General features: G+C 43.7%; 34 protein-coding genes (1 of these 34 running past the window's edge). 16 read left to right on the top strand and 18 right to left on the bottom strand.

What is annotated here, in order from left to right:
* Positions 1-197: 197 nt before the first annotated feature.
* From yciH to AACR11_RS04695, 4 genes are all read right to left on the bottom strand, one after another.
* A complete protein-coding gene (yciH, locus tag AACR11_RS04710; RefSeq protein WP_009696673.1) occupies positions 198-509 on the bottom strand; it encodes a stress response translation initiation inhibitor YciH in 312 nt (103 codons plus the stop codon).
* A gap of 4 nt (positions 510-513) precedes the next feature.
* A complete protein-coding gene (locus AACR11_RS04705; protein ID WP_005451794.1) occupies positions 514-897 on the bottom strand; it encodes a DUF3319 domain-containing protein in 384 nt (127 codons plus the stop codon).
* Between the two features lie 128 nt (positions 898-1,025).
* Positions 1,026-2,015, bottom strand: coding sequence for a D-alanine--D-alanine ligase (locus tag AACR11_RS04700; RefSeq protein ID WP_009696674.1), 990 nt, complete (start codon positions 2,013-2,015; stop codon positions 1,026-1,028).
* 149 nt (positions 2,016-2,164) lie between these two features.
* The gene (locus AACR11_RS04695) at positions 2,165-2,734 is read right to left on the bottom strand and encodes an SPOR domain-containing protein (RefSeq protein WP_005451792.1); all 570 of its coding nucleotides are present in this window, start codon (positions 2,732-2,734) and stop codon (positions 2,165-2,167) included.
* A 236-nt stretch (positions 2,735-2,970) separates the two neighbouring features.
* Here AACR11_RS04695 and AACR11_RS04690 point away from each other — a divergent pair, with 236 nt between their 5' ends.
* Entirely contained in the window at positions 2,971-5,610 is a 2,640-nt protein-coding gene (locus AACR11_RS04690) for a bifunctional acetate--CoA ligase family protein/GNAT family N-acetyltransferase (protein ID WP_029789340.1), read from the top strand.
* A 437-nt stretch (positions 5,611-6,047) separates the two neighbouring features.
* Positions 6,048-8,129, top strand: a complete 2,082-nt coding sequence (locus AACR11_RS04685) for a TonB-dependent hemoglobin/transferrin/lactoferrin family receptor (RefSeq protein WP_029789341.1) — start codon at positions 6,048-6,050, stop codon at positions 8,127-8,129.
* Positions 8,130-8,181: 52 nt separating this feature from the next.
* Here AACR11_RS04685 and AACR11_RS04680 read toward each other — a convergent pair whose 3' ends face one another.
* The gene (locus AACR11_RS04680; protein WP_029789342.1) at positions 8,182-9,069 is read right to left on the bottom strand and encodes a LysR family transcriptional regulator; all 888 of its coding nucleotides are present in this window, start codon (positions 9,067-9,069) and stop codon (positions 8,182-8,184) included.
* 236 nt (positions 9,070-9,305) lie between these two features.
* Here AACR11_RS04680 and AACR11_RS04675 point away from each other — a divergent pair, with 236 nt between their 5' ends.
* Complete coding sequence (locus tag AACR11_RS04675) at positions 9,306-11,477, top strand: TonB-dependent hemoglobin/transferrin/lactoferrin family receptor (protein ID WP_009696678.1); 2,172 nt, start codon at positions 9,306-9,308, stop codon at positions 11,475-11,477.
* A gap of 478 nt (positions 11,478-11,955) precedes the next feature.
* Here the strand turns inward: AACR11_RS04675 and galE are convergent, their stop codons facing one another.
* Complete coding sequence (gene galE / locus AACR11_RS04670; protein ID WP_029789345.1) at positions 11,956-12,972, bottom strand: UDP-glucose 4-epimerase GalE; 1,017 nt, start codon at positions 12,970-12,972, stop codon at positions 11,956-11,958.
* A 54-nt stretch (positions 12,973-13,026) separates the two neighbouring features.
* Entirely contained in the window at positions 13,027-14,985 is a 1,959-nt protein-coding gene (locus AACR11_RS04665) for a diguanylate cyclase domain-containing protein (protein ID WP_017819611.1), read from the bottom strand.
* A 290-nt stretch (positions 14,986-15,275) separates the two neighbouring features.
* Between AACR11_RS04665 and AACR11_RS04660 the strand changes: the two genes are divergently transcribed.
* The 3 genes from AACR11_RS04660 to AACR11_RS04650 are packed head-to-tail and all read left to right on the top strand — an operon-like array spanning position 15,276 to position 17,646.
* Complete coding sequence (locus AACR11_RS04660) at positions 15,276-16,031, top strand: 5-oxoprolinase subunit PxpA (RefSeq protein ID WP_029789346.1); 756 nt, start codon at positions 15,276-15,278, stop codon at positions 16,029-16,031.
* Complete coding sequence (locus tag AACR11_RS04655) at positions 16,031-16,714, top strand: 5-oxoprolinase subunit B family protein (RefSeq protein ID WP_017819609.1); 684 nt, start codon at positions 16,031-16,033, stop codon at positions 16,712-16,714. The genes AACR11_RS04660 and AACR11_RS04655 overlap by 1 nt, the downstream gene beginning before the upstream one ends.
* Positions 16,711-17,646, top strand: a complete 936-nt coding sequence (locus AACR11_RS04650; RefSeq protein WP_029789347.1) for a 5-oxoprolinase subunit C family protein — start codon at positions 16,711-16,713, stop codon at positions 17,644-17,646. The genes AACR11_RS04655 and AACR11_RS04650 overlap by 4 nt, the downstream gene beginning before the upstream one ends.
* Positions 17,647-17,679: 33 nt before the next feature.
* Here the strand turns inward: AACR11_RS04650 and AACR11_RS04645 are convergent, their stop codons facing one another.
* From AACR11_RS04645 to AACR11_RS04635, 3 genes are all read right to left on the bottom strand, one after another.
* The gene (locus AACR11_RS04645; protein ID WP_029789348.1) at positions 17,680-19,113 is read right to left on the bottom strand and encodes an FAD-dependent oxidoreductase; all 1,434 of its coding nucleotides are present in this window, start codon (positions 19,111-19,113) and stop codon (positions 17,680-17,682) included.
* Positions 19,114-19,467: 354 nt separating this feature from the next.
* Entirely contained in the window at positions 19,468-21,924 is a 2,457-nt protein-coding gene (locus tag AACR11_RS04640; RefSeq protein ID WP_029789349.1) for an ABC transporter permease, read from the bottom strand.
* Positions 21,915-22,616 (bottom strand): ABC transporter ATP-binding protein, encoded by a 702-nt coding sequence (locus AACR11_RS04635; protein WP_029789350.1) that lies wholly within the window; start codon positions 22,614-22,616, stop codon positions 21,915-21,917. The genes AACR11_RS04640 and AACR11_RS04635 overlap by 10 nt, the downstream gene beginning before the upstream one ends.
* Here AACR11_RS04635 and tesA point away from each other — a divergent pair.
* From tesA to AACR11_RS04615, 4 genes are all read left to right on the top strand, one after another.
* Positions 22,615-23,217 carry a multifunctional acyl-CoA thioesterase I/protease I/lysophospholipase L1 gene (tesA, locus tag AACR11_RS04630; RefSeq protein ID WP_029789351.1) on the top strand — a complete coding sequence of 201 codons (603 nt, stop codon included), beginning with the start codon at positions 22,615-22,617 and terminating at the stop codon, positions 23,215-23,217. The genes AACR11_RS04635 and tesA overlap by 2 nt on opposite strands.
* A gap of 83 nt (positions 23,218-23,300) precedes the next feature.
* Positions 23,301-24,500 (top strand): enoyl-ACP reductase FabV, encoded by a 1,200-nt coding sequence (gene fabV / locus AACR11_RS04625; protein ID WP_029789352.1) that lies wholly within the window; start codon positions 23,301-23,303, stop codon positions 24,498-24,500.
* Between the two features lie 218 nt (positions 24,501-24,718).
* The gene (locus tag AACR11_RS04620) at positions 24,719-26,629 is read left to right on the top strand and encodes a bifunctional diguanylate cyclase/phosphodiesterase (RefSeq protein ID WP_017189042.1); all 1,911 of its coding nucleotides are present in this window, start codon (positions 24,719-24,721) and stop codon (positions 26,627-26,629) included.
* A 72-nt stretch (positions 26,630-26,701) separates the two neighbouring features.
* Positions 26,702-28,357, top strand: a complete 1,656-nt coding sequence (locus tag AACR11_RS04615) for an ABC-ATPase domain-containing protein (protein ID WP_029789353.1) — start codon at positions 26,702-26,704, stop codon at positions 28,355-28,357.
* Positions 28,358-28,460: 103 nt separating this feature from the next.
* On the opposite strand, the gene AACR11_RS04610 is transcribed toward AACR11_RS04615, so the two are convergent.
* Positions 28,461-29,081 (bottom strand): DNA-J related domain-containing protein, encoded by a 621-nt coding sequence (locus AACR11_RS04610; RefSeq protein ID WP_029789354.1) that lies wholly within the window; start codon positions 29,079-29,081, stop codon positions 28,461-28,463.
* A gap of 113 nt (positions 29,082-29,194) precedes the next feature.
* Positions 29,195-30,034 (bottom strand): isopenicillin N synthase family dioxygenase, encoded by an 840-nt coding sequence (locus tag AACR11_RS04605; protein ID WP_005451765.1) that lies wholly within the window; start codon positions 30,032-30,034, stop codon positions 29,195-29,197.
* 222 nt (positions 30,035-30,256) lie between these two features.
* Between AACR11_RS04605 and AACR11_RS04600 the strand changes: the two genes are divergently transcribed.
* The gene (locus tag AACR11_RS04600; RefSeq protein WP_005451764.1) at positions 30,257-30,853 is read left to right on the top strand and encodes a DUF2238 domain-containing protein; all 597 of its coding nucleotides are present in this window, start codon (positions 30,257-30,259) and stop codon (positions 30,851-30,853) included.
* Here the strand turns inward: AACR11_RS04600 and cutA are convergent.
* The 5 genes from cutA to AACR11_RS04575 form a co-directional block, all read right to left on the bottom strand.
* Positions 30,815-31,147: a divalent-cation tolerance protein CutA gene (gene cutA / locus AACR11_RS04595; protein ID WP_017189039.1), complete on the bottom strand. Its 333-nt coding sequence runs from the start codon at positions 31,145-31,147 to the stop codon at positions 30,815-30,817. The genes AACR11_RS04600 and cutA overlap by 39 nt on opposite strands.
* A gap of 9 nt (positions 31,148-31,156) precedes the next feature.
* A complete protein-coding gene (locus AACR11_RS04590) occupies positions 31,157-31,408 on the bottom strand; it encodes a hypothetical protein (protein ID WP_005451762.1) in 252 nt (83 codons plus the stop codon).
* Positions 31,392-33,098: an SgrR family transcriptional regulator gene (locus AACR11_RS04585; RefSeq protein ID WP_079325569.1), complete on the bottom strand. Its 1,707-nt coding sequence runs from the start codon at positions 33,096-33,098 to the stop codon at positions 31,392-31,394. The genes AACR11_RS04590 and AACR11_RS04585 overlap by 17 nt, the downstream gene beginning before the upstream one ends.
* A gap of 79 nt (positions 33,099-33,177) precedes the next feature.
* Positions 33,178-33,411, bottom strand: a complete 234-nt coding sequence (locus tag AACR11_RS04580; RefSeq protein WP_005451760.1) for a DUF3389 domain-containing protein — start codon at positions 33,409-33,411, stop codon at positions 33,178-33,180.
* Between the two features lie 16 nt (positions 33,412-33,427).
* Positions 33,428-33,862, bottom strand: a complete 435-nt coding sequence (locus tag AACR11_RS04575; protein WP_009701824.1) for a hotdog fold thioesterase — start codon at positions 33,860-33,862, stop codon at positions 33,428-33,430.
* Positions 33,863-34,089: 227 nt separating this feature from the next.
* Here AACR11_RS04575 and AACR11_RS04570 point away from each other — a divergent pair, with 227 nt between their 5' ends.
* Positions 34,090-34,875, top strand: a complete 786-nt coding sequence (locus AACR11_RS04570; RefSeq protein WP_029789356.1) for a M48 family metallopeptidase — start codon at positions 34,090-34,092, stop codon at positions 34,873-34,875.
* A gap of 134 nt (positions 34,876-35,009) precedes the next feature.
* On the opposite strand, the gene AACR11_RS04565 is transcribed toward AACR11_RS04570, so the two are convergent.
* Complete coding sequence (locus tag AACR11_RS04565) at positions 35,010-36,038, bottom strand: site-2 protease family protein (RefSeq protein WP_050582042.1); 1,029 nt, start codon at positions 36,036-36,038, stop codon at positions 35,010-35,012.
* 412 nt (positions 36,039-36,450) lie between these two features.
* Between AACR11_RS04565 and AACR11_RS04560 the strand changes: the two genes are divergently transcribed.
* The 4 genes from AACR11_RS04560 to AACR11_RS04545 all read left to right on the top strand — a co-directional run.
* A complete protein-coding gene (locus AACR11_RS04560; RefSeq protein ID WP_005451753.1) occupies positions 36,451-37,701 on the top strand; it encodes an outer membrane protein transport protein in 1,251 nt (416 codons plus the stop codon).
* Positions 37,702-37,723: 22 nt separating this feature from the next.
* Positions 37,724-40,168: a VolA/Pla-1 family phospholipase gene (locus AACR11_RS04555; RefSeq protein ID WP_029789358.1), complete on the top strand. Its 2,445-nt coding sequence runs from the start codon at positions 37,724-37,726 to the stop codon at positions 40,166-40,168.
* A gap of 135 nt (positions 40,169-40,303) precedes the next feature.
* Complete coding sequence (locus AACR11_RS04550) at positions 40,304-40,513, top strand: YgdI/YgdR family lipoprotein (RefSeq protein ID WP_005451749.1); 210 nt, start codon at positions 40,304-40,306, stop codon at positions 40,511-40,513.
* A 268-nt stretch (positions 40,514-40,781) separates the two neighbouring features.
* Positions 40,782-41,264: the 5' portion of a PhnA domain-containing protein gene (locus tag AACR11_RS04545; RefSeq protein ID WP_005451748.1), read on the top strand. 75 nt of this gene lie beyond the right edge of the window; only the first 483 of its 558 coding nucleotides appear in the window; its start codon is at positions 40,782-40,784; its stop codon lies off the right edge, out of view.

Genomic DNA, 41,264 nt, shown 5'->3' with positions numbered 1-41,264 from the left:
ATTTCTAATGGGGAGAAAAGAGGACATTTCTATCGGGGATTGACATATCAATCTGCGATTGCTTGCTCTGCTATTAGCACACTCTTTGATTTTTAGAAAAGTATGAGTTCTAGTCAGTATTCAATATTGATTATCTACTGAGATTGCATCCCTGGATATTAAAAAAAAGAAGCCCTCAAAGGGCTTCTTTTTTACTATTAACCGCCGGCTAACTTGACTGTCATGCCTTTCTTTTCAAGGTGCGCTTTAATCTTATCACGCGCATCTCCTTGAATTTCAATGCTTCCATCTTTCACTGAGCCACCACAGCCGCAAACTTTTTTCAGTTCAGCTGCCAGTAGCTTTAATGGTGCGTCATCCAAATCTAAACCAGTAACGATACAAACGCCTTTGCCTTTACGACCTTTAGTTTGGCGTTGAATGCGAACAATACCATCACCTTTAGGACGTTCGATCTTCTCTTCTTCAGGTTTGATTCGACCAGTTTCTGTTGAATATACGAGTGTCATATTCTTATTTCTTTTGTTGTTGAGCTTGTAGCGCTTTCTGTTTTGCAACTAAATACGCTTCGATATGGCGCTGAATCGCAGCTTTGCCGCCTTTGATTAGTTTGCCATTGAACATACAATACCAAGCGTTTGGCTCGCCAGTGTCGTTCTTTATCGTGTAGCCGTTAAATATTTCAGTTTGTGGACTGTTAGTGCTTTGTGCGCGTTGACCTAAAGTTGCAAACTCTTTTGGATCAATAATAGACGCGGTGTCGCACCACCAATCTATGCTCTTTTTTACCGCCGTCAAACTGCCTTGTAAAACGTGGTTTTTGATTTTTACCTTCCAAACGCTACCATCAGGTCCGCCTGATTGCAGGTTAAAACCTCTATAATTTGAAATTGCCATACCACTGAGCCATCTATTTAGTGCTTTTTTACAATCATAATTACAACTGAGCAATAATCAAACATTAATGTTGTTATATCGCTCAGTTATGCCTATTTCTACCACAAAACAAACGACGGTAACGTTATTTAGATTGCAGTATTAATACAATCTGCTAAAAACTCGTGGAACTTGTGACCGTTGTTCTGCAGCATTTTAGGGAACATAGAGATTGGAGTCATACCTGGGAAGGTGTTGACTTCATTCAGATAAATCTCATCATCTTCTGTTAAGAAGAAGTCAATGCGAGATAAGTGACGCAGATTCATCTGTTTAAAGACGGTTTCAGAAGCAATTTGAATCGCTTCAACTTGTTCTGCTGTTAAGTTCTTTGCTTCAACCTCTGTCAAAGAGTGGCTTGAGCTGCTGTACTTCTCATCATAAGAATAAAACGCGCCATCTGGAGCAATGACCTCTCCGGGCTTAGTAATGAACAGTTGACCATTCATTTCGTACGCTGCGACTTCTAGCTCACGCGGCTTCACAGACTTTTCAACTAAAACTTGCTCAGAGTAGCCAAATGCATCGTTAACGGCTTGAATTACACCATCCTTTTCAGTGACGCTGTAACAGCCAACAGATGAACCTTGTCGTGCAGCTTTGACAAAAACTTTACCCCATTTATCAAACGCTTGTAATGCTTGCGCATGAGCTTGCTCGTCGTTACGAGTCAAGAATAAGTAAGGTGTATTTGGGATGCCAATCGCGTCGTACCATAGTTTCGAAGTAATTTTGTTGAAGCTGTTACTGCTTGCTTCTGGTCCACAACCTAAATATGGAATGCCTGCGATTTCGAACATAGACTGGATATCACCGGTTTCACCAGGAAAACCATGGATACAAGGGACAATGAAATCGACTTCTAAGCTTAAGTTGTCAGAACACAATTTTTTGGTGTTGAGATCTAAGTAAACCAACTCACCTTGGTTAGTCACCCAACCTTCATTTTTAATTTCTACACGCGTAACGTTCACGTTTTCGATGAGGTTTAGCTGTTGCTCAACAAAATTAGCAGATAACAGTGAAATTTCGTGCTCAGAAGAGCCGCCACCGCATAGTAAAAGGATATTTTTAATCATGAATCAATCTTTCCGTGATCTCCAAAAGATACTATTCAGTATGATAAACCTTTGAGTAGTAACGTACAGTTATTTTACTGTGAGGAATGCTGTCCGAATAGGATTTGACCAAAAAAGAAGGGAGCATTTCGCTCCCTTCTCTTCGTAAATTAATTTAGCTTATTAAGCGTAGGATATGCCGAGTTCTTAATGGCATCGATACTCTTCACAAATGGCTTAAGCTGTTGAAAATGACCAGGCAGAGAAGAAATTGCCTGCTTTGCTTCTGCACTTGTTGCGTAGTCACCGTAAAGTACCGAGAACCACTTAGTACCGTTCACTACTTTGTAGTTTTCCCAAATTGGCTGACCATTTTGAGGAAGCTGGCGAGCGAACTGATCCACTTTAGCTTGGCTTCCAACCGCGACAACTTGAATGGTATAACCAAAACGCTGGATACCCGCTTGTTTCTTGCTTGGCGGTACGATCTTAACTGGTTTTACCTGCTCTTTCGGTGTCAGCTTAACTACCTTTTTCTCTTCAGGCTTCGCAGTCATTTTAACAACTGTTGGTTCTACGTCTTTCTCTACTACAGCGCTTTCAGACGACATAATAGGTTTTGAAACTGAAGGAGTTTGGTAGTCCTCACGGTAGCTTTCTGAGGTTACATCTGTAATGTAAGTTTCCGAAGCACAAGCAGAAAGCAGTACTGATAAGCCGATGATTGCGATTTTTTTCATGGAGTAACAAACGCTCTAAATAAATATTACGATAAATCATGCCGATAGCAGGTCATTTTATCAAGCACCAAACACAATAAACTGTGATTTTCATGTGATGAGTGACACAAACTCTGTACGCTTGGCTCACTTTTGAGCCAATGTCTGCTTTGTCCATATTTAAAGAGATGCTTATTCGTTTATGATTGTATGAGGAGTGACCAACCGTTCTAGGCGTAAGAGGCCAAGGAGAAAGAATGAATAAATTACAAAAACTCTTCAAACCTAATTCTGTTGCGGTAATCGGCGCCTCTCAAAAAGAGTTACGCGCAGGGCAAATAGTAATGCGGAATCTTCTTCAGAGCGGGTTCGGTGGTGCAATCATGCCCGTGACACCGAAATATAAGTCGGTATCTGGTGTTATCGCATACCCTAACGTCGCCTCCCTGCCCTATACCCCAGATATTGCCATTCTTTGTACGAATGTGTCACGTAATAAACAACTGCTTGTTGAATTGGATCAGCGCGGCACGGAGTTTGCCATCGTCATTTCAGATGACGTTGAAAGTATCGATTTCTCTGATCTAAACATAAGAGTCTTAGGACCAAATAGCCTCGGGATAATTCTTCCTTGGCATAACTTCAACTGCTCCTTTTCTCCCGTGGCAGCGCAACCGGGTAAAATTGCGTTCATCTCTCAATCCGCTGCAGTGTGTACCACGGTTCTTGATTGGGCAAACGACAAGAATATTGGTTTTTCTTCTTTTATCTCAATCGGTCAAGGGCAAGACATCGACTTTGCAGAACTGCTTGATTATTTAAGCATGGATGCAAAGACCGAAGCCATTCTTCTTTATGTTGATTCAATTAAAGATGCTCGACGCTTTATGTCAGCAGCACGTGCAGCGTCACGAAACCGTCGTATCTTGGTTCTCAAAGCTGGTAGGTCATCACAAGCTCGCCCATTTAGCGATGGCAACACTGACTCATTGGATGTTATCTACGATTCTGCGATAAGAAGAACGGGTATGCTGCGTGTGGGTAATACGCACGAGTTATTTGCGGCAGTAGAAACGTTGACACATTCGGTTCCGCTTCGAGGCGAACGCCTGGCTATCGTAACCAATGGCGGCGGTCCTGCAATCATGGCAGTCGATACTCTATTTAAAAGAGGCGGCAAGCTCGCAACGTTAAATGAAGAGTCTGTCGAACAACTAAAGTCCGCATTGCCTGTTAGTTGGCGTGGTGTTAACCCTATTGATCTTGCAGGAGATGCAACAAAGAAACGTTATGTCGATACCATAAACGCGTTGATGAACGGAGACTGCGCTGATGCCATCTTAATAATGCATAGCCCTTCAGCGGTGTCGGATTCATTAGAAACCGCGAACGCTGTGATTGAAGCAATTCAAGCTCATCCCCGACATAAGCATTTCAATATATTAACCAATTGGTCTGGTGAGCAGACATCGAGAGAGGCTCGGCTAGCCTTTACACGTGCGGGCATTCCAACTTATAGAACACCTGAAAGTGCTGTCGTTGCTTACATGCATTTGGTCGAATACCGACGAAATCAAAAACAATTGATGGAAACTCCAACAACCGCTGAACCTTTACACTCCGGTAGCGTGAGTTCAGCTCGTGAATGGGTAAACGAACAATTACTGGACAAACAAACAGTAATGCTGGATACGCATCAAACCAGCCCTTTGTTTGAACAGTTTGGCTTTAATATTCTTCCGACTTGGATCGCTTCTGAAGTTACTGAAGCGGTCCATATGGCGGAAAATATTGGCTACCCGGTCGCGGTAAAGCTTCGCTCTCCCGATATTCCTCATAAGTCTGATGTACATGGTGTTGCACTCAATTTGCGTAATAGCCAAGAGGTATCTAGCGCCGCGCAAGCCATTCTCGACACCGCAAAGTTGAGCTATCCAGCGGCGAACCTACAAGGGTTGTTGGTCCAAGGAATGGCGAAACTAGGTAGTGCTGAGGAGCTCAGAATTAGTATCGCGGTTGATAAAGTATTCGGTCCAGTGATTTTGCTCGGACAAGGAGGCTCAGATTGGAACATCACTCAAGATGCGGTTGCGGCATTGCCACCACTGAATATGAACCTAGCTCGTTATTTAGTGGTAATTGCGTTGAAATCAGGGAAAGTTCGCTTGCAAAAGCATAAAGACGCGATTGATGTGAACGAACTGTCAAAGTTTCTGGTTCGCATATCTCAAATGGCGGTTGAACTACCAGAAATAGAAAGCCTGGATATACATCCAGTGTTGGTGTCAGGTAGTGAATTAACCATAATCGACGCAGACGTGACACTCAAAAAGTACCATGGAGATGCGCAGGAACGCTTAGCTATTCGTCCTTTCCCCGCAGAGTTTGTTGAGACAGTGACATTACGTGACGGGCAACCTATTCTGTTGCGCCCAATTCTTCCTGAGGATGAGCCAATTCACGCTCAATTTATAAATAGCGTATCTAAAGAAGATCTCTACAATCGGTTTTTCTCCGATGTTGGGGAGTTCAATCATGAGGCACTCGCAAATTTAACCCAAATTGATTACGACCGTGAAATGGCATTTGTTGCTGTTGCCTTTGATGATAATGGACCTTCGATTATTGGTGTATCTCGTGCTCTGATAACACCGGATAATAGTGATGCTGAGTTTGCGATTTTGGTCCGATCAGATTTAAAGGGTAAAGGTCTGGGCAAAGTACTGATGCAAAAAATCATTAGTTACTGCCAAGCAAAAGGCACCAAGCAGATTTCCGGAATGACAATGCCAACCAATCGAGGCATGCTGTCACTCGCACATAGTTTAGGATTTGAGTTGGACGTACAATTTGCAGATGGCACTGCAGATATGGTGTTACCACTCAAACGAAAATGATACCTGATAAAGCAAAGATTTGGGCTGTAAGTTTTCAGCCCTACCTACTCTCCTAACTTCAGACTTTGTTGGATAACCTGAGTAAACATTTCATAAAATAATAAACCAATCGCAAATCATGCATAACTACTGCCATAACCCATACACCACAACAATACGTAAACACCAATAAATCACACTAGTGCATGCCTACTTTTTCATCAAACTGCAATTTACGTGACCAACATCTCATTTGCTAATTTTATAGAACTTATCGTCGAGCTTATGTCATAAAAAGCTATCTTGTTGAATTTTATGTACTAAATACAAAAAGGTCATTTCTCTTACATACCTAACCACCAATTTAGTGATAACAATAATGATAGTAATTATCATTTGCGTGAAATAATATATCGCCCGTTGTTATTGCCTATCATGGATATAAGGTGTTAGAACCAATGTATAAAAAATCAATTCTGTCAGCATCAATTTTATTAGCTCTAGCTCACGGTGCACAAGCAGAAGAACACTCAACTTTTAACGAAGTCGTTGTTACTGCGACACGTACAAATAGCCAACTCGAGGATACTGCAGCGTCAGTTGCAGTCGTCACAGACCAAGACATCGAAGATGGCATGATTACCGGTCTTGATGATCTATTTAAATACACGCCAGGAGTTACCGTCGAGACGAATGCTCGACAAGGTGTTCAAAGTATCAACATTCGTGGTATCGAAGGCAACCGAATTAAAGTTCTAGTTGATGGTGTTGCTCAAGGTAACCAGTTCGATTCAGGCAATAACTTTATTAACTCTTCTCGTGTTGAAGTTGACACCGATCTTGTTAAAGCAGTAGAAATCGTAAAAGGTGCAGCATCATCTTTGCATGGTTCTGACGCAATTGGTGGCATTGTAGCTTTCGAAACGAAAGACCCTTCGGACTTCTTAAAGGGTCGTGATTTTGGTGGTCATGCGAAATTTAACTACTCTTCAGAAGACAATACATTCAGCGAATCGGTAGCACTTGCAAACAAGACCGGGGACCTTGAGTCTTTAGTTGCTTACACTCGCCGTGATGGTAGCGAGCTTGATAACTTTGGTGATTTAGCGGATGCCGATACCTCTGCCAATAACCTTTTAGTGAAATTACAATATCAGTTAAACGAAGCACATAGACTTGAATTTAGCGGTAACTACATTCGCAATGAAGGTGATGGCATTCAATCATATGATGGCTACACGGATGGACGAAGCGAAGATACAACTGAACAATATCAAGTCGGTATTAAGCATATTTGGGGTGCTCAAGCATCAATTGCTGACACATTAACGTGGCAACTAGATTACTTAAGTAAAGACGAAACTGGCATAACACATCGTGTCAAAGGCCTGAACAATCAACGCAAAGATTACACCTACAGCGATGAAGGCTTCCAGTTCGACATGCAGTTAGATAAGTACCTAACGCTTGGTAACACTGAACATTACATTGTTTATGGTGCGTCTTACTTAGATAAAGACATTAAGAACATAAACAAAGAGTTCAATAGCGCTGGGACGGATAAAGAGATCTTCTACATCCCTTCGGCAAGTGAACGTCGTTACGGAGTCTTCCTACAAGACGAGATTACCGTCGGCAACTTCATCATTACTCCTGGTGTTCGTTACGACTCATTCGAAACCGATCCTGGAAACGCTAGCGACAACCCAAGTGGTAACCCTGATAACGAATACAAAAAGTTCTCTGACTCCGCGTTTACTGCTCGTTTAGGCACGATCTACAAACTAAACGAACAACACCGTTTGTTTGCCCAGATAAGCCAAGGTTTCCGCGCACCTGATTTTCAAGAGCTGTATTACTCGTTTGGTAACCCGATGCACGGTTACATAAACAAACCAAACCCAGACTTGAAAGCAGAAGAAAGTATTTCTTATGAGTTTGGCTGGCGCCACAACAACAACATTTCAAGAAGTGAAGTCGCGGTATTCTACAGTGACTACGATAACTTTATCGAGCGACAACAAGTTTCAGGCAGCTTCATTCCAGGTATCGACCCTGCAGTTTTGCAATACGTTAACATTGGTAAAGCAACAATCAAAGGTATTGAATTTTCCAACCAACTGTCTTGGGATAAATTCATGCCAGTAAAAGGCTTTAGTTCTCGAGTTGCTGCAGCCTACACTGAAGGTGAAGACGGAAACAACGATCCATTAAACAGTGTTAACCCATGGAATCTAGTTGCTGGCTTCAACTACGACTCTGAACAGAACTGGGGGTCTTCACTAACGGTTAACTACACTGCGTCGAAAGACAGCAGTGATATCAATGGTGATGACATCCTACCAATTTCTTCAGCAACTGTTGTTGACGTAACTGCATACTACAAGCCAATTAAAGATCTCACCCTGCGAGCGGGGGTATTTAATGTGGCAGACGAAGAATACTACAGTTGGAATGATGTAAGCGGAATGAAAACTGAGAATAAAGACCTAACACAAGCCGGTCGTAACTGGGCTATTACAGCGAAGTACGAATTTTAGTTATCAACACACTTCTTAACGAAAAATCCCAGCATCATATGCTGGGATTTTTTTATTTGAGACGCCAATTTTTCTTAAGGTATTGTACGCACCAAGATTTGGCTTCGCCCATCGTATTTCTGCGCCACGCTAAAATAATATCAATTGGCTGTTCTTCCGTACCTTCAATGCGTTTAAGAACGCCACTCTCAATTAAAGGCTCCGCGATTTGACTTGGTAGCGTCCCAATACCTAACCCGGAAGTTAGTGCTTCAACTTTGGCAGGGAAATTGGTCACTGTGAGTCTTGGCTGTTTTTGCATTACATTGATTGATAGCGCTGGCTGCTCTCTTGCCGTATCAGCAATCGCAATAACGCGATATTTTTCTCGGGCATTGTCATCAAAATCCCCACTTCGCTTATGCACATAATGATCAGAAGCGGCGACCCAAACCATACTCATTTTACCAATTTTTTCGGCCTTAACATCTTGCGGAAGTGTATCGAGAGCCGGACATATCAATAAGTCTGCCCTTCCGGTATTTAGCGACTCCCAACTTCCCGCAAGAATCTCTTCTTGTAACCTCACCCTTGTACTACTCACGTTAGATAGCGCATCTACCATTGGGAAGAAATTTGAAATAGGAATAATTCCATCAAAAGCCACCGTAATATCAAGTTCCCAACCATTGGCCAAGAGCGTTGCATCATTAACAAGCTTCTCACTAGCTTGCAGAATTGCCCTACCACGCTCAAGAATCAACTTCCCGGCTTCTGTGAAATGTGCTTTGTGACCTGAACGATCGAAAATAATGATATCGAGATCTTGTTCCAGTTTCTGAATTTGATAGCTAAGCGAAGAAGGCGCGCGATCTAATTCGTTCGCAGCAGCAGCAAAACTTCCTCTTCTATCAATAGCATCCAAGATATGAAGTGCTTCTAAAGTGATTGGGCTCTGCACTATAGCTCCCTATTTGTGTGATTTAAATCACAGTAGTGGTATTTAAAAATTTATACTAGAAAATGGCTTTAAACAATATAACAGATTGATAAATAAAGACTAGGTTGCGCATAGCACAAATTTCCATTGACAAAAATAACACTAAATAACAATAGTAATGATAGTAATTACCATTTGTATAAACTAAGATACCGCACGTTGTTATTGCCTATTATGGATTTAAGGTATTGAAGCCAATGTATAAAAAATCAATTTTGTCAGCCTCTATTCTCATTGCCCTATCACAAGGCGCATACGCAGAAGAAAGCTCAACTTTCAATGAAGTTGTCGTCTCTGCAACTCGTACCGAACAAAACGTTAATGATGTTTCAGCTTCAGTTGAGACCGTATCGTCAAAAGATATTGACCGCACACTTTCAAAGAACCTTTATGATGCCGTTCAATATACCCCTGGCGTGGAAGCAACGACTTCCGGTCGTTTTGGCATTTCGGGCTTTAACATTCGCGGCATGGAAGGCGACCGCGTGAAAGTTGTGATTGATGGCGTTCAGCAAGCTACTCCTTTCAATCCAGGTGGCGGTGCGGTTCAAGCAATTTATCCGAACGCGATTGAACTCGACACACTGACCAGTATAGAGATTAACAAGGGTCCATCCTCTACCCTATATGGCTCTGATGCAATGGGTGGCGTTGTTGTACTTAAGACAAAAGATCCTTCAGACGTTCTAAAAACTGACGGTGACGAGACTCGTTTTGGCATTAAATCGAGCTACTTCTCTGCAGACGAACAATTCAAGAACACGTTAACTTGGGCAATGCGCCGTGGCAAGTTTGAAACACTATTGATGGGAACTTACTCTACCGGCAGCGAGCTTGAAACCTACGGTGATGGTTCCGACATTGATGGTTCTGCACGCGGTCTTGAGAACCCAGCAGACAAAGATCTAAATAACATTTTGGCAAAAGCTTATTACAACATTAACGATGTCAACAAACTTGGCTTTGTCTTCGAGCGCTATAACTACAACTACGATGAAAACGATCGTCGTGGCAACTACACACTTAATTTTGGTCCAAGACCTGGCGTTACTTATGCTAACGCAAAAGCTAGTGATGAAATGACACGTACGCGTTATGGCATAAACTACGAACTCACTAAAGCAAATGCAGCTTTCGACTCAATGAAATTAGACCTTAACTATCAGGTCACAGAGAGCGAAAACTCTAACTTCGCTAATGTCACTGACCATTTAGGTTACATTGGCTATAACGGGGATCGCACTCGCCTACGTCAAGCTGAAGACGAGTCACTTCAGTTTGATGCTCAGTTCGACAAGGTAATCACAACCGGAAATGCAATTCACGAACTGACCTACGGTCTAAATTCTGTGGTGACAGATTTTAGTCTAACGAATGTGGATATTTACCACGACAATGGCACTAGTAAACCTGGCTCAACGACAATCCCTGATGCCACCGTCACCGAATGGGGTATTTTCCTTCAAGACAATGCATTCTTACTTAACGATACATTAGTACTAAATGCGGGCATCCGTTACGATTCATTTGAAGCGGATCCAACATCTGACGCAGGCTTTACTACCGAACGAGGTAAGAACAGTAATGACGCATTTACTGGGAAACTGGGCGCGGTTTACCACCTTAACGACAAACTAAGTACTTTTGCCCAAATCAGTCAGGGCTTTAAGGCACCTACAGTTGAGCAGCTTTACTATGAATACGACACTGGTGCTGAATTCGTTCCTAACCCAGATTTAGAAGCTGAGAAAAGCCTTTCTTACGAAATTGGCTTCCGTGGTCAAAACAACTTTGCGCAGTTTGAACTTACAGGCTTTATCACTCAGTACAAAGACTTTATCGACTCAGAAGAACTACCAAAAATCGATCCAAATAAAGACCGATTCACGATCGTAAACCGAGATGAAGTCGACATTTCTGGTGTTGAATTTAGCTCTACACTTTTGCTAGATGAAGCTTTTGACGCCCCTAAAGGTATGTACACGAGAGTATCTGTGACATACCTAGATGGTGAAGATAAAACAACAGGTAAAGCACTAGATAGTGTCGCTCCTTTGTCTTCTGTACTTGGTTTAGGTTACGACAACGTCGAGCATCATTTTGGTGGTCTTGCGTCTCTTAAGCTTGCAGCTAAGAAAGACGACTGGTCTAGTGATGACCAAATTGATTCGGCAGGTTACGGTGTAATGGACTTAACCGCATATTACATGCCTATCAAAGACCTAACGCTGACAGCAGGCTTGTTCAATGCATTTGATAAGAAATACTGGACATACCAAGATGTTCGCGGTCTCGAAAGTACGGACAACAAAGACTTCCATAGCTTACCGGGTCGTAACTGGGCAATTTCTGTAGATTACCAGTTCTAAGTGACATCAATTTATAAAACTGTTCGTAAAGCACCCGCTTAGTTGGGTGCTTTTTTGTTTTTCCACTTTCAAACAAAGCTAACTATCTGCAGCGACATTGCGAAAATGATTGATAAATGAGTCATAAACGAAGAACTTGCGCTACAAAAACAAAAAAGCCAGCAATATGCTGACTTTTTTACGCGTTTTCATTTCAAAAATGTTAAGAAAAGAATGAAAAATGAAAACTTACTGCTTTGCCATCTCTTTTTTCACCATGATTGCTGCTGCCACGATGAAAGCGATGATTAGACCAAGTTCCATGAACTACCCCGATAGTCTTAAGAAAATTTACGACCTAAATTAAGAGTCGGACATAGTTTAGCAGTTCTATTTATCTAAGCTACCTTTTAACCAGTAATTTACGAATTTTTCCGATTTAGATCAAAAAAGGCGCAGAAGTGCGCCTTTTTGTTATTAATATGTAAAACTTGATTTTTTAAGCGTCAGGGTAACCTTGAGGGTTATTTGACTGCCAACGCCAAGTATCACCTGTCATTTCTTCTAACGTGCGCTCAGCCTTCCAACCAAGTTCGTTTGCAGCTTTTGAAGGGTCAGCCCAACATTCCGCGATATCACCAGGGCGGCGATCAACTAACTTAAACGGCACTTCTTTGCCTGATGCGTTTTCAAATGCTTTAACCATTTCAAGAACGCTATAACCATTACCGGTACCAAGGTTGTAAATATGCAGGCCAGCTTTATTGCCAACTTTTTCAAGAGCGGCTACATGACCATCAGATAGGTCCATTACATGGATGTAGTCACGCACACCAGTACCGTCTTTTGTTGGGTAGTCACTACCAAACACAGATAAAAACTCACGACGACCTACTGCGACTTGCGAGACAAAAGGCATTAGGTTGTTTGGGATGCCTTGAGGATCTTCACCTAGCTCACCCGTTGGATGAGAACCAACAGGGTTGAAGTAGCGGAGAAGCGTAATACTCCAATCTGGGTTCGCTTTTTGGAAGTCTGTTAGACACTCTTCAACCATTAACTTACTGCGACCGTAAGGGTTAGTTGCGCTAGTTGGGAAGTCTTCAGTGATAGGCACAGATGCAGGATCACCATATACTGTCGCTGAAGAACTAAATACGATGGATTTAACTCCTGCTTCACGCATAGCATCAACAAGCACTAGCGTACCGTTAACGTTGTTATCGTAGTACTCAAGCGGTTTTTCTACCGACTCGCCCACTGCTTTTAAACCGGCGAAGTGAATAACAGCTTCAATGTTGTGCGCTCTCATTGCTTCAACAAGCGCGGCTTTGTCGCGGATGTCCGCTTCAATAAACTCAGGTCTTGCACCACAAACCTTTTCAATGCGATCAAGCACCGTAGGTTTGCTGTTGTATAGGTTATCAAGGATCACTGGCGTCATACCAGCTTCGATCATTTGAATACAAGTGTGGCTGCCAATGTAGCCCATACCACCCGTAACAAGTACTTTCATGTTATATATCCTTCTGACGCGAATCGGGCTAGTCTAAAGGTTTTTAGCCCACAGTTAAACAGTCTCTGGGGATTCGCAACCCATTAAAATTGCTTGACCTTTACCTGCTTTCTTAGCTTGGTACATTGCTGTATCGGCACTCTTAAGAATACGCGTCGCGTCACGCTCGTTAACGCCAACCAGTTTCACACCAATGCTCACGCCAACTTTAAGCAGGGAGCCTCGGTATTCAATTGGAGAGCAAACCGTTTCAAGTAACTGTTCTGCAATCCTTGTTACGACCTTCTGATTTGCTGGGTTGACCAACATGACAAATTCATCTCCCGATAAACGAGCAATCAAATCGCTATGTCGAGTTGCCGCAGCCATCCGGTCTGCCACTTGTTTGAGCACTTCGTCACCTGCATCATGACCATAAGTGTCATTGATATTCTTAAAGCCATCTAAATCCAAGTAAAGTACCGCGAATTCGTCGCGCAAATAGCCTGATCTTTGTACCAATTCTTCGAGCTCTAGGTGGAACTTAGAACGATTTGCCAACCCGGTTAAGGCGTCGTGATGTGCAAGATACTCCAAACGCTCCATCTCTTTTGCACTTGATAGGTCGGTTAGAATGATGACCATGTCATAAGTGTTTTGGTCATCGCTCTTGTTAATGCAATTAACCTTTGCAAACATTGGAACGAGTTGACCTAGATGGTTCTTCTCAATCACTTCTCCTTGCCACATACCATAGTTTTCAATAGATTCTTGAATGCTCGGCATCATAGCTTGTAGCTTTCTCCAGCGAATTGATTTGATGAACGGCTTACCCACTAATTGGTCAGCTTCTACACCGACGAGCTTCGTCACTGCTGGATTAACCATGGTAATAATGCCTTGGTGGTTAAGCACCACTAAACCATCTTGACTGCTTTCAAATACACGACCCGCTACTCTTTGGCGATTCATCGCTTCTTCAATCTCTGTGATGTCCTGAATTACGAAAAGCATATAGCCGTTTTTCGCTAAGCGTCGACTGGTTAAACTTAGCTGTTGCTTCCCTTCACCACTTTCCAGGTGGATATCATCACATTCAAGCCCTCGGCTTAGTATTTGTCCAAGCTCGTTTGGCGTCTTGGTCTGGATTAGATCGCAAATGTTTGCCGTTTCTATCCCTTGGTAAGTATGTTCAAAAATACGTTGCGTAGCAGTATTACAATGAATCACTCTCCCTAAGTTGTCCGTGACTATTAACGAATCCTGAATAGAATCAATCACTTCTTCGGCGAACACCTTACGGCGCTCTAGCACTTCCAAGCTATGTTTGCGCTGCTTTTCAAGTCGCTGCTGTTTTTCAACCATAAAGTTGAAAGAAGCGACCAATGCACCGACCTCGTCTTTTGATTTATGGTGAATCCTTCCACTAAGGTGATGCCCGTTAGCTAAATCTTGCAACGCTCGATTGACTTCCTCTATGGGACGAAGAACTCGTCGTTCAACCCCAAAGTAGAACATAACTCCACCAGCTAAAAGAATGACTAAGAACAGCCCACCGTCTTGTAGCAATGCATCTCGTACTTCGAACAATGGAATTCGTGACAACGTCACCCTAATCGATCCGATGACTTGTCCTTCGTGAATAATAGGCTCAAAAACGTACAGAAAGTGTGCAGATAGTGCGTATCCTACTTCATGCAGACGACTTCGCTCTTTAACTGTCGGCGAAGGTGCAGCAAAGCCATCCAAAGCAAATACAGCAAATGGATTATTGTCTTTGTCGTAAAGCTTTACGCGTGATACGTTTGGCTTCTTAAGCAGATCAGCCAAAATGGTTTGCGCTTTTGGCTTGTTCTTTGTTGCAAGCGCATCTTTAATTGAGTGAGAAGCATCATTGATCAGAACTTTGGTCTGTTCGACCAGTTCATGTTTGGCGGACTGATAAGTGTTATATGACGTGTAACTTTGAGATGTAACAAAGATGACCGTGATGAAAGCGAGAATCGGCCATATTAGCTTTGCTCGTAATGACATATATATTCCTGTCGCAGAAAGCAATCAAAATAACGAAAGGATTGCTATGCAAACTATCACACAAAAAAGAAGAGCCAAGACTAACACGACAAATCTTGAAATGAAGCCGTAAATCTCAATTATTAGACTGATTAGTCATGATTTTCTTAAAATTTCGGATCATTTCAAAGAACACGACGATCTTTTCACCACTTCATTTGATAATCTTCTTCTTGAAGAATGAAGTTAGTCACTGAACTTAAACGTAATTTCCTGCATTTTTAGAGCATACTTTGGACTTTTATAAACGTATGACATTGAATAACCAACAACTGACACTGAATTGCGACATGGGCGAAAGCTTTGGCGCGTGGAAAATGGGTGCCGATGAGAGTGTAATGCCTCACATTGACATGGCGAATATCGCTTGTGGATTTCACGCATCTGATCCTAATGTCATGCACGATACGATTACTCTCGCTAACCAACACGACGTTGAAATTGGTGCTCATCCTGGTTATCCCGACCTACAAGGCTTTGGTCGTCGGAGCCTAAAAATGACCAATGATGAAATTACCAACATGGTGATTTATCAAGTTGGCGCGTTACAAGCTTTGTGCAAAGCGCAGTATACCGACATAGGATTTATCAAACCCCATGGTGCGCTTTATAACGATATGATGCAAAGCGATGGCGTTTTTCTCGCCATAGTGAAAGCAGCGGCACTTTTTAAAGTTCCACTAATGATCCTCGCCTCTCAAGAAAATGAAAAGTATCTCGAAATAGCAGATGATTTTGATGTACCTCTGTTATTTGAAGCCTTTGCGGACCGTCTGTATCAAGATGATGGAATGCTCACACCCAGAACACAACCTAATGCGGTCTTAAACAGCGAACACGCTATATTAGAACAAGTCAAAATGCTTGCTGAATCAGGAAGAGTCAAAACGGCATCGGGTCAATATATTTTGTTAGAAGCTGACACAATTTGTGTCCACGGAGATAATGACGAATCCATCGCATTGATTAAAAAGATTCGCCAAAGTCTCTACACCGGAGGAAATTAATGAATCAAGGGCAGTTTTCAATCTCTCCTATCTCTGAATGCAGTATTCTGATTCGCTTTCATGAAGCGGTGACCGTCGAACACATTGGTGAGTTAGCACATCAGATTGCTGATAAACTTAACCTCATTATCATGAATGTTGTTCCGTCATACCGAACTATTTTGATCGATTACCTGCCCTTTAGAATTAACGAATCCATCATCCTCAAAGAATTGAACCAACTCGTTACTCGTTTTGATGTCCGCTCGATGGATAATAAGCAACCTAACTACATTTCCATTCCGGTTTACTACTCAGAAGAGACCGCGCTCGATTTAGAACGATTCAACGATGCTGGTTTGCCGTTGGCTGAATTGATCGAGCTGCATACCAAAACGGTTTACACGGTATCAGCAATCGGCTTTGCGCCAGGGTTCGCGTTTCTTTCAGACTTACCAAAGGCATTACACATGCCACGACACAATACCCCCCGCACTCACGTTCCAGCCGGCAGCGTCGCGATAGCGGACAGTAAAACCGCTGTCTACCCTTCAGATAGCCCTGGAGGCTGGAACATCATAGGTCGAACACCCATCTCGTTGTTCACTGATACGCCACCATTTATTCCTTTTGAAGTTGGTGACAAGGTCACTTTTGGTTCAATCACAAGACAGGAGTACATCAATTTAGGGGGCAAATTATGAGTTTTTCAGGTTTAATCGTAGAGAAGCCAGGTCCACTCTCATTGATTCAAGATTTCGGTCGTTTTGGGCTCGCTCATATTGGTATTACGCAAGGCGGTCCGGTTGATGATTACGCTTACAGTTGGGCAAATCATCTATTAAAGAATCCTGTAAATTGCTCAGTCATTGAAATTACGCTTGGGAATGCCAGCTTCAAAGCACTAGAAGACTGTCACCTTTCTATTTGTGGGGGCGATTTAAACGCTTCTATTGACGGAATAGCACTCACCAATTGGTCTGACTTTTCGTTAAAAAAAGGACAAACACTTAAGTTTGGAATGCCACGCAATGGTCTTCGAGCTTACTTAGCCGTGAAAGGCGGTTTTAATGTCGAGAAACATTTAGGGAGTTCATCAACAGTATTAAGAGAATCCTTAGGAGGCATCGAACAAAATGGCTTGGCATTGAAAGCTGGAGACATCATAGGTTTCAACCCACACGCACTCCCTAGCCGAAAGTCCAAGCAAATGACTTTTCGTTTTAAGCCTGATTATAACCTTCCTATCAAGCTTCGCGTTATTGAGGGTTATCAATACAACGACTTCTCTCAAGAAGCGATCGACCGTTTCTATTCCACGATATTTGAAATATCGCCAAACTCGAATCGCATGGGTTATCGCCTAGAAGGTGAAACTATCACTCCTCCTTACGATGGCATTTTATCTGAGGGTATTGCGCTTGGGTCTATCCAAATACCAAACGACGGGAAACCAATCATTTTGTTAAATGATCATCAGACTATTGGGGGGTATCCTAAGTTTGGCTGCGTCGCTAGGATTGATTTGCCGCGCTTGGCTCAGGCAAAACCGGGACAATCCGTAAGCTTTATACGAGGAGATAGACAAGGTCTACAAGATGTATGGCGTCAGTGGGCTCAATTTTTTGGTTATTGAGCCCTTCTAGTAGTTTAGTATCAAGCGCGGATATTACATACCGTAGCGCTCTGCTAATGCTTGCGGATAACCACGCTCATAGGTCAGTTTGATCGCACAATCCTCTACTTCTTGATCAGTCCAATGGACAGTCACTGGATGCTGCTGCTCGACGTTATCGCTAGGTTCAATATCAAACCAATATTGCGCCATTTTCTGCGCAGCGAGTAATGTAGACGACGCTTTAACCACTTCGATACGCGCGTAGTTATTTTCTTCAAACGTGACGTCCGCGGCTCGCAGTACTGGATCTGTCCCTGGGATCTGCTGAGCACCAAATAACGCCTTACCACCTCTTACTGCCGTGTGATAATCTGGAATGAACTGAGCCATGTGTGCTATCGCATTGTCGGTACGTTCATCAAGTATCTCTTGACGCCAACCATGACGTATTTTCGACAACAAACTTGTCGGTAGTTCTGGCTGCGCAGAAGCCTGTGAACTTTCGACTAAGCCATCGTCAAACAACGTAATACCTTTGGTCATCCCATGTAGTTGAAAATAACCATCGCCATAAGGTGTTAATTGAGCCATGCCCTTATCAGTACCACGAGGACCATGGAAAATAACCTCTGGCCATTGTTGAGTACATTCGTTCCAACGAGTGACGTATGCTGCCTTAAACTCAACAAGACGTTCACGCCGGACACCTACCTTGTCGTCCACGACTCCGGTTTCAAAACCGCACGCATTCACTAAGAAGTCGCAGTTTAACGCATGTTCAGAACCATCTTTTGTATAAGCCAAAGTCCAAGCAGAACCATTCCAATGAGACTCCACCAATTCCGCTTGTGTAATTACATCGACGTTTGGCATCTGCTCTAAAGTCATGTTCGCGATTGCAGCAAGACGGAATACGCTCCAACCATACTCTTGAACCGCCACAACCGGGTATTTAAGCTCATCTAGATCGGCATGCTGAGCAAATGGGATGCACCATTCATCAATGCTTTGAGGCTGTTCTGGTTGAGTTTGGCTCGCAAGTTGTAGTAACGCTTCCTTCGAGTAGAGTTTGTAGTACTCATCAGGTTCACCTAGAACTTGGTTTCGAGCGTCTTGGGCAACCAGCGTTTGGTAAGCACGTTTAATCACTTCCAGTCGTGGTAACAAAGTTTCTGGATCACCACCGTCTGAATACGGAACAGCAATAATAGTCGGACGAATATTCAGTGAACGGGGATACAAGCGAATTGTCTCAATAGACTGGGTTAGAAGATCTAAACATTGTTGTTCAGAAATCTCTCGATACAGGTTGCCGCCAGCATGCAAATGGCATATTGGGGGACCATTCACCAACGATCCCCCTTTTTCGATTACGGACACTTTAAAACCTAACTCGGCAAAGTGAATCGCAGCAGTTGAACCTGCTACGCCACCACCAACGATAGCGATGTGTTTATCTTTACGATTTGGAAACTCAGACTTCATTGCTTCACTGAAAATTTTATAAGGAGAAATCTTTACTTAGTGTCGATTCTACTCGGGTTTGAGTATGATTAAAATCACAAAAAGTTCATGGGTTTGCGTTTGTTAACGGTATACGTCAAAAGTTACTTTTGAGAGCAAAAAATTTCCGAAAAAAGTGCTTGACGAGGTTGTTAGGAAAGCGTGTTTTTGACCCTGTGTGAATAATATTTTTACGCTAACACCCATGGCATAAAGCCTGCGGAAACACCCCACTTTACTAACGACTCAGTTATCCCAAAAGTTATCCACCGTTTTTGTGGATAACTAAAATAAAACTGTCATGGAGTGCATCCGCGGTAGTTAAACGGAGGCTAATTAAGTGTTTACTGGCGTTAACAATCTTTTCAAAAGGCTCATTACCACTAAAGCAAGAACAACAAACGTAGCGAAAGGTAAAGCTATCCACAATTCAGGGTGGATCTGCGCATTAAGCTCAAAGCCATATTTCATCACAGCAGCGACACAGACCTCTGCTGCAAACACTGCAACGCCACTCGCCACCATTGCCATAATGCCGTATTCAGCCCATAACGTAGTGTTGATACGCTTCTTACTTGACCCCAATGTTCGATAGAGTCGAATTTCCTGCTGGCGTTGAGACAAACTCAAACGAAGCAATGTAAATATCAGCAAAAGACCAGCCACTACACCAAGCAATGCCAATATGGTGATTGCCGATACAATTTGTTGGATAAGTGTTTGGATTTTGTCACCCATGGTTCGAATATCGAGTACGGAGACCGTCGGATGTGCACGCGACATCGACGTCAACAATGCATTGTTATCATCGTCGATACGATAACTGATCAAATAAGAGCCTGGTAAGCTTGCCATCACGTCAGACGAAAAGATGAAATAGAAGTTAGGCTTCATATCACGCCACTCAACATGTCGAATGCTATCAACAGTGGCATCGAAGTTTTGGCTGTTAATAACAAACCGCAATTTGTCACCAAGTTTGATACCCAGTTCATCTGCAACCTGTGCTTCTACCGATACACTGGCTTTGTTTTTCCACTCACCAGATATGACATCGTTGTACTCAGGAAGTGTCTCCCCCCAAGTGAGGTTAAGTTCACGACTCACGGCATCTGAACCTTGCCCCTCTGATTTAATCTCTTTAACGCTTACATCATTAATTTCTGCTAATCGACCACGAATGATTGGGAAGGCTCGTGACCGCGTCACGTTGTTTTTGTCCAATGTTTCTAGATAACTGTCTAGTTCGTAATCAGCGATATTCAAAGCAAATACGTTAGGTGCGTCCGCAGGAAGTGTTCTCGACCAATCAGCAAGAATATCGCTACGTACTAACCAAATTATCGAAAGTAACATCAGAGAAAGCGATAAAGCGCCAAACTGCAAACCACTGGTAACTGGTGTGCGATTGATTCGACTGAGTGCAAGCTTCATTGCTGGCCGAGTAGAAACTCGAGCAAATAACTTAGTGAGCGCAACGCTCGTTGCCGCAAGCACGGCAAATAACATCGCAATGCCCGCAAGTACAATCCAAACCAGAGTGTTGTTTGCATAAAGGATAAGCAAAGGCACGACGGGCACTAAGATAAGACACATGCGTTTCCAAGAGCGTTTGCCAGAACCTTGTTGAAGAACTTCTAGAGCAGGTGTTTTGATTAATCCGAGTAAGGGAATCCCAAGCGCTGGAACAGTAATAAGAACCGCTGATACAACTGAAATCAAGATAGGAGTGACGCCGTAACTAGGCAGTGGATTAGGCAACAAATCCCTGAGGGGAATTCGCAATAAATACTCCAAACCACTACCGAATAGCAGACCAACAATACTGGCACTAAGCAGCAAAATAGTGACTTGAATCAAAAGCCACTTTTCAATCCAGCGGCGACTCGCCCCCAAGCTTTTCAACATTGCGATGGTTTGCGTTCGGCTGTTCACGTAGCTTTGGCAAGTCAAAACCAACGTCGTTGCCGCCATGATGATAACAATAGCAACCGTCAAAGACAGGTATTGAGTTGTTCGTTCGAAGACTTCGTTACTTCGACTTGCAGTATCTTGCGTTCTCCAGCGATCACTTGGTGACAATTCAGTACTGTCTTGCAGTTGCGTTAATGTTGCATCGTCGCCTTTTAAAAACAAACGATATTGAACACGGCTCCCCAACTGGATTGCCCCTGTTTTTTCAACGTCGCTTTGATGAATATAGGCTGAAGGCATTTGTTGGAATGGGTTAAAGCTCAAACCTGGTTCCATCAAAACTGCACCTGAAACGATAAAGTCCGCATCGCCAATAGTGACAGCGTCACCCTTTTTAACATCAAGCTGCGCCATGATGCGTTCATCAAGCCATAGCTGGTTTTCTTTGACGTGGCCGGCTGAGTTATTGTCCAAGACTAATTCACCCATCAGAGGGTACTGCTCATCAACGGCACGAACAGAGATAAGCTGCATGCCAGTATCACTGAATGCCATGGTAGCGAATCGTGTCATGGTAGAGCGTGGCATCTCGTCGGTAGCAGCCAGCAAAGTATTTGGTATAGGATTAGCAGACACAAAAACAGCATCTGCTGTTAACGCATCTTTACCTTGCTTAACGATCACCTGCTCCATTCTCTCTGCCAGAGCCGAGAGCGCAAAGATACTGGCAATCACGAGAATTAAGGCAACACTGATCGGCCATAAATTTCCTTGACGGATTTCACCGAAACTCCAACGTACTAAGCTTTTGTTTGGCGATTGTTTAGCCTGCTTAGGCATCTGAGTTGAGTCTTGCTCACTTGAAGAGATCACGGACATATCATCTCCTCCTGCAACTCGCCTGCTTCCATTCGATATACACGGTCACAACGACTGGCTAAATGACTGTCGTGAGTAACCAGTATTAACGTTGTGCCATGCTGTTCATTCAAATCAAACAGAAGCTCGATGACTCTTTCGGCGGTTTGATGGTCGAGGTTTCCCGTTGGTTCATCGGCAAACAGCAGTTCTGGCTGAGTCATAAATGCCCGTGCAAGAGCGACACGCTGTTGTTCTCCCCCCGACAATTGACTTGGTAAGTGGTCGAGACGCTTTTCCAGCCCAACCGCTGTCAGCAATGCTTTTGCTCTTGCATCATCTTCAGCTTCACCACGTAGAAGACAAGGTAACGTGACATTTCGTAATGCGCTCAAACTTGGAATTAGAAGAAAGCTTTGAAATACGAAGCCCAACGAGTCCGCACGAATTTTTGCACGAGCTTCATCGTCTAACTTTGAAAGCTCATGCCCTAATAAGGTGATTTCGCCTGAAGTTGGGGTATCTAATCCAGCGAGTAGTGTCATCAATGTAGACTTGCCCGCGCCAGAGGTACCAACAATGGCAATCTTCTCGCCCTTTCTAATGTCAACATTTACATTTTTAAGGATTGTTAAATGTTCTTGATTAGTAGAGACTTGTTTAGAAACTAAATTAGCTTGAACAATGGGTGCTTTAAGTACAGGTGTTTGCATGATTCGTATACTTTCCTTAGTTCTTTTTTTCTGTCTTTCCGCTTCTGCGCAGGCGAACGAAAAGTTGCTTGTTTTGGGTGACAGCCTAAGCGCTGGCTATCAAATGCCAATCGAAGAGAGTTGGCCTAGCTTACTTCCTGATGCGTTACTAGAACATGGTCAAGATGTAAAAGTTGTAAATGGCAGTATCTCAGGGGACACCACAGGTAATGGTCTTGCGCGTTTACCAGCTCTCCTTGAGCAGCACACTCCTGACGTCGTCCTTATTGAACTCGGTGCCAACGATGGTCTTCGTGGGTTCCCACCTAAACTTATTACGTCGAACTTATCGAAAATGATTACCATGATCAAAGATTCTGGTGCGGATGTTGTGATGATGCAAATCCGTGTGCCACCAAACTACGGTAAGCGCTATAGCGATATGTTCTACGATATTTACCCTAAGCTTGCTGAACACCAAAAAGTTGCTCTGATACCCTTCTTCTTAGAGCACGTCATCATTAAACCTGAATGGATGATGGATGATGGTCTGCACCCAAAACCAGAAGCTCAGCCTTTTATCGCAGACTTCGTTGCGCAAGAATTGGTTAAACATCTCTAATTTTGATGGTCTAGCTCAATAAGTTTTACCAAACTTTACGTTACTCTACTCGGCATCTTATTCACCAAGGTTAGATAATAACAATGCAAATAGAACCGTTAATTCAAGGTGTTGTGGCTCGAACGGCACATCCGTATGGGTGCCGCGCTTCCATCAAAGAGCAAATTAATTACGTAAAACAAGCTCCGCAGATCCAAAATGGTCCCAAACGGGTTTTGATCATCGGTGCGTCTTCCGGCTTCGGATTGGCTGCTCGCATCGCCCTCACCTTTGGCGGCGCTGAGGCCGACACGATCGGCGTTTCATTCGAGCGTGGACCATCTGATAAGGGCGTTGGTAGTGCTGGTTGGTACAACAACATTTACTTTAAAGAAGAAGCGACTCATCACGGTCGAACAGCAGTAAACATCGTGGGCGATGCTTTTTCTGATTCTGTGCGCAACCAAGTAATCGAAGCTATCGAAACTCACTTTGAAGGTGAAGTAGATTTAGTCATTTACAGCTTGGCGACTGGTGTTCGTCCGAAGGCAGAATCTGACGAGTTTTGGCGCAGTGTCATCAAACCTATTGGTGAATCTGTCACTGGTGCATCGATTATGCTGGAAAACGATCAGTGGATAGACTCCACTCTTGCTCCAGCATCAGAGGAAGAAGCTGAAGCAACAATTAAGGTGATGGGCGGAGAAGATTGGGAAAGCTGGATCGATACGCTGATCAACTCTGAATCGGTGGCAAAAGGCTGCAAAACGATCGCCTTCTCTTACATGGGACCCGAAGTCACACACCCAATTTATCTTGATGGCACGCTAGGTCGTGCAAAAGTCGATTTACACCAAACCAGTCATGCATTGAACATAAAGATGGCAAACTTTGGTGGTGGTGCTTACGCGACCGTGTGTAAAGCGCTTGTCACAAAAGCGAGTGTGTTTATTCCTGCTCTCAGTCCTTACCTACTCGCTCTGTATCGTGTGATGAAGGAAAAAGGTACCCACGAACGTTGTATCGAGCAAATGCAACGTCTGTTCACGACGAAGTTGTACGACCAAGAAAAAGTACCTGTCGATGGTGAACGTTTGATTCGAATCGATGATCTGGAGTTAGATCCTCAAGTTCAGAAAGAAGTCAGTGAACTTCTTTCACAAATGAACGCAGATAACTTCAAACAAGTGGGTGACTATGCTGGATTCAAAGACGAATTTATGAAGCTAAATGGTTTCAACTTTGAAGGCGTCGATTACTCTCAAGATATATCGATGAAAGCACTCAAGGCGCTCAAGCCATAAGCTTGCACTTGGATTCTAGCGTCTCACTACTGAGATAGTGCCAAGTATTTCAAAGTCCTGAAAGGTTTTCAGGACTTTTTTTTGTTTCGGGTTCTGCCGCCCCTATACTTAAACTAAACGAATGGTTAAATAACTACTCAACAACAAGAATAAGCTCACATAAAAATTACAACGACTTTCATTCACAGGACGTGAACTTACGGGAAAGGATTATCTTTATGGGCACATTGCAAACCTTGGATTATGAGATCCCCGATTCGATGCGGAGAAGTTGGCAAAACATCGTCAACTTGTTAGCCCGCATTGCGGATGTTCCCACTACGCTTATCATGCGTGTGCATCCAGAGCATATCGAAGTCAATACCTCTAGCGAAACGGAAAATAACCCCTATAAAGTGGGTGACAAAGAAGCCCTTGGACATGGTCTGTATTGTGAACATGTCATTCAACACAAGCGCGAACTCCTGGTCTCGAATGCACTCAAAGACCAGGAGTGGAAAGACAACCCGGATATCAAACTTGGTATGATCTCCTATTGTGGTCTGCCCTTGTACTGGCCGAACGGTGAAACCTTCGGTACCATCTGTATGCTAGATACTAAAGAGAACCAATACAGCGACACCTACCGTGAGTTATTAAGTTCTTTCAAAGAATCTATCGAGGCACAACTTGCGGTTGTATTCCAGCAACACAAATTAGTAAGGCTAAATAGCGAACTAAAAAACAGAGTCGAAACGCGCACTACCGACCTTGCGCAACTCAGTTATTCATTGACGAAAGAGATCGACAGACGCAAAGCTGCCGAGAAACAAGTCAACTATCAGCAAACTCATGACCAAGGCACTGGTTTTCTTAACCGCGCTGCTTTAGAAGAACAACTAGACGAAGTCATTGAGTCCATCAACCATGACGATCAATCTTTGGTCGTGATTAACATTGGATTCAGTAACGCCCGTAGCATCCAAACCAAATACGGATTCGAAGCTTTCGACGAAGTATTGAAGGAGTTTCGCTTTCGTCTTGGTCACAGTGAATCCAGTTATTTTGTCACAGGGCGACCAAGCTCCAACGATCTTGTGCTCATTGTTTCAGGCGAAGATATCGAGCCGAAAGTCCAACATTTACTCGACGAAATTACTCATGTGAGCGTTGGCAATTTTTATATCGATGACAATGAAGTGCATCTTCATTCCTACATTGGTGTCGTCCAAGCTCACCGAAACAGCCATGCCAAGCAACTGCTGCAAAATGCTTGCTATGCAATGTTGTTGTGCAAAGAGTCTGGCGAGTCATACAATTATTTCTGCGAAAGTCATACGCAAGATCTCAACAACCACAATCAACTAGAAAGCTACCTTCTACAGGCAGTTCGTAATGATGACCTGATGTTGTACTTCCAACCTAAGGTGCTTCCCCACACACACAAATGGATAGGTGCAGAAGCGCTGTTACGTTGGCGTCATCCTGTCTTAGGTGATGTCTCAAATGAAGCGCTAATTCATATGGCAGAGCAAAACGGCTTGATCTTTGAGGTGGGTTCATTCGTTTTACGCACAGCCATAGACAAAGCCAAGCAATGGTCTGAGTTAGTGGATAACTTCAAAATTGCCGTTAATGTTTCGCCTATACAATTACAAAACGTTAACTTTGCCGAACAGATAGAACATCTACTTGAAACCTTCCATCTACCAGCACACTTCCTTGAGCTAGAAGTGACTGAGAGCGCTTTAATCGCAGATGAAGTCGTTGCACGTAACACGTTGAATAAACTACACAAGCTTGGAGTTACACTGTCACTAGATGACTTTGGGACGGGCTATGCCTCTTTCAGTTACTTGAAGAAATACCCTTTTGATGCGATTAAAATTGATAAAAGCTTTGTTCAGCAGATGGAAAAATCTGACGATGACAGAGCCATCATTTGTTCCATTATCCATATTGCTAAAAAGCTTGATCTCCAAGTTGTCATTGAAGGTATTGAATCCAGCCAACAAGAGCAGTTTCTAATTGGTGAAGGCTGCGATATCGGACAAGGTTTTTTGTATGGTAAGCCAATGCCTTGTAATGAATTCGAACAAAGTTTGTTTAATCAAAACCTATTAGGTGGTCAATACACCTATTCTTCCTAAGCATTTCCTTTACTCTGTTGGCGGTGGTTTCTATAATCGCCGCCCGCTTCCAATAAAAAGGCCATTATCTTCATGGATCAGTTGACTGCCACGCTTAAGAAAATCGAAAAGCAGAACTACCGCGCATACCAACAAATCAAAGGTCAATACGACTTCGGTGATTTCGACTTGTACATCGACTACGTACAAGGTGACCCGTACGCATCTGCTTCTCGCCTACGTGCAACTCGCGCGTGGTCTTTGACCGGTCTCGAATGGCTAAAAGATGAATCTCCAGCATTCCAGCGTGCAGCTCGTGACTTCATTGCGCGTAGCTTTGATGAGTTTGCAAAGCAAGAGAATACCGTAGCTATCTCACTTAGCGGTCAAACCGTTTTGGACAATACGGCAGTACTTTTCACTGAAGAAGGTATTGAGCTTCGCTTCCGTGTTAACCTGCCAGCTGAAGGTCGCTCTGTTCTTGGCAAAAAAGCGAATAACATTCTGACTTTCTACTTGCCGAAGTTTATTCGTCGCGCAACATTAGAGCGCGAGCTGAACAAAGACGCATTGATTGAGCACTGTAAAGTGGTTGAAGACCAAGCGTCTCTGCGCGAGCAACTTGAAGCAAACAATCTAGTCGCTTTTGTGGCGAATGGCAGCATCCTTCCGCGTATTGCAGGTAACTGTGACTTGCCGATGAAAGACGCGGTTGAATTTAAAGCGCCAGAGTCACTTCAAGTAACTTTGCATGCGCCAAACAAAGGTTACGTAACAGGTTTGGGTATTCCAAAAGGCATCACATTGATTGTTGGTGGTGGCTTCCATGGTAAATCAACGTTGCTAAATGCAATTGAACGCTCTATTTACGATCACATCCCTGGTGATGGTCGCGAATACATCGTCACTGATGCGAACGCGATGAAGATTCGTGCAGAAGATGGTCGCTGCGTTCATCACTTGAATTTATCTAACTACATCAACCATTTACCAATGGGTAAAGATACGGCAGATTTCTCTACGCAAGACGCTTCTGGTTCAACCTCTCAGGCTGCTTGGTTGCAAGAATCTATCGAGGCCGGCGCTAGCTCATTGCTTATTGATGAAGATACGTCAGCAACTAACTTTATGATTCGTGATGAACGTATGCAGGCATTGGTTGCCAAAGGCGACGAGCCTATCACGCCTTTGGTAGATCGCATCGGACAATTGCGTGATGAGCTTGAAATCTCGACCATCATCGTTATGGGTGGCTCAGGTGACTACCTAGACGTTGCAGATACCGTTATCCAAATGCACGATTACCAAGCAGTTGATGTAACAGAAAAAGCAAAGCAAGTTATTGCACAGCATCCGACTCAGCGTCACAACGAGTCAGAAGAAAACCTGCAAACATTCCGCCCTCGTGCGTTAAACCGTATAGCGCTAATGAACATCCTGACAGACGGCAAGTTCCGTGTGAATGCAAAAGGCAAAGATTCTCTTCGCTTCGGTAAAGAATTCGCAGATCTAAGTGCTCTTGAGCAACTTGAGTCAGCGGATGAAGTAAACACGATTGGTTGGTTGTGGTTCCAAATTGCTCAGCTTCCGGGTTGGTGTAACCACCCTGCAAAAGAAATCGAAGACATGCTTACTGGTGAATGGTACGCGACCTTGCCTAAACAAGGCGACTTAGCGAAACCTCGTACATTGGACGTAATGGCAGCGCTGAACCGTATGCGTAAGTCTCAGTTCAAACCTTCTCGTTAATACCCAACGATCAGCTAACAAAAGGCAGCGATAAACGCTGCCTTTTTAATCTTGTACGAATCATGACGCCCAATACGTGACAATGTAACTTAAAATGAATTCATTATCCGTTTCGAAGTACGTTCCAAGCATTGCATAGCACTCTAAACCTATCTGCATTACCGTTCTCTCGGTCTGGGTGCCAACGTAATGCCAGCTTACGCCATTGTCGGCGAATCTCAGTTCGGGTTGCGTCTGCATCTAGCTCAAACAAATGTAGTGCTTTACTTCGGTCTAGGTCATCAGAGACATTTCCCCCGATGTAACGTTGATATCGACTCCAGAAGTCATTAAGTAGTCGGCGCACCTCGCCTTCGTCCGCTTCGTAGTTCTTCCAATCAAGGTAATACTCTCTTAGAGGATCATTGGTATCAACGCTGTGGCGAGAGGCTTCTGTTGCGGACATAAGCACAATATTCATTGCTTCGACTTGCAACCAACCATCGGGATAAAGCGTTTCTTGCAATTGATAGAGCGCGTTCATTAATAAGAAATTTCGCTTGAAAAGATCTTTATCCGGAGATTCATCTAACTGTTGTATGTAGCCCTTTTGGCTGAGCTCATGAGCTAAAGTATGCACCTTCCAATTTGAAGGCTGCTTTCTGAGGATGTCTAAAATGGGCCACAATAATGGGTTTTCCATGTATTGCTGACTGTTTTGGCAAACATTGAGTTGTTCGTCCATGTATCCCCTAACCGTTTAAGTACCTGTTATATAAAGCTAGTCAATTTGTACCATAAACACAAAAAGGCTGACAGTCATAAACCATCAGCCTTTTGAAGCAAGATCTCGTTAACTTAAATAACGCCTAATTCTCTTAAACGTTCCATCAGGTAGCTGTGCGCAGTGTAACGCTCTGAAAGTACCGTATCTGGTTTCGGGTGCAAGAAAAGCGGAAGCGAAATACGCGACTTTTCTTGGCGACCGCCGGTTGGGTTAATCACGCGGTGCGTTGTTGACGGGAAGTAGCCACCAGACGCCTCTTGCAGCATATCACCGATGTTAATGATCAAGTTACCGAAGTCACATGGCACATCTAACCAGTCACCTTCTTTGCTCATTACTTGCAGACCAGGTTCGTTTGCTGCTGGCAGAACCGTTAGTAAGTTAATGTCTTCGTGCGCGGCAGCACGAATTGCGCCAGGCTCTTCTTCACCCGTCATTGGTGGATAGTGAAGAACACGAAGTAGCGTTTTATCGCTGTTGTTAATCATCTCTGACAGCGCAATTGAGAATTTCTCTTGAACGTCTTTTGGTGCGTATTCTTCTACCCAACCAAGCAGTTCTTGAGCGAATGCATTAGCGCGCTCGTAGTACTCTAAAATCTCTTCTCTTAACTGTTCTGGCATCTGACCCCAAGGGTACACGTGAAAGTACTCTTTGATGTCTTTGACTGAATGACCTTTCGCAACTTCAGAAACTGATGGTGGAAAATATCCGTCTTGTGTTTCAACATTGAAGTGGAAATCGTTCTTTTGCTCTGAGCAGAAAAACTCGTACCAGTTTTTGTAAATAGATTCGACCAGCTCTTGAGGAATTGGATGGTTCTTAAGAACACCAAAACCCGTTTCGCGCAGTGAGGTGACGAACTGTTGAGCAGCATCGTCAGCAAGATAATCGACAGTTTCCAGTTTCATGACTTTACTTCTTTTTTATTAGACTGAACGGTGAATTCTATGGATGGGTATGTTGTAAATCAAACTTTAATGAAATGTTTACGCGCAAACGTTTTATTGTTGAGCAGTTTGGCAATATATCAACATAAAAAGTAATCATCTCCTTGTTAAATTTATTAATTGCACACCGTTCAATTAAGTGTAATCATAGAGCCAGTATTTAATTGAAGGATCAATTTCTGTATGAAAAGCACTTCTACCCTGTTGGGTTTGACCATTTTCTACGCCATCGTTTTTCTATATTCTGCTCTCGAGCCAAGTTCACGCGCAGTTTGGTTCGCGGAAATCGTACCAGCTATCGGTATTCTTATTGCCATTTGGGCACTGTCTATTCGCTATCAGTTTAGTAACACAGCCTATGTACTGATGTTTATTTGGTTATGCCTTCATACGATCGGCGCAAAATATACCTTCGCAGAAGTCCCATTTGATTGGTTTAATAACTTAATTGGCTCTGAGCGTAATAACTTTGACCGCGTCGCTCACTTTTCTATCGGCTTGTATGCCTATCCTATTGCTGAATATCTAATTAACAAGAAAAGGATCAGTTCCGGATTTGCATCTTGGTTTGCGTTGTTTGCGATTATGTCACTCGCAGCTGGTTACGAAATCATTGAATGGTGGTATGCGGCAATAGCTGGTGGTGATGAGGGTATTGCCTTTCTGGGTTCACAGGGTGATATATGGGATGCCCAGAAAGACATGTTGTGCGACACCATGGGAGCAATTGTGTCGTTACTTTTACTGACAACTCAGCGTCGACTGGCGAAGCCATTCTAAATACGGGTTAAAACCTTCGACAATTGGGACCTGTACGATTTGAGCGACCTCATACTCGTGCAGGTCTTTTATTTTATCTTCTACTAATGCATAGAGATCTTTGCGTGTCTTGATGATCAACAACCATTCATTGTCGCTGCAGACTTCACCTTTCCACACATAATGACTCTCTATTGCCATCGTCTGAATGCAAGCGGCTAACTGCCCTTCCAGTAGCCCTTTGATGATTTCGTCCCGGTTCTTCTCTGTACCAGAAGTACTCAAGACCATACAGTATTCGTGTTGTTCGCTCATAACTTACTCTTACTTCATCGTAACCTTACCACCAATCATCTTGTAGGCAGGCGTTCCTCTTACTAAGGTGTCTCTTGCAAACTCTTGTTCACAACCAGGGCAAATGCAAGGCGTGTTGGTAAAGTCTTCGACAATACGTTCCTTAAAACATTTAACGAGGGCACCTTTACCGCCCTTGCGGTACTTGAACAGCTGCGCTTTACATTTGGCGCAATATATCTCGACGGTTTTAGTCGGTTGCTTCTTATTCGGTTTCGCCATCTTTCTTTATTTTTGGTTTTACCCATACGTTGCTGAAATCGAACCACCCTAGTGCATTGCATTTGGCGTTTTGTAGCGCACCACTATGGTCTTTGTTTACGCCTAGCCAACAATGGAACATAGGGATCACTTGGCAGCTCTTCACAAGTTGCCTACCTAACTCACGAGCTGGGAAATCGCTGTGTTGACCAGCACGCCATTGATCCACCAGCCCTGCCCAACCAGAGAAATCATATCCAGCACTGAATTTGTCAATGTCACTGTAATCTAACAACCATCCTGCGAGCGCATCGTTACGGTTGGTGGCGATCCCCATTGCTTTGATCCAAATATCCACTTCTTCTGGTGACGGTGGTTGCGTGTCATAACGGATGAACTCAACCTCAACACCATGTGGCTTTAGCAAGGTTTTGATCGCTTTAGCAATAACAGGAAACATTGGGTGCTTCTTTTGGTAAGCGACGCAAATGACTTTCTCTTTCTGAGGTACTTCCCCCGCAGCACTTGGTCTCAGATCGATCCAGCCCGGCTTCAAACCAAAGGCTTGTAACACACCCAGCTCTATGATTTTGTCTTGAGGTACATGAGCATACACCTGGTAACTGTTTAATGTTTGACTAAGAAACTCAGCCCAACGTGGGTCTTTTGCAACACCTGTATTTTTATTCAGTAGTAAGAAGGTGCAACCGGGATCCAGCTCAACCTCGTCAGTAGAGGCTTGTTTATCCATTTGGGGTTTGGTCAAACTTGGGTAAACCATTGACGAATAGGCTTCATCGATCACCCACACCTCTACTTGGTCTAACAGAGGACGTAACCCAAAGTAGCCATCAAACGCAGTCAAAATTAAGCGCTTGTCGTCATTTACTTTAACTTGGAATGGTCCAGTCCCTACTGGCTTTCTATCGAACTCTTCCGAACGCAGCGTGCTCGGTAAGAGTACTTTTGCTTGGGATTCACTCAGAGCAAGTGGTAAGTATTTATCTGGACGAACAAGATGAATATCCACCGTCCAAGGCTCTGGCGACATTACATTTTCGATATGAGAGAAAAGATTCAACTCGCTTAACGCACTAATACTCTCAATGACACAGTCGGTGGTCAGTAATTCACCGTTATGAAAACGAACACCTCGACGTAAATAGAAACGCCAATGAGTGTCTGAAAGCGCTTCCCAATAATGCGCCAAATCCGGTTGGAGGTGTTCATTATCATCCAGTCTAGTTAATCCACTGAATACCTGACGTGCGATATGCTGCTCAGAACGGCGCATCGGCTTTTGAGGGTTTAACATCGCAAGTGGTCGGTAGTACGGCAAACGCACAACTTGCTCACCTTGACGATGTTGGAGACCAAGATAACCTTGAATAACTTGGGTAAGCTTGGCGGCGTCATTATCTAGCGCCTCCAATGCTTGACCAATTTTACCTTCATCTAGATAACGGCGTGCGAGGTTCTCGCTAACATCACTGCGATTACGTTTAAAAATGAGTGTAGAAAGCTTTCCTCGACCAGCGGCAGGATGCCATTCAACCCACCCTTCTTCCTCTAATTTATTGAGGACGATTCGAGCGTTTCGGCGAGTACAGAAAAGTGCATCGGTAATATCTTCGAGTTGAACTTCCGTGTTATTACCAGAGAATTTTTCAAACAGTGTTTCGAATTGAACACGTAAACGAGGGCTACTCATAAAGAGGAAATTTTAGTTTTCATAACGATAAACTAAGTTTCCTCATTTTTTGCAAAAAGTGCAAACCTAGACATGCAAATTATTGAATGTCGATACCAATTTCTTGCGCTAGTTGGCGTAATTGATCTTCATCATCGAGTTTGATCGACCATTTTGTTTCTGCACCATGTGCCAAAACAACGTTTGCACCACGACCAAGTAACTGAATCGCATCGACTTGTGCTTGCATTGTAACCATGCCGCTACCATTGAGTTTAATAACGACTTCTCGCTGCGTTGCGATGATTTTACCAAGAGAAAATTCAATAACCATGTTCGTCTTCTACTCGTTAATGTGACTTTTCTTTTTGGTGTTTCACGGCGATCGTCAGTCGACTGGTGCAAACTAATCGACCTCGTTCATCAGCGATGTCGATTTGCCACACCTGAGTTGAGACACCGAGATGAACGGGCTTTGCAGTGCCAATGACATAGCCGCTGCGCATTGCACGGACGTGGTTAGCATTAATATCTAATCCAACGCAATAACTGCCTTCTCCAACACAAAAGTTTGCAGCGAGCGAGCCTAAAGTCTCTGCCAAGACGACAGACGCACCACCATGAAGCATACCCAGTGGCTGATGTGTAAAACTGCAAACAGGCATGGTTGCTGATAACGAATCATCAGTAAAATCGGTGTAAACGATTTGCAGATGCTCCATCATGGTGTTTTTTGATGTGGCGTTAAGAATGTCCAAGTCGATTGGCTTTTTCCAGATACTCATTTGTTCGCTCTTATCTCATCCAGTATTGCACTGGTGCTCAGTCTTTAAAAGTGCGTCTAGCATAGACCTGAATGCATCGCTACTTCAAGGCGCAACGCCTCACATAATGTGATTTATGTATTCCCAAATAACCTAGAGATACGTCGTTAAGCGAGAATGGCTTAAAGTTTCTTTACTAAGCGTTATACTATTGGTACAAAACAGAAAAAATACTTATGGACCCCATTATGAGAACATGGATTAAAGCCTCAATTCTTATGACCGCTGCTGGCTTAACAGCATGTAGCGCTTCACCGACAGGTCGAAACCAAATCTTGATGTTTTCCGACCAAGAGATGTCTTCTCTCGGTGCCAAATCTTTCGAGCAAATGAAGAAAGAAATACCGATTAGCAAAGACAAAAAGACCAACGCTTATGTTCAATGCGTGGCGAAGCAAATCACAGACACTATCCCTCCTCAGCCGGGCTTTAAAGATTGGGAAGTGGTGGTTTTTGATAGTGACCAAGTCAACGCCTTCGCCCTTCCTGGAGGGAAGATTGGTGTATACACGGGCTTATTGAAAGTGGCGAAGAACCAAGATCAGCTAGCGACCGTAATTGGTCACGAGGTTGCACACGTACTTGCTGACCACAGTAATGAGCGTCTGTCTCAAAGCCAATTAGCAAATGCTGGATTGTCTCTAGCCAATGTCGCAATTGGTGCATCTGAATATAAACAATACCAACAAATGACAATGGCAGCGCTTGGTGTTGGCGTGCAATATGGGGTAATTTTACCTTACGGTCGTACGCAAGAGTCCGAAGCAGATATCGTGGGTTTAGGGTACATGGCGAAAGCAGGTTTCGATCCAAATCAAAGCGTCGATCTTTGGAAAAATATGAGCGCGGCTGGTGGCGCCCAACCGCCAGAATTTTTCTCTACTCACCCATCACACAGCACGCGTATTCGTGATTTGCAGGCGACGATTAAAACGCTGCCTGCTTCAAACGTAAAAGCACCGAAATGTGGTTAAATTGCTTAGCCAATCTAGTGTAAGCAGCTTACTACTCTCTAGCTCGCTTTCTCAAACGAGTTAAACGAGCAAATAGAAGTCAAAAAGAAAGCTCCATTGGGAGCTTTCTTTTTTATTTAATGCGCATTAGCCCTTTACGTACCAAGGATTTGCAGTGGCAGGCTTAACAGGCTGTCGCCAAGACCCGCAAAATACCAAATGATAGCGATGAAGCCTCCAATGGACACTAGATACCAAGCGAAAGAGAAAAGCTGCCCATATCGAGTTAAAGGCAACAAATGACTATGGTGTCTTGTGCGCCACTCCACCACAACTTCCAACATCCCCATGATGAGCAAGAATCCCAACAACGTTAAACCGAATGCGTAGCTAATATAGATACCCAATACTGCAGTCGCGACACTACCGGCTAGACCAATCCATGAGTTCATGGAGAAAGTAATACTCTTCAGTACATGTCCACCGTCTAGAGGTAAAATCGGCAATAGGTTAAAGAGGTTTAGTAAGGCGTTAAATACCGCAAGGCCGGCAAAGATCATCTCTCCCGTCACCCAGTACAAAATTGTAAATACAATACTCAACACCAATCCAAAGAAAGGTCCCATGATCGAGATAACAACGTCTTGCCAGCGTGTATTGATCTTTTCATCGCTTAGCGCCAACCCGCCCAAAAAAGGAATGAGATATATCCCCTTCGTTTTCATACCGAAGTATTTCATTGCACGGATGTGCCCGTATTCGTGAAAGACCAGGCATGCAACAAGCGCAAGCGCGAACTCTATCGAGAACAACCATGAGTAGGCAGCTAAACTCGCAGACGCTAACGCAACCTTAATCACTTTCGCACTCTTAAGCGCTTTCATTCCCAGCGACACAAGACCAATGATGCTAAAGCGCTTTTCTGTTGGTGGCGGCTCAACTGGAACTTGTTGCTCAATATCCTTTTCATTGCGAGTTCCTGCAGCCACAAGAGCCTCATTAACCGTAGCTTGATATTTGAAGTCAAAAGGTTGCCAATTTAACTCACAGCTCAGTTGGCAGTTCAATACCTGCTCTCCAGAAGAAAGTTTGAATTGATGTTGCGTCTTGCCGGAATCATCATCACTAGCATCAATTTGTGATACCAGAGTGTTATCCCAAAACAGTTGTTGCCAACCCGCCATAGAACCTTCCAGCCTAAGCGATTTCCCCAAAAATTCGATGTGTAGTAATTCCAACGCGATTTCCAATGCGATAAACACAAAGTGGGAATTATGCCTGTAATGGAATAGAACGCAAAGCATGTTAACAACAGGTGTTTGGTTAGCGATTAACCATAAGATTTACAAAACAAGTCTGGTCGTACCATTTGCTATAAAAATATCACCATAATACATGACCTTATTAATTGCTGTTTGACCTATGCATCAAATTTAAAACGCAATATACGTCTAATCTTTGACAAGATAATAAACATACAATTAACATTATATTTACATTGCAGTTGTAATTCTAACCGACAGCAACTGGTGTAAAAGGCATACAACAAATACAAAGACTTCGGTCTAACATAATGACACCCTAGGAGGGTCAAGGATGAACAAGAAGCACTGCTCTCTGCTTACAATTTCAATATTGTTTGCGTGTAATGCCCAATCTGCGGGCTTTCAGGTCGCTGAACACTCGGCATCTGGTCTTGGTAGAGCATTTTCAGGTGAAGGCGCGGTTGCGGATAACGCAAGCGTTTTAGCGCGTAACCCGGCTGCGATGACACTTTTTAAAGAAGCTCAGTTTTCAGGTGCGCTATCCATCGTCGATCCTGAAGTTAACGTCTACGACACTTACCATAAAGAACATGCAAAAGACGTAGCTCCGCTGCAAATCGTTCCTGCTGGCTACTACATTAGCCCTATTAACGATCAATGGGCTTGGGGTCTTGGTATGTTCACAACCTACGGTGTTGCCACTGACTACCCGAATGATATCTCTGCCGGTGATATGGCAGGCGATACTTCTTTGCTGTCTGTAAATATCAACCCAAACATTGCTTACCGCATCAATGAACAATTCAGTGTTGGTGGTGGTATTAACCTTGTCTACGCACAAGCGGAATTGACTCGTCATAAAGGTGCCCTAGCTCCCCTATTTGGTCCTGGTAGTAAAAAGTCTGACAACCTAATTGGTATGGAAGGCGATACGTTTGCCTGGGGCTGGAACATCGGTGCGCTATATGAGTACAACGAAAATAACCGCTTTGGTTTCGGCTATCGCTCTAAAGTGGATTTAGACTTCGACAATGGTGAGTTCAGTAGCTATGACTCTGGCATCGCAACAGCACCAAAAGTCGATGGTCGACTACAAATTTCGCTTCCTTCTATCATCGAACTCTCAGCATTCCACCAACTAAACGACAAGTGGGCTATCCACTACGGTTGGCAGCAAACAGATTGGAGCACATTTAAAGAACTAAAAGCGACGAGCCCACAATGTAACGACGGCACCGCTGGTCAATGTTTCTTTAAACCTGAGAAATACGAAGACAATAACCGCTACTCTTTCGGTGGTACATATACTCTGAACAATCAATGGACATTACGCGCTGGTATCGCATTTGACGAACAAGCGGGTAAAGCGACGTTGAGTATTCCTGATAGCGACCGTTTCTGGTACAGCGCGGGGGTGACTTATGTAATGCAAGAAAACTTAAGCTTCGATGCTGGTTTTGCCTTTGTTAAGAGTAAGTCTGGCTCGTTCACTGAAACAAACGCAGCAGATCAAGAGATCACATTTGATTCAGAAGGTACGGCTTACATCAGTGCTGTACAGATGAACTACACCTTCAAATAATCAGGATTAACGGAGTAAACCAATGAAACATACGTTTAAATTATCACTGCTTTGTTCTGCAATCCTACTTGCAGGTTGTGGTGACGACACTTCTAGCTCAGGCACTTTAGATACCGCAACGTTTGAACCTGCGGTTCAGGCACTACTTGACCGTAACACGTCGGTTAGTTTCACGGTTCAAGGTTCGAATGCTGATGTACCAGCGCCTTCTTACTTGCTAATGGATAAAACAGATGGCACGCTCGGTCTGCCGACCGGTGGTGATGATGCGCTAACCAACCCTCGCGCCGCCATGAACACCATGGATGGTTGGTCAACATCAATGCCAATCGTTCTGAATTTCAACGGTGCAGGCTTCGCTGATGGTCTAGTAACGTCGGGTATTAGCGTTATTAAGCTAAATCAACGCATCACCGATTGGGATGGTAAGACAAACCCAATCGAAAAAGTTTTAAAGATCCAAGATGGCGCAACTGCTGATGCAGACTTCCAAGTCGTATCAAGTGGTAAGAGTCTTTACATCCAATTCGCAGACTCATTCGATGAATCAAGCGAATACATTTTTGCAGTAACTCAAGCAGTAAAAGATGTAAATGGCGACGCAATCGGTACATCCGGTAGTTACGCGACGGCAAAATCGAAAGAAGTCGTATACGAATCTGGTGATCTTGCTTCTCTACAAGCTGCAACAACGGCGGTTGAAGGAATCTTTGGTCTTGCTACTCAATCTGGCTTACTAAACGTTGTACCTTCAGACATCATCTACTCATCATGGTTTAGCACACAGTCGGTAGGTGACACACTTGCAGCAGTGAAAGGCGTAACCGCAACCGGTTTTGCTACCGGAGCAAACACGCTCAACACGGTTTACAAGAATGACACTAACCCAGGTTCGGTCGACCTTGCGACTGCATACACGATGTCATTGGGTGCGACTCAAGACTTCATTACTGCGTTAGACGCAGATGAAGACTTCAACAAATACATCAGTGACTTAGACTCAACAAAGACCGCAATAAAAGGGCTTTACGCGAATGCCGGTGTTTCAGTCAACGTAACTCAGGGTGTGGTGAGACTACCTTACTATCTAGAGAAAGGTGCTGACTGGAACATGCAGCCAATGGTTTCAGCAATGCCAAGCCTTGTGAAACTGCAAGCCGCCTTATCAAACAAAGATGAACAAGCAGGCATAATTCAGCAGTTGTCTAGTGGTGAATTTGCAAATGACCCTGTTGATGTGAGCAAGCTCGCTACTGATCCTACTGAGCAGCTAAAGCTTGTTGGCGCCAATCTAAAACTATCTGACGGCACTCCACTGGATAGTGACCGAGTGATCACTCGATACTCACCAGTGCCAGCGGTTAAGTCTCTAGAAGATGTCGAGTTCCTGTTGTTCACTCCAGAAACTGGCACGCCGACCAACGTTGTGATTTATCAACATGGTATTACTTCAGCAAAAGAAAATGCTTACGCTTTTGCCTTTAACATGGTTAAAGCTGGCGTAGCGGTGATCGCTATCGACTTACCAATTCATGGCACTCGTAGCTTGGATGACCAACGTTCTGCAAATTCAAACGTGTTAGCATATTTGAACTTGTCTAACTTGGCAGTAGCGCGTGATAACCTTCGCCAAAGTGTCCTTGACGTATTAGGTCTTCGCGCAAGTCTTGTGGTTTCTGCTCAAGCGGGTCTTCTTGCGAATAGCCCACTTAAAGGGTTTAACCCAGCAACTGGCTCAAAAGTTAAGATGCTTGGTCACTCATTAGGAGGCATCGTTGGTACGTCAGCCGTTGCAGCGGCAAACAACTCTCTGGGCTCAGTATCAGCAGATGCGTTGTACAACTTCAGTAGTGCATCTATCCAAAACTCTGGTGGTCAAATCGGTAACTTACTGCTTGGCTCTTCCAACTTTGGTCCGCAAATCAAACATAACCTAGCGTACGCGGCGTCCGCAGACTATGCGAGTTATGCAGATGCATCTTGTGCAGAACTTAGCGATAAAGTGTGTTACGAAACGTTTGAGAAAGGCGCAAGCCCTGAAGCTCTGGCTCAATTAAACGCTGGTTTCTCTAGCTTTATCTATGCTGCGCAAACAACACTTGATACCGTTGACCCGTTCACAAATGCTGCTGATCTTATGAAGACTGGTTCGTTATCAACACCATTCTTCATGACAGAAGTAGATGGTGATGCAACCGTTCCAAACAACGTACCTAATGCGCCATTTGCAGGTACCGAGCCACTTGCGAAGAAGCTAGGCTTGAAAACGGTTAACAGCTCAGACACTGCTGTGAATGCAACAGCAAGCTTCGTCCAATTTAACGCAACGGCATCACACAGCACGTTTGCCTCTCCGGCAGGTACGTTGGCAGACCTTCCTCACCACGCAGAAATGCAGGCTGAGAATGCTGATTTTGTAGTGGATGATGCACTAAGCAAAGTAAGTAATGCGACAGTACTAAAATAATCTTGTACATCCCCTCAAAGCCCAGTTTCTACTGGGCTTTTTTGTTTCTATGCCTTTCAGATCCACTCATAGTTTCCTCTGCTATAGTTAAAACGATGTCTTTGTCTAACTCACTTGTTTGAAAAGGAAAACTCTATGCGCGTATTGACCGTGATTGCCACTGCACTACTTCTTGCCGCTTGCGGCAGCAGCCAATATCTTATGTCAACGAATGAAGGGAAAATCATCACCTCGTATGGCAAACCAGATCTCAATGAAGATACTGGCATGTACGAGTATGAAGACGTGGATGGCAAAGAAATGAGTATCTCACAAGACCAAATCGTACAAATTATCGAACGTTAGATCCTTTGCCTCCTGTCAAGTCAGGGGGCATTTTCAATCAATCTCCCTACCATCGATAATATTCATCAATGCAACTGATTCATCATTCAAAACAATCAACACCCTTATTTATATTCTAGATATTATTTGTTTAGCCAATATTTTACATCTTCACTCCTTTCAGGTTGGAATATTGTAAAATCTCGCCTTTAATTCTCTAACACCCTTTTATTTCTCAGGATAAAGTGGATAATACCGCCACCAAAAAACATTACTAAGGTGAGTCCTTATGTCTATCGAAGCTACTCTGCTTGCTCGCTGCGAGTCAAAATGTGAACTGTGTTCTTCTGAAACTCAACTAACTGCTTACGCTGTGCCACCACACGGCAACGTAACGGTTGATACTGCTATCATGGTTTGTGATAAGTGTCATGGTGAGATCGAAGACCCTAAAGACATTAACCACTGGCGCTGCTTGAACGACAGCATGTGGAGTCAGGTTCCTGCAGTACAAGTAACTGCATGGCGCCAACTTACTCGCCTAAACACAGAAAGCTGGGCTCAAGATGCTCTTGACATGATGTACATGGAAGAAGAGCAAATGAACTGGGCAATGAAAGGTATGTCTGCTGACGATAAAACTGTTGACTGCAACGGCACTGAACTTAAGAAAGGTGACGATGTAACAGTAATCAAAGACCTACCAGTTAAAGGTACAAACCAAGTAATCAAACAAGGTACTGTTATTCGCGGTATCAGCCTTGGTGATGAT

This window comes from Vibrio sp. L85 (assembly GCF_963871815.1).
Lineage (GTDB): Bacteria > Pseudomonadota > Gammaproteobacteria > Enterobacterales > Vibrionaceae > Vibrio > Vibrio harveyi.
The sequence above is the reverse complement of the archived record's forward strand: the minus strand, read 5'-3'. Positions and strand labels throughout refer to the sequence as shown.

Excerpts from the sequence above, each read along its gene's own strand:
- yciH (WP_009696673.1), bottom strand. The coding sequence starts at position 509 with ATGACACTCGTATATTCAACAGAAACTGGTCGAATCAAACCTGAAGAA.
- AACR11_RS04705 (WP_005451794.1), bottom strand. The coding sequence starts at position 897 with ATGGCAATTTCAAATTATAGAGGTTTTAACCTGCAATCAGGCGGACCT.
- AACR11_RS04700 (WP_009696674.1), bottom strand. The coding sequence starts at position 2,015 with ATGATTAAAAATATCCTTTTACTATGCGGTGGCGGCTCTTCTGAGCAC.
- AACR11_RS04695 (WP_005451792.1), bottom strand. The coding sequence starts at position 2,734 with ATGAAAAAAATCGCAATCATCGGCTTATCAGTACTGCTTTCTGCTTGT.
- AACR11_RS04690 (WP_029789340.1), top strand. The coding sequence starts at position 2,971 with ATGAATAAATTACAAAAACTCTTCAAACCTAATTCTGTTGCGGTAATC.
- AACR11_RS04685 (WP_029789341.1), top strand. The coding sequence starts at position 6,048 with ATGTATAAAAAATCAATTCTGTCAGCATCAATTTTATTAGCTCTAGCT.
- AACR11_RS04675 (WP_009696678.1), top strand. The coding sequence starts at position 9,306 with ATGTATAAAAAATCAATTTTGTCAGCCTCTATTCTCATTGCCCTATCA.
- galE (WP_029789345.1), bottom strand. The coding sequence starts at position 12,972 with ATGAAAGTACTTGTTACGGGTGGTATGGGCTACATTGGCAGCCACACT.
- AACR11_RS04665 (WP_017819611.1), bottom strand. The coding sequence starts at position 14,985 with ATGTCATTACGAGCAAAGCTAATATGGCCGATTCTCGCTTTCATCACG.
- AACR11_RS04660 (WP_029789346.1), top strand. The coding sequence starts at position 15,276 with ATGACATTGAATAACCAACAACTGACACTGAATTGCGACATGGGCGAA.
- AACR11_RS04655 (WP_017819609.1), top strand. The coding sequence starts at position 16,031 with ATGAATCAAGGGCAGTTTTCAATCTCTCCTATCTCTGAATGCAGTATT.
- AACR11_RS04650 (WP_029789347.1), top strand. The coding sequence starts at position 16,711 with ATGAGTTTTTCAGGTTTAATCGTAGAGAAGCCAGGTCCACTCTCATTG.
- AACR11_RS04645 (WP_029789348.1), bottom strand. The coding sequence starts at position 19,113 with ATGAAGTCTGAGTTTCCAAATCGTAAAGATAAACACATCGCTATCGTT.
- AACR11_RS04640 (WP_029789349.1), bottom strand. The coding sequence starts at position 21,924 with ATGTCCGTGATCTCTTCAAGTGAGCAAGACTCAACTCAGATGCCTAAG.
- tesA (WP_029789351.1), top strand. The coding sequence starts at position 22,615 with ATGATTCGTATACTTTCCTTAGTTCTTTTTTTCTGTCTTTCCGCTTCT.
- AACR11_RS04635 (WP_029789350.1), bottom strand. The coding sequence starts at position 22,616 with ATGCAAACACCTGTACTTAAAGCACCCATTGTTCAAGCTAATTTAGTT.
- fabV (WP_029789352.1), top strand. The coding sequence starts at position 23,301 with ATGCAAATAGAACCGTTAATTCAAGGTGTTGTGGCTCGAACGGCACAT.
- AACR11_RS04620 (WP_017189042.1), top strand. The coding sequence starts at position 24,719 with ATGGGCACATTGCAAACCTTGGATTATGAGATCCCCGATTCGATGCGG.
- AACR11_RS04615 (WP_029789353.1), top strand. The coding sequence starts at position 26,702 with ATGGATCAGTTGACTGCCACGCTTAAGAAAATCGAAAAGCAGAACTAC.
- AACR11_RS04610 (WP_029789354.1), bottom strand. The coding sequence starts at position 29,081 with ATGGACGAACAACTCAATGTTTGCCAAAACAGTCAGCAATACATGGAA.
- AACR11_RS04605 (WP_005451765.1), bottom strand. The coding sequence starts at position 30,034 with ATGAAACTGGAAACTGTCGATTATCTTGCTGACGATGCTGCTCAACAG.
- AACR11_RS04600 (WP_005451764.1), top strand. The coding sequence starts at position 30,257 with ATGAAAAGCACTTCTACCCTGTTGGGTTTGACCATTTTCTACGCCATC.
- cutA (WP_017189039.1), bottom strand. The coding sequence starts at position 31,147 with ATGAGCGAACAACACGAATACTGTATGGTCTTGAGTACTTCTGGTACA.
- AACR11_RS04590 (WP_005451762.1), bottom strand. The coding sequence starts at position 31,408 with ATGGCGAAACCGAATAAGAAGCAACCGACTAAAACCGTCGAGATATAT.
- AACR11_RS04585 (WP_079325569.1), bottom strand. The coding sequence starts at position 33,098 with ATGAGTAGCCCTCGTTTACGTGTTCAATTCGAAACACTGTTTGAAAAA.
- AACR11_RS04580 (WP_005451760.1), bottom strand. The coding sequence starts at position 33,411 with ATGGTTATTGAATTTTCTCTTGGTAAAATCATCGCAACGCAGCGAGAA.
- AACR11_RS04575 (WP_009701824.1), bottom strand. The coding sequence starts at position 33,862 with ATGAGTATCTGGAAAAAGCCAATCGACTTGGACATTCTTAACGCCACA.
- AACR11_RS04570 (WP_029789356.1), top strand. The coding sequence starts at position 34,090 with ATGAGAACATGGATTAAAGCCTCAATTCTTATGACCGCTGCTGGCTTA.
- AACR11_RS04565 (WP_050582042.1), bottom strand. The coding sequence starts at position 36,038 with ATGGCGGGTTGGCAACAACTGTTTTGGGATAACACTCTGGTATCACAA.
- AACR11_RS04560 (WP_005451753.1), top strand. The coding sequence starts at position 36,451 with ATGAACAAGAAGCACTGCTCTCTGCTTACAATTTCAATATTGTTTGCG.
- AACR11_RS04555 (WP_029789358.1), top strand. The coding sequence starts at position 37,724 with ATGAAACATACGTTTAAATTATCACTGCTTTGTTCTGCAATCCTACTT.
- AACR11_RS04550 (WP_005451749.1), top strand. The coding sequence starts at position 40,304 with ATGCGCGTATTGACCGTGATTGCCACTGCACTACTTCTTGCCGCTTGC.